The organism is Streptococcus sp. bf_0095 (genome assembly GCF_004166885.1).
GTDB lineage: Bacteria > Bacillota > Bacilli > Lactobacillales > Streptococcaceae > Streptococcus.
This window is the reverse complement of sequence record NZ_RCYU01000002.1, coordinates 519,043-576,713: the sequence shown is the minus strand read 5'-3', so window position 1 is coordinate 576,713 and position 57,671 is coordinate 519,043. Positions and strand designations below refer to the sequence as shown.

Here is a 57,671-nt window from a genome sequence, read left to right as displayed (position 1 = left end):
ATATGACGGACTTTATCATTTTCCCTAAATAATGGGAAAAGAATGGAATGATGATTTTGTCGAATTAAATCGAGGTCGGCTTTGTCAATTAGATGTAAACTATTATGTAAACTAGTAAGGAGACTAGAATGAAAAAAGAAAATATTCCTAATGCCTTAACACTGATTCGAATTGTGTTTATTCCCATTTTTATTTTGATGCTAATATTTGGCAAAAGTTATGGCTGGCATGTAGCAGCAGCTATCGTATTTGCGGTTGCAAGTATAACCGATTATTTAGACGGTTATCTAGCTCGTAAATGGGAAGTTGTTAGTAACTTTGGAAAATTTGCAGATCCCATGGCTGATAAGCTTCTTGTCATGTCTGCCTTTATCATGATGATTGAATTAAGGATGGTTCCGGCTTGGATTACGGCAGTTATTATTTGCCGTGAATTAGCTGTTACTGGCCTCCGTCTGTTATTGGTTGAAACAGGAGGAGTTGTTTTGCCAGCAGCTATGCCTGGAAAAATTAAAACCTTCTCACAAATGTTTTCCATTATTTTCCTTCTCTTTCATTGGGATTTATTGGGCAAATTGACGCTTTATGTTGCGCTAATCTTTACAGTCTACTCTGGATATGAATACTTTAAAGGCAGTGCCTACCTCTTTAAAGATACCTTTAGATAAATGAATAATATTATAGAAGTTCGAAATCTTACATTTAAATACCAAAAAACAGATGAGAACCATCAGTTAAATGATATTTCGTTTCACGTGAAACATGGTGAATGGTTATCCATTATCGGACATAACGGAAGTGGTAAATCAACAGTGGTTCGTTTGATTGATGGCTTGTTGGAACCCGAATCGGGTGAAATCTATATCTCTGGAGATTTGCTAACTCCTGAAAACGTTTGGGATAAACGTAGTGAGATTGGTATGGTTTTTCAGAATCCGGATAACCAGTTTGTTGGAGCTACTGTAGAAGATGATGTGGCGTTTGGATTAGAAAATCAAGGGATTCCAAGAGATGAGATGGTTCAACGAGTAGATGAAGCTTTGAAAATGGTTCGCATGGATGAGTTTAAGGATCGAGAACCAGCTAGGTTATCCGGTGGACAAAAGCAACGGGTTGCGATAGCAGGAATTATTGCTTTACGACCTAAAATCATTATTTTAGATGAAGCGACCAGCATGTTGGATCCTGAGGGGCGCTTGGAACTGATTCGTACGGTTCGAGAAGTTAAAGAACGATACGGTTTAACGGTTATTTCTATTACCCATGATTTAGAGGAAGTTTCCCTAAGTGATCGGGTTATTCTCTTTGAAAAAGGGAAAGCGACCTTGGATCTGACTCCAAGAGAACTCTTTTCTCGAGATGATTTAGATGAAATTGGATTAGAAGAACCTTTCGCGAATCGATTGCGAAGCATTTTACATCAAAAAGGTTTTCCAGTCGGAGAAACCTATCAGACTGAAGGAGAGCTAGAAAAACTATTATGGGAATTGCTTTAAAACAGCTTAGTTATACCTATCAAGAAGGAACTCCATTTGAAGGAGCGGCTCTTTTTGATGTGAATATGGAAATCCCAAGCGGTTCTTATACAGCCCTAATTGGGCATACTGGAAGTGGAAAATCAACCATTCTCCAATTATTAAATGGTCTACTTTTACCCAGTCGAGGGGAAGTGCAAATGAATGATTTACACATTGATTCTGAGTCCTCTCAAAAAGAGTTAAAGAACCTTCGGAAGAAAGTTGGTCTTGTTTTTCAATTTCCAGAAAGTCAACTTTTTGCTGAGACTGTGGTAAAAGATGTCGCTTTTGGTCCTCAAAATTTTGGAGTAGACCAAGAGTCAGCTGAAAGCATTGCCAAGGAGAAATTGACTTTAGTCGGTCTTTCTGAAGAGTTGTTTGAACGGAGTCCCTTTGAATTATCTGGAGGACAAATGAGACGGGTTGCTATTGCAGGCATTTTAGCGATGGAACCTGAAATTTTGGTACTGGATGAGCCGACAGCTGGCTTGGATCCCTCAGGCAGACGGGAATTAATGAAGCTATTTGCGTCACTTCATCAAGCTGGCATGACCATCGTTCTTGTTAGTCATTCTATGGAAGATGTGGCAGAATACGCAAATCTTGTTTATGTTTTGGAAAAAGGACGAATTGTGAGGTCTGGGCACCCAAGGGACGTATTTCAGGATGTAGAAGGGTTAGAAAATATTCAATTAGGTGTACCTAAAGTGACGAAATTTGCTTGGCGTTTACGTCAAAAAGGACTATCTTTGCCAATTTTACCAATCACTTTACAGGAGTTTAAGGAGTTAATTGGACATGAATAGTATGATTTTAGGACGATATGTACCAGGTAATTCCATTCTCCATCGTATGGATCCAAGAGCAAAGTTACTGGGACTTTTCTTATTAATTGTTATTTTGTTTTGGGCTAATAATGTGATGACAAATGCCCTGTTATTTTTATTGGCCCTTGCTTTGATTTTGATTGCTAAAATCCCCTTTCGTTTTTTTATTAATGGCTTGAAATCTATGGTCTTTATCATCGCATTCACCACCCTCTTTCAGTTGTTTGCGACGACTGGTGGTAAGACTTTATTTCAATTTTATTTTTTGACTGTAACGGATAAAGGTCTTGCGCAAGCTGGTGTGATCTTTTGTCGTTTTATTCTCATTGTTGTATTTTCAACGATTTTAACGCTGACAACCACACCCTTAAGCTTAGCAGATGCAGTAGAAAAATTGTTAACTCCTTTTAAAATGATCAAAGTTCCTGCTCATGAAATTGGGCTCATGTTGTCTATGAGCCTCCGTTTTGTTCCCACTCTGATGGATGATACAATTCGCATTATGAATGCACAGAGAGCTAGAGGGGTTGATTTTGGAGAAGGAAATCTCCTTCAGAAAATCCGCTCTTTTATACCGATTTTAATTCCCTTGTTTGCATCAAGTTTTAAACGTGCAGATGCTCTTGCAATTGCCATGGAAGCAAGAGGTTATAAAAGTGGAGAGGGAAGAAGCCGATACAGGCAGTTAAAATGGCAAGCCTTAGATAGTATAGCTATTCTATCTATAGTGGCAGTTGGTGCTATCATTTTTTGGTTAAAATATTAGAATACCACCACTACATATAGGGTGTTTTTTCTAAAAAGATGAAGAAAAACGCTATTTATAGCGTTTTTTGCATGAAAAATACATGTTTTTGTAACCTTTGTAACATAAAATATAACTAACTGTAACATTTAATGTGTAAGATAGTATTATGTTCGAAAGGAGAATGTATTGATGAACACAAAAAAAGTCCAATGGACATTAACTTCTATTATCTCAGCTCTTTCACTTTTTGTTACTGGTGTGGTAGTGAATGCTGAAACATACGAAGTAAAAAATGGTGATACTTTATCAGAAATTGCGATTAAGAATAACACTACTATCGAAAAGCTTGTTGAATTGAATCAAATCAGCAATCAAGATTTGATCCATGCTGGTCAAATTATTGAGTTGGGTGAACGTTCAAACTCATTGATCAACAAAGTAAATACTGCCAAAGCAAGTCAGGAACCAGTAGCTGGAGCTTCTACAAATCAAGTTGCAGCAGAAACAACAACTAATGCTACTTATAATGCGGCACCAGTTGTTACGAATTCTGGAAATGGGATTGTACTTGCAAATGGAAATACTGCTGGAGAAACTGGATCTTATGCAGCAGCTCGAATGGCTGAAATGACAGGGGTTCCTGCATCAACTTGGGAAGCAATTATTGCCCGCGAATCAAATGGTCAAGTGAACGCAGCAAACCCATCTGGGGCTAGTGGTCTTTTCCAAACAATGCCAGGTTGGGGTTCAACTGCTACAGTTGATGATCAAATCCAAGCAGCTTATAATGCCTATTCAAACCAAGGACTTTCAGCTTGGGGATACTAAAAAAGAGGGGGAACCCTCTTTTTATTTTGTTTCTTATCTTGACAAGTGCGGGAAAGAGTTGTAAAGAGGTACGATAGTATTCGTCAACCTTGATGACCGATGTGTAGTCTTACCCAAGCGTGATTTTATACAAAAAAGAGGTTTACAATTTTGTAAACCTCTTTTATCAACTTAAATGAGTGAGTAAATCTAGGGGAGAATCTATGATGGTATCAGGACTTTCCTCTTTTAATTGATTTAGAGGAGCAAAACCCCAACTGACTGCAATTGTATGAATGCCAATGGTTTTTCCTCCAATGATATCAAATTTAGTATCCCCAACGATACAAGCCTCATCTTTTGGAATTTCATGATCCAACAGTACACGCTGAATGATATCAGCTTTGTGCATGGATCCAGGGATAGAACCATAAATCCCTTCAAAGTAATCACTAATTCCTAGTAAATGGGCTATTTCAAGACTCACTTCCTGATTTTTAGAGGTGGTGATGAATAAGTGGAAACCCAATTCCTTTAATTGATGAAGGAGTTCTTTGATACCTGGGTAGAGGTAGGTTTGCTGTTGGCCGGTTTCTTTGTAATAGGTGCGATAGATTTCTACAGCTTTTGTAACAAGTTCTTTTGGAACATGGTTTGTAAATGTAACCTCGAGTGGAGGGCCCATAAAGGTTCGAATAGTCTCTTTATCAGGTGCAGGAACCCCCAGCAGGTTAAAAGTGTGTAGAAAGGTGGTCTCGATACCTTCGGAACTATCGACTAAGGTCCCATCCAAGTCGAAAAATATATACTTCATAGATTACTCTCCGAAAATTTCTTGTTGTAGTCGTTTCCCAGTTGGAGTAGTTGCCAGACCACCTTCAGCAGTTTCTCTAAAGGCAGTTGGTAGACTTGATCCGACCTGATACATAGCATCGATGACTTCATCAACAGGTATTTTGGATTCAATTCCTGCCAGGGCCATATCTGCCGCAATATATGCATAACTCGCTCCCATAGCGTTTCGTTTGACACAAGGAACCTCAACTAGTCCTGCAACAGGATCACAAATCAGGCCTAGCATATTTTTAATGACGAAACAAATAGCCTGGCTAGCTTGGTAGGGACTTCCTCCCGCTGCTAGCGTTAAAGCTGCTGCGCTCATAGCAGATGCTGACCCAACCTCTGCTTGACAACCTCCCTCGGCTCCAGAAATCGATGCATTGTTGGCAATAACCAGACCAAAGGCTCCAGCCGCTAATAAGAATTCCAATTGTTGGTGTTCATCTAAATGGAGTTTCTCAATCGCTGAAGTGAGAACAGCGGGTAAACAACCGGCCGATCCGGCTGTTGGAGTAGCACAGACCAAGCCCATTTTTGCATTGTGTTCGTTGACAGCGATAGCATTTTTGGCTGCAGTTAGGACAGTATAGTCAGAGAGGGCTTTTCCAGATTGAATATAGCGATCTAGTTTTGCAGCATCTCCTCCTGTCAAGCCACTTCGAGAAAGCTGATCATTGAGGCCTAAGTGGACAGATTCTTTCATCACCTCAAGATTACGTGTCATAAGAGTCAGAACTTCTTCTCGCTCACGGCCAGTTAGTTCAAACTCGGTAGCAATCATTAATTCTGCGACATTTCCTTCATAGTGGAGGGTCGCTTGCTCAACTAGTTCTGTAATTGAATAAAACATGGGGTCTCCTTATTGAAAGAAATTCACATTGTGTAAATGGGGAATTTGACGGATTAATTCAATCGCTTCGTCACAATTTCGAGAATCTACTTCAATGATCATAATAGCCTTTTCACCAGCTTTTTCGCGGGTTACGTTCATTTGGGCGATATTGATATCATAGCGGGAAAGGGCTTCTGTAACATGGGCAATCATCCCAGGAACGTCTTGGTGAACGATAATAATAGTTGGGGTGTTCATGTTCAGTGAAATTGCGAAGCCATTTAACTCAGTTACCTGAATATTCCCCCCACCAATAGAAATTCCTGTGACGGAGATAGTTTTATGCTCATTTTTTACCGTGATGGTCGTCGTATTTGGATGAGGAGCATTACTCTCCTTTTGAATAGACCAAACGATTCGAATTCCTCTTTCATGTGCAATTTCAAGACTATTGGGAATTCTTGGATCATCTGTGTCCATGCCTAAAATACCAGCTACAAGGGCCAAATCTGTTCCGTGACCGCGATAGGTTTTGGCAAAGGAATTAAACAACTGAAATTCAACTTCTGTCGGATCCTCTCCAAAAATAGAAGAGACAATTTTTCCAATACGAACGGCTCCAGCAGTATGGCTACTAGAAGGTCCAATCATAACTGGTCCAATAATATCAAATACGGATTGGAATTTAAGCGAATTCATCAGTCTGCTCCTTAGGGTTTCTTTTCTTTCATTATAACAAATCTAGGTCTTGTTTTCTCCTATTTGAGAGGGAAATTTTGTTTTAAACTTAAAAGATACTTAAAACCATTTTATTTGAGGTGTTATTTATTCTCGCTAACACATTGTTGAAACATTTGACGTGATTTCATAAAATTTCCGAAACATTTCTTCTGTAAGATAGAGAGCATACAGAAAAGGAGTGTAAAACCATGAATAAAAAAATGTTTGTAAAACGTGTTATCGAACTTAGCTTATTATCAGGAATGTTTATTCCTGTCCTCGCCAGTGCAGAATCTTACACTGTAAAGTCAGGGGATACCTTATCTGCTATCGCTAAGGAAAAGAACACCACTGTTGATGAAATTGCTAAGAAAAATAAGATTAGCAATGTAAATCTCATTACAGTTGGACAAGTTCTTGAGATTGAAGAAACTAGCTCAACTAAACAGACAACTGAGCAAGCTACCACCAGTAAAGTTGACACTACACAAGCAACAACGACGGGTTCTGCATCAAATGGCTTGAGTGCAGAGGATGCTGCGGCTAAAGAATGGATTGCTCAGAAAGAATCAAGCGGCAGTTATACAGCACAAAATGGCCAATATTATGGTCGATATCAGTTAACAATCACGTATTTAAATGGAGATTTATCACCTGAAAATCAGGAGAAAGTAGCCAATCAATATGTCGTTAACCGCTATGGATCATGGTCTGCAGCTAAAAACTTCTGGTTGACCAATGGTTGGTATTAAAGTACATGAAAGAGTTCAGCAATTGGACTTTTTTTTGATTTACAGAGCTGTAAACGTAGATAAAATAGTAAATAAGAAGAATGGCAAGATGCTTGTTTTCTACTATAAAGCGTGTTACAATTGATAATGCTCAAAACGACCTTCAATCGTTGAAGCAAACCACGACCTTCAATCGTGAGAAACGAAAAGATGGGAGAAATCTATGAGTGATAACTCGAACACACGTGTTGTTGTTGGAATGAGTGGTGGTGTCGATTCATCTGTAACGGCTTTGTTGTTAAAGCAACAGGGTTACGATGTCATTGGCATCTTCATGAAAAACTGGGACGACACAGACGAAAATGGGGTCTGTACAGCTACGGAAGATTACAAAGATGTAGCAGCAGTTGCAGACCAAATTGGCATTCCTTACTATTCTGTCAACTTTGAGAAAGAATACTGGGATCGCGTCTTTGAATACTTCCTTGCAGAATACCGTGCAGGCCGTACACCAAATCCGGATGTCATGTGTAACAAGGAAATCAAATTTAAGGCCTTCTTAGATTATGCCATGACTCTCGGTGCCGATTATGTAGCGACAGGGCATTATGCGCGCGTGGCACGAGATGAGGACGGCATTGTTCATATGCTACGTGGCGTTGACAATGGGAAGGATCAAACTTATTTCTTAAGCCAGTTGTCTCAGGAGCAACTTCAAAAAACCATGTTCCCATTGGGACATTTGGAAAAGCCTGAGGTTCGCCGTTTGGCAGAAGAGGCTGGATTGGCAACAGCTAAAAAGAAAGATTCCACTGGGATCTGCTTTATCGGTGAAAAGAATTTTAAAGAGTTTCTCAGTAACTACCTCCCTGCCCAGCCAGGCCGAATGATGACTGTAGATGGACGTGATATGGGCGAACATGCTGGTTTGATGTATTACACAATCGGTCAACGGGGTGGTCTTGGAATTGGTGGTCAACAAGGTGGGGACAATGCCCCATGGTTTGTAGTTGGTAAAGATCTGAGTCAAAATATTCTTTATGTCGGTCAAGGCTTCTATCATGAAGCACTCATGTCAACAAGTTTACAAGCTAGTCAAGTTCACTTTACACGAGATATGCCAGAAGAGTTTACACTAGAGTGTACAGCCAAGTTCCGCTATCGCCAGCCAGATTCCAAAGTGACGGTTCATGTCAAGGGTGACAAGGCTGAGGTTATTTTTGCAGAACCTCAACGGGCCATTACACCAGGTCAGGCTGTTGTCTTTTACGATGGTGAAGAGTGTCTCGGAGGTGGTTTGATTGACAATGCTTACCGGGATGGAGAAGTTTGTCAGTATATTTAAATTGACAAATTTTCTCAATTTGCTACAATAAGAAAAGCAATAGAAATGATGGTCAAAGCTCATGGATGTTGCAGGCTTTTTTGTCCTGCACTTCTCAGAGTTTTGACTATTTTTGTGTCGTTTCGAAAGGAAGTAACATGCAAGAACAGGATTTTCGGACCAAGTTGAATCAGACGGTTTTTGGTGTGAGAGCAACTGCTTTAATTGTAGAAAATGGTCGATTGTTAGTTATAGAAGACAAGGATGGTTTCTATACAATCGGTGGCGCTCTTCAAGTGAATGAAGCTACAGAAGATGCTGTGGTTCGGGAAGTCAAAGAAGAACTTGGCGTTGCTTCTAGAGCTGGTCAGCTAGCTTTCATTGTTGAAAATCGCTTTAATCAAGCTGGAATCCACTACCATAATATTGAATTTCATTATTTGGTGGACTTGCTGGAAGATGCCCCTTTAACCATGCAGGAAGATACAAAGTCCTTACCTTGCCGGTGGCTTGCTATAGAGGCCTTATCTACTGTTGACCTGAAGCCGGCATTTTTAAAAACGGCCTTACCAGATTGGAACGGACAATTACAACACATACAGCTGGAGAAATAGGAGAAAAGATGACTTATAATTTTATAGAAGAATACGATATTATTGTAATCGGAGCAGGACATGCGGGTGTAGAAGCCTCACTTGCTGCGAGCCGGATGGGTTGTAAAGTTCTACTTGCAACCATCAATATAGAAATGTTGGCGTTTTTGCCTTGTAATCCTTCGATTGGTGGTTCTGCAAAAGGGATTGTGGTCCGTGAGGTAGATGCCCTCGGTGGAGAGATGGCCAAGAATATTGACAAGTCCTACATTCAAATGAAGATGTTGAATACAGGAAAGGGTCCAGCAGTCCGTGCGCTTCGTGCCCAAGCGGATAAGGAACTTTATTCTAAGGAAATGCGTAAGACGGTTGAGAACCAAGAAAATCTGACTCTTCGCCAATCAGTTATTGATGAGATCATCGTCGAAGACGGGAAGGTCAGAGGAGTTGTAACAGCGACTCATCAAGCCTATGGAGCCAAGGCTGTTATTGTCACGACAGGGACAGCTCTCAGAGGAGAAATTATTATCGGGGATCTCAAGTATTCGTCAGGACCAAATCACAGCCTTGCTTCGATTAAACTGGCTGATAATTTAAGAGACCTAGGACTTGAAATTGGTCGTTTCAAAACAGGAACGCCTCCTCGTGTCAAGGCATCGTCAATCAATTATGAAGAAACGGAAATTCAACCTGGTGATGAAAATCCAAATCACTTTTCTTACAATTCGCGTGACGAGGATTATTTAAAGGATCAAATCCCTTGTTGGCTCACCTATACCAATAGTCAAAGCCATGAGATTATCAACAGCAATTTACACCGGGCCCCTATGTTTACAGGTGTTGTAAAGGGTGTTGGTCCTCGTTATTGTCCATCTATTGAAGATAAGATTGTTCGCTTTGCTGACAAGGAACGTCACCAACTTTTCCTAGAACCAGAAGGACGCAATACAGAAGAAGTATATGTCCAAGGCTTGTCAACCAGTTTACCAGAAGACGTGCAAAGAGAACTAGTTCATTCAATTAAGGGGCTAGAAAATGCTGAGATGATGCGTACCGGTTATGCAATTGAGTACGATATGGTTCTTCCACATCAGTTACGAGCAACTTTAGAAACAAAGAAAATATCAGGTCTCTTTACAGCGGGCCAAACTAATGGAACATCTGGCTACGAGGAAGCTGCTGGCCAAGGAATTGTAGCAGGGATTAATGCTGCGCTGAAAATCCAAGGAAAACCAGAGCTCATCTTGAAACGAAGTGATGGCTATATTGGGGTCATGATCGATGACTTGGTGACCAAAGGAACAGTTGAGCCCTATCGACTGTTAACCAGTCGTGCTGAGTATCGTTTGATTCTTCGTCATGATAATGCAGATATGCGCTTAACAGAAATCGGTCGCGAGGTTGGTCTAGTTGATGACGAACGTTGGGTACGTTTTGAAACCAAGAAGTATCAGTTTGAAAATGAAATGAAGCGCCTTGACAGTATCAAGCTAAAACCTGTAAAGGAAACGAACGAGAAGGTGGCAGCGCTAGGCTTTAAACCATTGACAGATGCTGTCACAGCCAAAGAATTCTTGAGAAGACCAGAAGTATCTTATCAAGATGTTGTCAACTTTATCGGACCAGCTGCTGAGGAGCTAGATGATAAGATTATCGAGTTGATCGAAACTGAAATTAAGTACGAGGGTTATATCTCAAAAGCTTTAGATCAGGTTGAAAAAATGAAGCGAATGGAAGAAAAACGAATTCCTGCCAATATTGACTGGGATGATATTGACTCCATCGCAACAGAAGCTCGTCAAAAGTTCAAACTGATTAATCCAGAGACCATTGGTCAAGCTAGTCGGATTTCAGGTGTCAACCCAGCCGACATTTCTATCTTGATGGTTTATCTTGAAGGCAAGAGTCGGAGCATTTCTAAGAATCAAGAAAAAGAATCCTAACTTATTAGGATGTAAATATGTGGAAGAGGTAGCCAAATAGCTACTTCTTTTCTCGTTTTACTGTATATTTACAATAGTGTAAATATGCTTTACACCGTTTGACAAATGAGCGACCGGACCTTGATCGCTGTCAGCTTTTTCTTTGGTGGAAAGGCTTGACGGGCCTCGCTTTTTCTTATGTTTTATGGTATAATGACCCAACAGAGGTTTATGATGAAAAAATTTCGTATGACGCCTATCCATTATTGTATGGTAGGTTTGTTAGCATTTATTGTATTAGCCATTAGTTCCAGATTATTGGGTGGTACAATTGCAAATTTATTTGTGATTCTGTTGATTCTTTCCGGTGTCATCTATCTCTTTCTTCATCAATTAAAGCAAGTAGAATTGGATGAGCTAGAACAAATTCAATATGTCAATCATCAGGCTGAAAATGGGTTGGCCTCGCTACTGGATAAAATGCCAGTTGGTGTAATCAAGGTAAACGGTGAAACCAATGAAGTTGAGTGGTTCAATCCTTATGCGGAGTTGATTTTCTCTACTGAGGATGGGCAATTCGATGTGGAATACCTGCAACAAGTGTTGGCGATTCCTTTTGAAGGGAAAGGCCATTATGCAACCATTGGAGATAAGAAATATTCTGTTTATCTAGATTCCCAGGCCAGTGTCGTTTATTTTTTTGATGCGTCTAGTGAGTATGAGGCCAACGTCGGTCTTGTAACGACTAGGCCGGTCATCGGGATTATGTCCGTAGACAACTATGATGATTTAGAAGATGTTGTGTCTGATTCAGATATCAGTAGTATCAATGGTTTTATTGCAAACTTTGTTGAAGAATTTTCGGAAAAATACCATATGTTTTACCGAAGAGTCGGGATGGATCGCTTTTATCTTTTTACCGACTATACCGTTCTTGAACAATTAATCGAATCCAAATTTTCTATTATTGACCAATTCCGTGAGGAAGCGAAAAATCGTGAATTACCCATTACGGTAAGTATGGGATTCTCATACGGAGATGGCAATCATGATGAAATTGGTAGAGTTGCTTTATCGAATCTAAACTTAGCTGAGGTTCGAGGGGGTGACCAAGCGGTTGTAAAAGAAAAAGAAGAAGGTAAGGATCCTATTTTCTTTGGAGGGGGGACAGCTTCTTCTATCAAGCGCACCCGTACACGTACTCGTGCGATGATGACAGCTATTTCTGAAAAATTTAAATCGGTTGATCAGGTATTTGTTGTTGGCCACAAAAAATTAGACATGGATGCTTTGGGGGCATCGATTGGGATGCAATTATTTGCAAACAATATCAACGAACGCTCTTATGCTGTTTATGATGATAGGTCTATGGCTCAGGATATCAAACGAGCGGTTGAAAAAATTCAATCAGATGGAGCGACTAAACTAGTAACGGTTTCAGATGCTCTACGGATGGTAACCGATCAATCCCTTTTGATTATGGTAGACCATTCGAAGACAGCTCTCACGCTTTCAAATGATTTGTATGAGAAGTTTCACCAAGTCATTGTCATTGACCACCATAGACGGGATGAAGATTTCCCTGAAAATGCCATGATCACTTATATTGAAAGTGGCGCAAGTAGTGCCAGTGAGTTGGTTACGGAATTGCTTCAGTTCCAGAATTCTAAGAAGAACCGCTTGAATAAGATTCAAGCCAGTGTTTTGATGGCTGGAATTATGTTGGATACCAAGAGTTTCTCTGTTCGCGTAACGAGCCGTACATTTGATGTAGCTAGTTATTTACGAAGCCGAGGTAGTGATAGTGTCCTCATTCAGGAAATTTCAGCTATTAACTTCGATGAGTACCGCGAAGTTAATGAATTGATCCTAAATGGTCAATTAGTTTTCCCACATATTATTGTGGCAACAGGCGCAGCAGATGTTCCTTATGGAACGGTTACCATTAGTAAAGCAGCCGATAGTATGTTGGCCATGTCTAAAATTGAGGCGACCTTTGTCATTGCTCTGAATGAACAAGGAAGCATTTCCATTTCAGCTCGAAGCAGAAGCAAAGTCAACGTGCAAAAAATTATGGAGCAAATGGGAGGCGGAGGCCACTTTAATTCGGCGGCTTCTCAATTGGAAGATGTAACCATCGATCAAGTTCGTACCCAATTGATTGACTGTATTCAAGAAGAGGTCCAAAAGGATAAGGAGGAAGAAGAATGAAAGTTATCTTTTTAGCAGATGTAAAAGGAAAAGGAAAAAAAGGGGAAATTAAAGAAGTCCCAACAGGTTATGCTCAAAACTTTTTGATCAAAAAGAATTTAGCCAAAGAAGCTAACGCCCAAGCGATTGGGGAGCTTCGTGGTAAGCAAAAATCTGAAGAAAAAGCCCATGCGGAATTAGTCGCAGAAGCGAAAAACATTCAAGCGAAATTAGCAGAAGAAACGACCGTTGTCCAATTTACAGAAAAAATTGGTCCTGATGGACGTACATTCGGTTCGATTACCAATAAAAAAATTGCAGAAGAACTACAAAAACAATTTGGAATCAAAATCGACAAGCGTCACATTCAAGTGGCTTCTCCAATTCGCTCTGTCGGCTTGATTGATGTGCCTGTTAAAATTTATCAGGATATTACAGGTATTATCCAAATTCGGGTAAACGAAGGTTAAGTAAATCGTTAGAAAGGATTGACTATGGCTGAGATAGAAGAATTAAGAACCCAGCCTCAAGATATCCAAGCAGAGCAATCTGTCTTAGGAGCCATCTTTATTGATGAGGGAAAACTGGTTTTTGTTCGTGAGTTTATTGAGCCAGCAGATTTCTTTAAATATGCCCATCGGTTAATTTTTAAGGCGATGATTGACCTTGCAGATAGGGGAGATGCTATTGATGCGACGACCGTTCGCAATATTTTAGATAGCCAAGGGGACTTGCAAAATATCGGTGGCCTCTCTTATCTAGCTGAAGTTATCAACTCTGTTCCGACCTCAGCCAATGCGGAATATTACGCAAAGATTGTTTCCGAAAAAGCGGTTCTAAGACGCTTGATTGCCCGTTTAACGGAGAGCATTAATCAAGCCTATGATGGAGCGAGTCCGTCGGATGAGATTATTGCAGGTGCAGAAAAAGCTCTGATTGATGTCAGTGAAAATGCCAATCGAAGTGGTTTCAAGAATATCAAGGATATCCTAAATATCAACTTTGGAAGTCTTGAAACTCGATCATTGCAGACAACGGATATTACGGGGATTGCAACAGGTTATCGAGATCTTGATCATATGACAACAGGTCTTCATGAAGAAGAGTTGATTATTCTTGCAGCTCGTCCAGCGGTCGGTAAGACTGCCTTTGCTCTAAACATTGCCCAGAATATCGGAACCAAGTTGGATAAAACAGTTGCTATTTTCTCGTTGGAAATGGGGGCTGAAAGTTTGGTGGACCGGATGTTGGCAGCAGAGGGCTTGATTGAGTCTCATTCTATTCGTACCGGTCAGTTGACAGATGATGAGTGGCGGAAATATGCCATTGCCCAAGGAAATCTAGCCAATGCCAGCATTTATATAGATGATACTCCTGGTATTCGGATTACAGAAATTCGGTCTCGTTCTAGAAAGTTAGCACAAGAAACAGGTAATCTTGGCTTGATCCTTATCGACTACTTACAGTTGATTACAGGGACAGGACGTGAAAACCGGCAACAGGAAGTCTCAGAAATCTCTCGTCAATTAAAAATTTTGGCGAAAGAATTAAAGGTTCCCGTAATTGCCCTTAGTCAGCTATCTCGGGGAGTTGAACAACGACAAGATAAGCGTCCGGTTCTATCAGATATCCGTGAATCAGGATCCATCGAGCAGGATGCAGATATTGTTGCCTTTCTATACCGTGATGACTATTATGAACGTGCAGGTGAGGAAGAAGAAGGCTTGCCGAATAACAAGGTTGAAGTCATCATTGAAAAAAACCGTTCAGGAGCGCGTGGAACAGTGGAGTTAATCTTCCAGAAAGAATATAATAAGTTCTCCAGCATATCAAAGAGAATAGAGGAATAATGGATGAGTGATGCATTTACAGATGTAGCAAAAATGAAAAAAATCAAAGAAGAAATCAAGGCTCATGAAGGCCAAATTGTGGAAATGACCTTGGAAAATGGTCGTAAACGTCAAAAAAATAAGTTTGGTCGATTAATTGAAGTCTATCCTTCTTTGTTTATTATTGAATACACTAATGAAAACAGTTTACCTGGTGAACCAGCAGCAACCTATGTTGAATCGTATACTTACTCAGATATTTTAACTGAGAAAAATTTGATTCATTACTTAGACTAATGTAGCTAGGGTAAGCTACAACTTCCAACCGTCTCTTCTTGGAGATGGTTTTTTGATGGTCTGAACATATCATAGACACTAGTTGTGTAAATTGATTGACAAAGATGTCAATTTCATAATCAAATCTGTCAATATTAGACAGGGGATCTTTTGAAGAGTCGTCTCATCTATATTCTTCATCCTGCTACATTAAAGGGACTTAGGAGGGTATTGAAACAATCATGATTGACAAGTTGTAAAAAAGGTGTAAAGATTCCTGTAAACAAGATAAAAATATTGGATAGGGATGAAAATACATGGCTATCCGCGTTAAAAATGTGTGATTTAGAAAGTCCTTAGCTAGAAAACCTCATTTTGCTTTTCATTTATAGAAAGAAATCAAAAAAATGAGAAAGCAACTTTACAAGGACTGGTATTGGTGGTATAATAGAATTTGTGCGAAATGACAGCAGGACAAAATGAAGCTCGTCAACAGGAAGCCAGCTAGAAAAGTAACCTTTGCTGTTTGGGCGAAGGCTTTCTGAACGAATCAGGTTTGTCTAAAACGTTATTTCCTACAAAAAATTATTTTTATAGGAGGACATTTCAAATGTCACGTTATACAGGACCATCTTGGAAACAATCTCGCCGTCTTGGCTTGTCACTTACAGGTACAGGTAAAGAATTGGCACGTCGTAACTACGTACCAGGTCAACACGGACCAAACAACCGTTCAAAATTGTCAGAATACGGTTTGCAATTAGCTGAAAAACAAAAACTTCGTTTCTCTTACGGACTTGGTGAAAAACAATTCCGTAACTTGTTCGTACAAGCTACTAAGATCAAAGAAGGAACTGTCGGTTTCAACTTTATGCTTCTTTTGGAACGTCGTTTGGATAACGTTGTTTACCGTCTTGGACTTGCGACTACTCGTCGTCAAGCTCGTCAATTCGTTAACCACGGTCACATCCTTGTTGACGGAAAACGCGTTGATATCCCTTCATACCGCGTAACTCCAGGTCAAGTGATCTCAGTTCGTGAAAAATCAGCTAAAGTTCCAGCTATCCTTGAAGCTGTTGAAGCAACTCTTGGACGTCCAGCATTCGTATCATTCGATGCTGAAAAATTGGAAGGTTCATTGACTCGCTTGCCAGAACGCGATGAAATCAACCCAGAAATCAACGAAGCACTTGTCGTTGAATTCTACAACAAAATGCTTTAATTTTAAGAAAAAACTTGCAGAAAGCCTACAACAGTGGGTTTTTTGTTTTGTCTTAAACCGTTGATTTTTGAGTTTGTTCAGTTAGTTGCTCCCTAAGTTGACTTCGTAGAAAGAAATGACCGTCGTAAAAATAGGCGGTTTTTCTTTTTCAAAATAGATAACAACTCTCCTGATTTTGAGATTTTTATGACCAAATACCTAAAATAATAAACCAAATAGCGATTTTTTCTTCTTAGATAGTCCTTTTTGTTAAGATGAAACAAATGATTGGAAAGGGTTCATATGGGATTTAAGAAAAAACATTATCGCCAACAAGTTGACATGAGAGACTGCGGTGTTGCGGCTTTGGCCATGGTTTTTGGCTACTATGGATCATACTATTCTTTAGCTAGTCTGCGGGAGAAGGCAAAAACGACTGCAGATGGGACGACCGCCTTAGGTCTGGTCAAGGTGGCTGAGGAGTTGGGATTTGAGACACGCGCCTTCCGAGCAGACCGCACACTTTTTGACTTGGAAGGAGTGACCTATCCATTGATTGTCCACGTGATCAAGGATGGGCGTCTCCCTCACTATTACGTAGTCTATAAGAAAGATAAAAAGCATCTTTACATAGCAGATCCAGATCCAAAGGTAAAGATGACCAAATTGACGATCGAAGAGTTTGAAAAGGAATGGACAGGGATTGTCATTGCCTTGGCCCCGACTCCAGCCTATCAACCGAGTAAAGAAAAGAAAAATGGGCTCCTAGACTTTGTCCCTCTTTTGTTTAAACAGCGACAATTAGTCCTTCATATTGTTCTTGCAACGTTATTGGTAACCCTTATCAATATTGTTGGTTCTTACTACCTACAATCGATTATTGATACCTATGTGCCTGATCAGATGAAGCAGACCCTGAGTGTGATTTCACTAGGTTTGATCGTGGTTTACATCTTACAGCAGGTTCTGACCTATGCGCAAGATTACTTGCTTCTTGTTTTAGGTCAACGTTTGTCTATTGATGTCATTCTGTCCTATATTAAGCATGTTTTTCAGTTGCCTATGAGTTTCTTTGCAACTCGACGGACAGGAGAAGTGGTGTCGCGGTTTACAGATGCCAACCGGATTATCGATGCTCTGGCTAGTACGCTGCTTTCAATCTTTTTGGATCTGTCCATAGTCCTGATTTTATCAGTAGTCCTGTTTAGCCAAAATGCTCATCTCTTTTTCTTGACCATTCTCTTACTGCCGATTTATGCGGTCATTATTTTTGCCTTTATGAAGCCTTTTGAGCGCTTAAATAATGAAACCATGGAAGCCAATAGTGTCTTGTCTTCTTCTATTATCGAAGATATCAATGGGATTGAAACCATCAAGTCTCTTACCAGTGAGCGTAGTCGTTATCAAAAGATTGACACAGAATTTGTGGACTATCTGAAGAAATCCTTTGCCATGAGCAAGGCGGAGAGTCTGCAAAAGGGGCTCAAGCACTTGGCCCAGTTGATTTTGAATGTCTTGGTCTTGTGGATGGGAGCTCATTTGGTCATGAAGCAAGAATTGAGTTTGGGTCAGCTGATTACCTACAATACTCTCCTTGTTTATTTCACAGGGCCTCTAGAGAATTTGATCAACCTCCAAACTAAACTGCAAGCAGCCCGAGTGGCAAATACCCGTCTGAATGAAGTCTATTTGATAGACTCTGAGTTCGCAGAGAAGAAGCCTCTTCAAGAGCGTGAGACTCTCGATGGTGATCTGGTTTTTGAGGGAGTGGACTACAAGTACGGTTTTGGAGCCAATGTTTTAACAGATATTAACTTAAGGATTAAAAAAGGGAGCAAGGTGAGTTTTGTCGGTATTTCCGGTTCTGGAAAAACCACGCTAGCAAAGATGATGGTGAATTTCTACCAACCCAATAAAGGGACGATTCGGCTGGGAGGAACGGATATCCAGCAAGTGGATAAGACCTTGCTCCGCCAGCAAATCAATTATTTACCCCAGCAGCCCTATGTCTTTAATGGTACGATTTTAGAAAACTTGTTACTGGGAGCGCGGGAAGGAACTAGTCAGGAAGATATCTTGCGCGCTGTTGAAATCGCAGGAATTCGAGAAGACATTGAGCGCATGCCCCTCAATTACCAAACGGAATTGACTACGGATGGCATGGGAATTTCTGGTGGACAACGGCAGCGGATTGCCTTGGCGCGTGCCTTATTAACGGATGCTCCGATTCTGATTCTGGATGAAGCGACCAGTAGCCTGGATATCTTGACGGAGAAGAAAATAGTGGACCGCTTGATGGCCTTAGATAAAACGATTGTTTTTATTGCCCACCGGTTAACGATTGCAGAGCGTTCTGAAAAAGTCTTCCTCCTGGACCAAGGTTGTCTGAAAGAAGAAGGAAGTCATGAAGAACTGCTGAAAAAGAATGGTTATTACAGCCATTTGGTAACTTGTTAAGAGAGGACTAGGAGAAAAAAAGTATGATGAACGAAAAATATTTTGAAAGTGCAGAATTCTATCAGAAACGTTTCCATAATTTTGCTAGTTTGTGGGTAGTCCCTTGTTTTCTTTTACTACTGTTTATTGTGGGATTCTCTGTCTTTGCCAAGAAGGAAGTGACCTTGTCTAGTCGTGGGACGATTGAAGCTACGCGCGTGGTGGACCAAATCCAGTCAACGAGTAATTCTCCCATTCAAGTCAACCATTTGAAGGAAAATAAAGAGATTAAGAAGGGCGAAATCTTGGTAGAATACCAGGAGGATCAGGAAAAACAACAAGGAATGAGCTTGACGCAACAGCTCGACCTCTTAAAGAAACAGGAGGAACAATTAAAACTGTTGAAAACGAGCATTGAGACCGGGGAGAGTCAGTTTACAGGAAATGAGCATTTTGGGTATGATCAGCTGTTTAAGGATTACCAGCAACAGATAGCGATTCTCCAAGCGCAAGCCCATCAACAAAATGCGACTATTGCTTCTCAAAATGCCAGTGCAAGTTCCAGTCAAGCAGAAATTGGCCAAGCTATCCAAGACCAGGAGAAGCGATTAACTGATTACCGTAGTCTAAAATCAGCTCTCCTAGAGGGAAGAAGTCTGGATGCGACTCATCCACTTTACTCCCTCTACCAGAGTTACGCTCAGCAACCACATGGAGAAGAAAACGCTCAGGCACAAGCTTCTTTTATCAGTCAGCTAGATAGTCAAATCCAGCAGTTAGAGGCGAGTATTTCTAATTATCGAATCCAATATGCGGGATCCGGAAGCCAACAAGCTTTTTCGACCAGCTTAGATAGTCAAATAGCCTCTCTGAAAGCTCAACAGCTGAGTAAAGTTGGACAGGATTTGTTGCTTCTTTCTCAGCAAATCGCAGATTTAGATAGTAAGTTAAAAACACAAGAAACTCTTCTTCAGAAGACTCAGATTCTAGCCAAGGATGAGGGGGTAATTCATTTGAATGATGAAACAAAAGGAGCGAGTATTGTAACGGAAGGCACTCCTTTGGCACAAGTATATCCACTCATTCAGAAAGAAAAAGAAGTCAAGATTGTTACCTATATTCCTTCAAAAGATATAGCTACGATTCATGTGGGAGATCGGATTCGCTTTAGCACACAGGGAAGTAAACAAAAACCAATTACGCTAGAGGCCCGTATTAGCTCCATTGCTTCGAGTGCCACTCGGACAGAACAGGGGAACTTTTTCAAAATCGAGGGAGTTCTTCGTCTCAAGGATCAGGAAGCCAAACTCCTACGGTACGGATTGGAAGGGAAGTGTGTCCTGATCACAGGAGAAAAATCTTACTTTAGTTTCTTTGTGGATCAATTTTTAGGAGCGGGGAACTAAAGAAACATAACATAAAAGAGGCTGGGACAAAAGTCCTAGCCTCTAAATTGTCTTTGGATTATCGAGCAAGACGCAGTGGTTGAGTGGGCTCTACCACGCTGATTTCATCAGCTTTTACAGCCCTACTCAACTGTGCGGAGGTGGGACGACGAAATCGAATTCTAACGAATTACCGATTTCTGTCCCACTCTCTTTTATTCCAGCATTTTTAATAGGAAGTCCGCCATTTGTTGGGGGCTTTCTTTTTGCCCACGCGCCACCCACATTTGACAAACTCCAAAAAAGGCATTGGTGAGGTAGACTGAACTGTAGTCTCTTTCGATTTCGGTCAAAGATCGATGGCCATAACGCTCTTGCAAGCTATCCACTAGTAGAACTTGTAGCTTGTGCCGCAAGAAGGATTGAATTTCTTTTGTCCCATTCTCGGTTAGAAGGACAGCAAAGAGGGGCTCCTTGGTGAGAAATTCGAAAACTTCGGTAACAGCTTGGTGTTTATCATCTTGTTGTTTGTCGAAGATGTATTCAACTTTGTGGAAAAATTCCTGTTGGTAGCGCTCAATCATATCGTACTTATCGCGGTAGTGGGTATAGAAGCTACTCCGGCTGATACCGGCTTCTTTTGCCAACTGAACGGTTGAAATCTCATCAAAGGACTCTCTATGAAGGAGGTTAACCATAGCTTCCTGGATGATCTGTTTTGTTTTTATTCGCTTATTGCTTTCGGTAACCATTTTAGTCTCCCTCTTTTATAAACAAAATTATACACAGTGTCCAAAAATAAGTTTTTTAACTTGCGGTTTTTAAGAAGAACTGTATAATCAATTATATCAAAAAATTAGACAATGTGTATAAAAAGGAGACAAAAAATGTTTAAGGAATGGAAAGCAATTTTTAGGAAACCGACCTTCATCGTTGTGATGATCGGGGTTGCCTTGATACCAGCTCTCTACAATGTGATCTTTCTATCCTCTATGTGGGATCCTTATGGCAAGGTTTCCGACCTGCCAGTAGCAGTTGTCAATCAAGACCAGCCAGCTCGTTATCAGGAAGAAGAATTGACAATCGGAAAAGACATGGTGTCCAATTTTGAGAAAAGTGATGCCCTGGATTTCCATATTGTTGATGAAAGAGCCGCTAAAGAGGGGTTGGAAAAGGGTGATTACTATATGGTGGTGACCTTGCCTAAGGATCTATCTGCTAAAGCTGCTTCTATCTTAACCAATCACCCAGAACAGATGACTATTGCCTACCAAACATCTAGTGGGCATAGCTTTATTGCTGGTAAGATGAGTGATTCAGCCATGATAAAAATCCAGCAAACAGTTGCTAGTAATGTCACCCAAACCTATACCAGCGCTCTTTTCGAAAAGATGGGAAGCTTGAAGACAGGTATGGGAACAGCAGCGGAAGGAAGCCAGAAATTAGCGACCGGTGCTGGTCAGCTAAAAGAGGGTGGACAGACTCTGACAGACCATTTGACCACCTTGTCCAATTCGAGTCTGTCTTTTTCAAATGGGGCACAGACTCTTAGCACTGGACTCTTGGCCTACACCAATGGAGTTGGCCAATTAGGAACTGGTCTTCATCAAATGCAGGAGAAAGTTCCCACCCTCGTATCGGGAGTTGGGCAACTTCATGATGGTTTTACTACCTTTAGTAGTGGACTGACGACCTATACATCTGGTGTTGGACAGCTGGGAGATGGTTTGAACCAAATGGCTAGTCAAACGCCTCAGTTAGCATCTGGAATTGGCCAATTGCATACAGGGATGACGACTCTCTCAACGGGACTGGATACCTATACAAAAGGAGTCAGTCAGTTGAATCTTGGTGCTAGTAATTTGACGACTGGTCTAACCAACTATAGCTCAGGTCTTGCTACTCTTAGTGGTGGAGCTAGTCAATTAAGCGGTCAATCGGAAGCCTTAAGAAATGGAGTGTCTCAGTTAGAGACAGGCATTCAAACCTTATCCACACAACTCACTCCATCACCAAATCAACAAGAGCAACTTGCCCAATTAACAGCAGGACTCACCCAATTAAATGAAGCTATTCAGAACACGAGCGGAAATACCAGTCAACTCAGCACAGCTTTGGCAACCATCGCTACCTCTGCTCAAGGGATTTCAGCAGCTGCACAGGCTGACCGCAATTCAGTACTAGCCAATCTTCAAGCTACTGCTGCCTATCAATCGCTAACAGCTGAGCAACAGGCAGAAATGACGGCTGCTGTCTCTGCTACTTCAAGTACCACGGAGACTGCTGCTCAAGCGATTTTAACCACTGTTCAAGGCTTGCAAGAAGGCTTAACAACCGAGAGTCCCTTGGCCACAGTAAAAGAAAGTGCCAACCAGATCTTGCCAACAGTTTCGTCTACCTTGAATACTCTTTCAACTAGCTTGAGCTCCGTGCAGACAGCAGTGACAGAGCAACTTCTCCCAGCTAGCCAAACCCTTAGCCAGGGCGTTCAACTCTATACGACAGGGGTGGATCAGTTAGCCGGTGGAGCTAGTCAGCTTACGGGCAATAGCAGTAGCTTGATTGCAGGAGCTACTCAATTGAGTGCGGGGACAAATCAGCTGGATCAGAAATCTGGTGACTTGGTAATGGGAAGTAATCAACTAGCAACAGGATTGGGAGACTTAAATGGGAAAATGCCAACTCTGACTGCTGGAATGAATCAGTTAGCTTCAGGAGCCAACCAATTGACTAGTAAGTCTAGTGAATTAACAACAGGCGCTGGACTGCTAGCTAGTGGGATCAGTCAATTAAATACTCAAACACCAGTCTTGGCTAGCGGTGTTGATCAACTCGTATCAGGAGTCGATCAGTTATCGGATAAATCAGGTCAGTTACTATCAGGTTCTCATCAATTGGCGGATGGTGCAACTAAAATAGCCGATGGCTCAGGTCGATTAGCGACAGGAGGCCAGGTTCTTGTCGGAGGCTTGGGTGATCTTCAAACAGGTAGTCAGAATCTTAGTCAGGGCTTGAGTTCAGCCAAAGATCAACTAAATAGCGCTAGCACTGAAAAAGAAAATGCAAGCGTATTGTCAGATCCAATCACCCTTTCAAAGACAGACCATGACAATGTTCCAGTGAACGGAGTAGGAATGGCTCCTTATATGATATCTGTTGCCCTTTTCGTCGCGGCTCTCTCTACCAATATGATTTTTGCCAAATTGCCATCTGGGCGTCATCCAGAAAGTCGTTGGGCTTGGCTTAAATCGAGATTGGAAGTGAACGGGATGATTGCTGTCTTGGCTGGTGTCCTGGTCTACGGAGCTGTCCACCTGCTCGGAATGGCGGCAAACCATGAAAGCTTGACTCTCTTCCTCTGTGTGTTAGGAAGTGTGACCTTCATGTCCATGGTGACTGCCTTAACAACATGGAACAACAAGGTCGGAGCTTTTATCTCTTTGATTCTCTTGCTCCTTCAACTGGCTTCTAGTGCAGGGACTTATCCGCTTGCCCTCACCAATCGTTTCTTCCAAACCATTCATCCGCTGTTGCCAATGAGCTATACCGTATCGGGACTACGGGAAGCCATTTCCTTGTCGGGTCAGATAGGTGGGCAAGTCACCTTCCTTACCCTGGTTTTGGGCTTGTGTATTGGTTTAGGAATGTTGGCCTATCAACCTCAAAAGATGGAAGAAGACTAGACTTCCTCTATCCATAGTTTCATGTGAAACAAATCCCCTTCTCTGAAGAGAAAGGGGATTTTTCTTAGTTAAAATAAAGCACTTCTGGATCTGGAGTAATATAGACAAGGTTGTCATCCTTAAAGACAAGTTGAACTTGTCCTTCTTTGTAGGTAAAGACTGTAAAAGTTTGCTCTAATTGAGCCGTTTGAGCTAGATCGACTACACCAGCCCAAAAAGCATGGAGTTGTTCTTCTGTTAAGTGTCCCTCTTGATAGAGATTAACAAGGTTTTCTTTTTCCTTTTCTGAAAAGGTCTCGAGCATATAATTTGAATCAACATGGGTTTTTTCAGGTTTTCCAAGAATTTTTTTGACTATTTTTGTTGTATAGCCTTCGAAATCAGGTGTATGCACTTTTAATCCACCGTCATATTTTTTATAGTAAACGACAGAATTGCCTGTTGCATAGATCTTGTCTGTTGGAGCTTCGCTAGCATTGGCAGGGAGCTCCTCCATTTTTTTGCTAGAGCTGGTTTCCGTCTGAGACTCTTTCTTCTCTTTTTTGGAAGAGCTAGCTTTAGATGATTTTTTTGACGATGAGGCTTCTTTTTCACTTTTCTCTTGTTTTTTAGAAGAGGCACGAGAGCTCGTTTCATCCGGTTTGAAATATGATTCAAAATCAGACATACAGGCTGTCAAGAAGAAAAGACTCAAAGAGAGCGTTACAAGGAGAGTGATTTTTTTAGACATCATGTAAATCCCTTTCTAATTATAGAGCGCTATTTCTTCTATTGTACACTATAAAAGCTTGGAAAGCACGAAAAAACAGGAGAGAACATGTATGAAGTAGGTATTCATACATGTTCTCTCCTGTAAGGGTCAACTCCTTGTGATTTCATTTGAAGTGAGGAGGCTGGGACAAAAGTCCTAGCCTCTCAATTATCTTTGGATTGTCGAGCAAGACGCAGTGGTTTAGTGGGCTCTACTACACTGATTTCATCAGCTTTTACAGCCCTACTCAACTGTGCGGAGGTGGGACGACGAAATCGAATTCTAACGAATTACCGATTTCTGTCCCACTTTCTTGTGTGCTTCAGTTAGTGACCTTGGAAGAGGGATTTAGCGTCCACCAGGCCCGCCAGGTCCACCGCCTTGAGGTCCGCCACCGCCGGGAGCACCACCGCCTCCAGGCATGGAATTGACAATTTCCGTTTGTTTTTCACCGTTGATATAGATATCCCCGCCTGTGTAGGTGACCGTTCCATCAAAGTCAAAGCCGGATTGCCCCGTCAAATTGATGGTTCCTCCAGTCACAGTGACATTACCGTTTGAGTCGATTGGATCGGTATCCCCTTGGCCAACTTCAACGTTGAGAGTTCCACCGTTCATGGTGAAGAAAATTTCATCTTGGTTGGCATTGGCATTGGCTGCACTGACACCGTCATCAGTTGCGTAGATGGTGATATCCCCTCCGTTGATGGTGATCGATTTTCCTTCGAGACCTTCGACTGACTCGGTTACTTTGTAGGTTCCGCTATCGATGACCAGTTCACCAGAAGCATGGATACCATCGTCCCCAGCTGAGATGGTCATGGTATTGTCAGACAGATACATGGTTCCGACAGATGTATCTTCATCGTTATCCACCTTGACCGCATCTTCATCTGCATCGATGGTCATCGTCGTACCGGTGATATTGAGCTCATCATTGACGTTGAAGGCATCTCCTACAGCCGTGATCTTATAGGTTCCGCCTGTGATGTGGAGAGTGTCATTGGCCTTGATCCCGTTGTTCTTCTTGGCATCAATATTGAGCGTACCCGAACCATTGATGGTGAGGTCGCCTTTAGAGAAGATCACCGCATCGGCGTCTTCATCATTGTTTGAACTGGAATCAGACAAGTTATTGGTCGTGCCATCTGCTAGAGTCAGGTAGACATGTCCTGCTTTTGTAGCAGAGATTGGCGCGTTGGTGTTGGTCATGGTAACGCCTTTTAAGACGATATGAACATCATCTGAGTCACCTGCTTCGACTTTGATTTGAACCCCATCGGATTCACCAGAGATGACATAGGTTCCGGCCTTCGAGATGGTCACGGTGGATCCAGAAACGGCTACGCCGTCCCCTGAAACAGTTGCAGAAGATCCAGACAGTTTTACAGTAGAGGCTGTACTTTCATCATAAGAAGTGTCCTTGTCCTTATCTGTAAAATAGTTGGAGCTATCTGTTTTACTATTTGAAGTAGAAGTTGCGGTTGTTTGGGCGGTATTGTTTGTTGTAGCTGATTGAGATGACGCTTGGGTACAAGCTGTCAGTAAGGTGAGGGTAGCGGCCCCCGTTAATAAGAATCTCCATTTGTTTGATTTCATGAGCTTTTCCTCTCGTTCCATTGATATGCTCCTAGTCTAAAGTTGCTAGCTGAAAGTTTCCTAAAGTTTTTCTGAAAGGAACCTTAACTTTGGTTTTCTTTAAGTTTGGCTTAATGAAAGCTTAAGAAAAGGCCACTAAACTAAGGAACAAGTAAAGCGACTTGTGGCTTTGCAACAAAAACGATAAAGAAAATGACCAACTTTTTATAGAACAAAAGGAGAAAAACATGAAAAAAACGCTAGAGACAAGCTTCAAGCGGATTGAAACCAAATATGTGGTGAATAAAGAAGACTTGGATGATTTATTGAAAGATTTGAAGAAATATGTTGTTGAAGACGATTATCCCATCTCCACGATTTCGAATATCTATTTTGATACCGAAGACTTTGATGTGATCCAAGATGCTCTTGCTAAACAGAACCGTCGTGAAAAGATCCGGATGCGGACCTATGTGGAGCATCCAACAGTGGAGAGTCCGGCTTTTCTAGAAGTAAAATCAAAGGATGCAGAAGGAATTGGTCATAAGTTCCGCCTGGTCTCGAACCCTTCCTCCATCACCCGCCTCATGACGGATGGACTAGTGGATCAGACCATTCAGGATCTGGATTTGGTGCAAGAAATCCAAGCTCTGCGCCAGCGCTATGATAACCGCCTACAGCCTCAGATGTACATCTATTACGATCGTTTGTCCTTAAAAGAAAAGAAGAGCATCCAAGGCTATCTTTACAATAAGATTCGGGTCACCCTGGATCAAAACTTGGTCTATCGTGATCAGCAAGTCAGTCTCCTTCGTGGGAAAGCTGGTGAGCCTTTATTAGAAGAAAATACCATCATTATGGAAATCAAGGCTCCAGGTGAAGAACCTCAGTGGCTGAAGGACATTCTGGATAAGTACGGACTGGTCAAACAGAAATTTTCGAAATACAGTTGTGCCTACCATAAGTCACAAGGCTTAGATTATGCACCAACGCCAATTCAAGAAAGGACAGGTGCTGCCTATGTCTAATCTATTTAATTCTATTTTTAACAATGCTACGGCAACCGTAGATCCGGTGCGCCTCATGCTGGCCTTACTGGTTAGCCTGGTGCTCGGGATGGCCCTGTCTTGGACCTACAAATACCGTACTCTCTATACGCGTGAATTTATCGTCAGTCTCACCTTGCTTCCCTGCATGATGACCCTGGTGATTTTCCTGGTGAACGGGAGTCTGGGGACCTCGATTGCAGTAGCAGGGACCTTTAGCTTGATTCGATTTCGTTCCGCTACCAGCGGCTCGAGAGAATTGATCGCGATTTTCCTAGCCATGATTATTGGTTTGGCAGCTGGCTCGGGCTACCTCTTATTGGCAGTTTTGTTTACGGCCTTTCTGTTAGCTATCTGGCTCTTGCTCGAAACCAAGCAAAGTAAGACCGACCACCAACGGCGCCGTCACCTGACGATTGAGCTAGAAAATAAGTCTAGGATTGCGGATAGGATTAGCCATTTATTGGAACGCAATTGTACAGAAGTCGACTTGATTTCGGTTAATACAAGCCAAAATGGGGAACAGCTTACCTTGGATTATGAAGTGGATCTGAGACCAGAAGTTGACGATTTTGCAATGACGACCCTCCTAACAGAAGAAATTTATCATTGCGATGTATCCTTGACCAAAAAGGCTAAGAAAAGAAAGAATTTATAGACGCTATCCTCCTTTAGGATAGCTTCAGATTGAAGATAAAGTCTTTGAAAAACTTTCCTTAGGTGAGTACGGACGTCAGCGAACTTCTTCAAAGTTCCATGACTAATTATTGAGCCTAAGGTCTCAATAATTCCGAGTGCCTGAAACATTTGTGTTTCAGGCACTTTTCTCACAGCGGAAAGTTTTTTGATCTTCTTAAATAACTAAAAAATAAAAGTCATTTTTTGGTAATCATCTAACTGTTTTATGTAAAACAATAGTTTGTTTCCATTCTAACACTATCCTCCTTTAGGATAGCTTTTTAGGCTTTTAAGAACTTTTTAAGGAAAAGTGGTATACTGTTTCTAAAAAATTGAAGGGATCCTTTATGAAAAAGACTGCTATTTTTGAAGATGTCGTCTCTATTATGACTCACGATTCATCTACCATCAAAGATAGAAAAGGATGCGATCCAGAGCCTTTTCGAGAAAAAATTACAGATGATATGACGGATGATGCCTTTCTTTATCAAGTCAGGTCCTACCTAGCTAGTTTTGGAGTGATCGGCCATGTTTCCTTTGGAAAGAAAAAGGCCCCCAACAAAGGTTTTTTATTGCGCTCGACAGACGACGGTCTCTTTGTAGAAGGGGCAAATGAAGATACGGGACTTCAAGTAGGAGATCAGATCTTAGCTTTGGATGGAAGTGACTTGGAGCAAGTAGCCTCTCTTCATAAGGACTATTTTATCAGCAAGACCCCTGAAAGACACTACCGAGAATGGGCAGATTTGATCTCTCAGTCCACAAGGGTCACCCTGCTTCGGGAAGGGGTAGAACATACCATTGAAGTAGTACCCAGTCGAGAATCAATCCAAGATCAGATTTTTTGGAAACAATTAGACGATGAGATTCTTTATCTTCGTCTGGATAATTTTATGGATGAAGTAGCCATTAGTCGGGTATATCAAGAGTGTTTACCGATGATGACGGAGGTCAAGTTTCTTCTCATCGATGTCCGGCAGAACGGCGGAGGGACAGATTCTCTATATCTTCCTCTGTTACATCTAGGCTTAGAGAAGGATCAGGGCTATGATTCGCTTGACTGGGACGATGATGGCATGGAAATTCTCTATACGGAACGCAATGTCGACTTACGCTTGAAGGATTTTGAGGACTGGATGCAACAGGAAGAAATTAGTCCTGAAACAGCTAAACTGCTTGAAGCTATGAAAGAGGAGTTGCTCTGCCATCGGGGGAAAGGCTATGTACCGTATCAGCAAGAAAGCGAGGAATTCTTCCCAGAGGTTAGAGGTGGCCACTATCCTGAACGGATCTTTATCTTATCAGATATTTATTGTGGATCATCTGGTGATAATTTTGTCCAGATGATGAAGCAGTTTAAGAAGGTAACGGTGGTAGGTAGACCAACTCTAGGAATTTTAGACTATTCCAATTGTTGTACTGTTGATTATGGCGATTATCAATTGATGTTTCCTACCTCTCGCTGTCTAAGCTTGGATCAAGGAAAAGGAATGACGGATCAAGGTGTGGAGCCGGATATAGAGGTTCCCTGGAGTCCCGACTATTTTGAAAGAGATGTAGATCTAGACAAGTGTTTGGAGTTGATTCGTCAGAGTTTCGAAACGGCAAGATAATGCTTAGATAGCGGTTGGCTTAAATCAGGATAGTAATCGTCTCTTATGGTAACGTTTTCTAGTATTTTTTCCTTGTGTTTGGATTGCTATGACTGAACAAAAAATGGTAAAATAGTCAGTGAAAATCAAAATGAAGAGTGAAAAAGATGAAACATAAAACACTTTATAAATTTATAGGGCAAACAATTTTGTATTTCGCTATTTTCTTAGCCCTACTCTATTTCTTTAGTTACCTTGGTCAAGGTCAGGGTGGCTTTATCTACAATGAATTCTAAAGGAGATCCCTACCGTGTCAAACCAACCAATTACTGATATGATTGAGGCGATTGAACATTACGCCCAACTACAACCAGACTATCCTGTCTACAATGTCCTTGGAGAAGAGCATACCTATGGCCAATTGAAGGCTGATTCAGATAGCTTAGCGGCCCACATTGACCAAATGGGACTTCCTGAAAAGTCACCTGTTGTGGTCTTTGGTGGACAAGAATATGAAATGTTGGCAACCTTTGTGGCCCTGACCAAGTCTGGCCACGCCTATATCCCAATTGACAGCCACTCTGCCTTGGAGCGCGTGTCTGCTATTGTTGAAGTGGCTGATCCAAGCTTAATTATCGCCATCAATGAGTTTCCAATTGAAAATCCAGCTGCTCCAGTCATGTCCTTGGAGCAAGTGCGTGAAGCTTATGCGGCTCAGAATATGTATGACTTGCAACATCCGGTCAAGGGGGATGATAACTACTACATCATCTTTACCTCGGGGACAACTGGAAAACCAAAAGGGGTGCAAATTTCACACGACAACTTGCTCAGCTTCACCAACTGGATGATTACAGACAAGGAATTTGCGACGCCAGAGCGTCCGCAAATGTTGGCCCAACCACCTTATTCCTTTGATTTGTCTGTCATGTACTGGGCACCGACCTTAGCTCTTGGAGGGACCCTTTTTGCCCTTCCATCAGCCATTACTCAAGACTTTAAACAACTCTTTGCGACCATCTTTTCTCTTCCGATTGCTATCTGGACTTCAACGCCATCTTTTGCAGATATGGCCATGTTGTCTGAAGATTTCAATGCTGAAAAGATGCCAGGCATTACCCATTTCTACTTTGATGGGGAAGAGTTAACGGTTAAAACGGCTCAAAAACTGCGCGAGCGTTTCCCAAATGCTCGGATTATCAATGCTTATGGACCAACGGAAGCGACGGTAGCTTTGTCGGCAGTTGCTATCACAGATGAAATGCTAGCGACTCTTAAACGCTTGCCAATTGGTTATACTAAAGAAGATTCTCCAACCTTCATTATTGATGAGGAAGGAAACAAATTGCCAAATGGAGAGCAAGGAGAGATCATCGTGTCTGGACCGGCTGTTTCAAAAGGTTATATGAATAATCCAGAGAAAACAGCAGAAGCCTTCTTCGAATTTGAAGGACTTCCAGCCTACCATACGGGAGATGTTGGTACCATGACAGATGAAGGTCTTCTTCTCTATGGTGGTCGAATGGACTTCCAGATCAAGTTTAACGGCTATCGTATTGAGCTAGAAGATGTTTCTCAAAACTTGAACAAATCTCAGTACATCGACTCGGCTGTTGCAGTGCCACGCTACAACAAAGATCATAAGGTTCAAAATCTCTTGGCCTATGTCATCTTAAAAGATGGCGTCAAAGAGCAATTTGAACGCGAGATTGATATTACGAAAGCCATCAAGGAAGATTTGGAACACATCATGATGTCTTATATGATGCCTTCAAAATTCCTTTACCGTGATAGTTTACCGCTAACTCCAAACGGGAAGATCGACATCAAAGGGTTGATTAGTGAGGTTAACAACCGATGATCGAGTTTTTGAAACAGCTCCCTCATTTAGAACCCTATGGGACCCCGGTCTACTTTATTTATCTGATTGGGGCCTTATTGCCCATCTTTGTTGGCCTCTTCTTTAAAAAGCGATTCCCAGTCTATGAAGCCTTGGTCAGTCTCACCTTTATTGTTCTAATGCTGACAGGGACGGATTTGAAACAAATCTATGCGGTTCTTTTCTACCTCTTTTGGCAAATCCTTTGGGTCTACTCCTATAAATTCTATCGAAGCCAGCGTGATAACAAGTGGGTTTTTTACCTCCACTCTTTCTTGGTCGTTTTGCCCTTGGTTTTTGTGAAGGTGCAACCAGCCATTGATGGCACCCAGTCTTGGATGGGCTTCCTTGGGATCTCTTATCTGACCTTCCGAGCAGTGGGTATGATTATCGAGATGCGAGACGGAACCCTCAAAGACTTTAGTCTCTGGGAATTCTTGCGTTTCTTGCTTTTTATGCCGACTTTTTCAAGTGGGCCGATCGACCGCTTCAAACGCTTCAATGAAGATTATCTGACGATTCCGGATCGAGATGAGCTTCTAGATATGTTGGAGCAGAGCGTCAAGTATATCATGCTTGGCTTCCTCTATAAGTTTATTCTAGCTCATATCTTTGGCCATCTCTTACTAGGACACGTCAAGACCTATGCCCTTCTTCAAGGGGGAATCTTTAACCTAGGCACCTTAGGGGTCATGTATGTCTTTGGTTTGGATCTCTTCTTTGACTTTGCAGGCTATTCTATGTTTGCCCTTGCGGCATCTAATTTGATGGGAATTAAGAGCCCGATCAATTTTAATCTCCCTTTCAAATCACGTGATTTAAAGGAATTTTGGAATCGCTGGCACATGAGTTTGTCCTTCTGGTTTCGTGACTTTGTCTTTATGCGTCTAGTCATGGTTTTGATGCGCAACAAGGTCTTTCAGAGCCGGATTACAACGTCAAACGTTGCCTATATTATTAACATGTTGGTCATGGGCTTCTGGCATGGAGTGACCTGGTATTATGTAGCCTATGGTCTCTTCCACGGTCTAGGTCTCGTGATCAATGATGCCTGGCTACGGAAGAAGAAGACACTGAATAAAGAGCGCAAAGCAAAAGGACTGGAGCCCCTGCCAGATAATCGCTGGACGCAGGCTCTTGGAATCTTTATTACCTTCAACACCGTTATGCTGTCCTTCCTGATCTTCTCAGGTTTCTTGGATCAGCAATGGTTTCCAAAAATGAAATAAGAAAAGGAAAAATGAAAAATGGATGTAAAATCACAAGTAATTGAAATTATTGACGAATTGTTTATGGAAGATGTATCAGACATGATGGATGAGGATCTCTTTGATGCGGGTGTTCTTGATAGCATGGGAACCGTTGAGTTGATTGTTGAATTGGAAAACCGCTTCGATATTCGGGTTCCAGTATCTGAATTTGGTCGTGATGACTGGAATACTGCCAACAAAATCGTAGAAGGTGTCATGGAGCTTCAGAATGCTTAAACGATTGTGGCTGATTCTGGGTCCAGTCTTTTGCGCCATGGCTCTTGTCGCTACTCTTCTCTTTTTCTATCCGATTAACCACAAACATAATCTGACAGAGGAGAAAAAGGCCGCAGTGAGCTTGACGGCAGAAGGCTTTAAAAGTCGTGCCCGTAAGGAAGAAGCGCTCGGGGATCCCAACTATCGTTTTGTACCCTTCTTTGGTTCCAGCGAATGGTTGCGATTTGACATCGTCCATCCAGCAGTACTAGCAGAGAAGTATGATCGCTCTTATCGTCCGTATTTTTTAGGACAACGAGGGGCAGCGTCCTTGAACCAATATTTTGGGATGCAGCAAATTCTTCCTCAACTAGAAGGGAAAACGGCTGTCTATGTGGTATCGCCCCAGTGGTTTACGAAGGATGGTTATGATTCATCGGCCTTTCAGCAATACTTTAACAGTGACCAATTAACGAGCTTTTTGGCCAATCAGGAAGCTGGACCAGCAAGCCAGTATGCGGCATCTCGTCTCTTGCAGCAGTACCCTAATGTTGCTATGCAGGGAGGAGTTCAGAAGCTAGCCAAAGGTCAAAATCTATCTAGTTTTGAAAAAGGTCTCAATCAGACCCTCATGCGCTTTGTTCGTCGGGAGGATGCCTTCTTTAGCACCTTCACGGCAATGAATAATAGCAACTATGAGAAGAAAGTTCTCTCTCGCTTAAACGACTTGCCAGATACATTTTCTTACGAAGCCTTGGAAGAGGTGGCGACGGCGGAAGCCAAAAAGAAAACCAATAATAATAAACTAGGCATTAGTAATAGTTTTTATACTCATCGTCTTGCGAGTAAGCTCAAGAAACTCAAAGGATTCCAAAAGAATGAATCCTATGAACAATCCCCAGAATACAATGATTTACAACTGGTCTTGGATCAGTTTGCTCAATCTAAAACCAATGTCATCTTTGTCATCCCTCCAGTGAACTCGAAATGGATGGCTTATACAGGCTTGAGTAAAGAAATGTATCAACGGACAGTTGAAAAAATCCGTTACCAACTAGAAAGTCAAGGCTTTACCCATATTGCTGATTTTTCTAAAGATGGTGATAAACCCTACTTTATGCAGGACACCATTCATATGGGCTGGAATGGATGGTTGGCATTTGATAAGGCAGTTGATCCTTTTGTCTCCAACCCTCAACCGGCCCCTGAATACAAGATTAACAATCGTTTCTTAAGTCAGGACTGGGCTAACTATAAAGGTCAGCCGGATCAATTTAAGTAAGATGCGAAGAGGTTGAGAATACCCAGTCTCAACCTTTTTTCCTATAGTTTTAAAGAAACTTATCCCCATATTCACAGACTTATCCTCAGACTTGTGGATAAGTCTATCTACTAGAAAGAGAGAAACTGGTAAACCATGAAAACAATGAAGAAAATAGCTGTTTATGCGATTCTTCAAGGAATCGTGATCTTTCTCATTACGGGCCTCATCACCCAATTCATCAGAGGAGACTTCTTTTTCCGTAACTTGGCTCCAATATTTGGAGTCTTGGCAGCTATCATGCGTTTTGGAACAGCTAGTCTGATGAAAATCTTGGCCCCAACCCTATACGATGAAGAGGCCAAACAAGAGAAAACTCCTACCGGGAAAGAAGCTGGATAAAAGAACTGTTTTTTCTGGAAAAATCTCTGGAAAAGCACTTATCTGACAGGCTTTATGGTAAAATAGAAGGAAGAATATTAGTTTGGAGAGTAAAAATACAATGAAACGTTCCATGTATGCTGGACGTGTTCGTGAGGAACACATTGGACAAGAACTGACCCTCAAAGGATGGGTAAGTCGACGCCGTGATTTGGGTGGCTTGATCTTTATTGATTTGCGGGACCGTGAAGGGATTATGCAATTGGTCATCAATCCGGAAACAGTCAGTTCGGAAGTAATGGCAACGGCCGAGAGCCTTCGTAGCGAATATGTGATCGAAGTGACAGGTCAAGTTGCTGCCAGACAGCAAGCTAATGATAAAATTGCAACAGGTCAGGTTGAATTGCACGTTTCTTCCTTGACTGTCCTTAATACGGCAAAAACCACACCATTTGAGATCAAGGATGGCATTGAAGCTAACGACGATACCCGTCTACGCTTTCGATATTTGGACTTGCGTCGTCCAGAGATGTTGGAAAATCTGAAATTGCGTGCCAAGGTAACCCACTCTATCCGGAACTACTTGGATGAGCTGGAATTTATTGATGTGGAAACACCTTTCCTTTCCAAGTCAACTCCAGAAGGGGCGCGTGACTATCTCGTTCCATCTCGTGTTAACAAGGGTCACTTTTATGCCTTGCCTCAAAGCCCTCAAATCACGAAACAATTGTTGATGAATGCTGGCTTTGACCGCTATTATCAAATCGTTAAGTGTTTCCGTGATGAAGATTTACGCGGAGACCGTCAACCTGAGTTTACACAGGTCGATTTAGAAACCTCCTTCCTGACAGAGCAAGAAATTCAAGATATAACGGAAGGTTTAATCGCGCGTGTCATGAAAGAAACCAAGGGGATTGAAGTGACCCTTCCTTTCCCACGGATGAAGTACGATGATGCGATGGCTCTTTACGGATCTGACAAGCCAGATACTCGTTTTGAGATGCTCTTGACAGACTTGACAGAAGTTGTAAAGGGTGTAGACTTCAAGGTCTTCTCAGAAGCTCCAACAGTGAAAGCCATTGTGGTCAAAGGAGCAGCAGACAACTACTCACGTAAAGATATCGATAAGATAACCGAAGTAGCCAAACAATATGGGGCTAAAGGTCTTGCATGGGTCAAGGTAGCTGATGGTGCTTTAAACGGTCCAGTTTCTAAGTTCTTGACAGATGTGACAACAGAGTTGACAAGTGCTTTACAGTTGGAAGAAAAAGATTTGGTCCTCTTTGTAGCGGATACACTAGAAGTAGCTAATGCAACCCTAGGTGCTCTTCGTTGTAGAATTGCCAAGGAATTAGACCTTATTGACAACAGTCAATTCAACTTCCTTTGGGTGGTAGATTGGCCAATGTTTGAGTGGTCTGAAGAAGAAGGCCGTTACATGAGTGCCCACCATCCCTTTACACTTCCGCAAGCAGATACAGCTCATGAATTAGAGGGCAATCTTGCCAAGGTACGTGCCATTGCCTATGACATTGTGCTCAATGGTTACGAACTTGGAGGAGGAAGTCTCCGGATCAACCAAAAAGAATTGCAAGAACGAATGTTTACGGCTCTCGGCTTCTCTAAAGAAGATGCGACTGAGCAATTTGGTTTCTTGCTAGAAGCTATGGATTATGGTTTCCCTCCACATGGTGGATTGGCTCTTGGTTTGGACCGTTTTGTCATGTTGTTAGCTGGTGAGGAGAATATCCGTGAAGTGATTGCCTTCCCTAAGAACAACAAGGCAACAGATCCAATGACCCAAGCTCCTTCTACAGTAGCCACCAAACAACTGGAAGAGTTGAGTCTACAAGTAGAAGTCAAAACTGAGGAGTAAGAATAAAAGCGGAAAATCAGCAGAAGTAGCTTCTGTGATTTTCCCTTTATTTATAAATTGAGAGATAGTCATGAAAAAAACTCGCTTAGGTAAGATCTTACGTTATTATGTGAGAAGAATTGCTTATAATTTTAAATTATTACGGGTCTTGAAAAGTATTTCCCGCGAAAAGTATGATGAAAAGATTTCAGCCTCATTGGTCTATGGATTTTTATCTGCGATTGCTGTGAACTTCTTTTTCCAGCCGGGACGTGTGTATTCGAGTGGCGCGACAGGTTTAGCACAGATTGTTTCGGCCCTTAGTGATCGATTTTTGGGCTTTACCATTCCTGTTTCCTTGTCATTTTATGCCATTAATCTACCCTTAATGATCATCGCCTGGTATCAAATTGGCCATAAGTTTACCATTTTCACCTTTATCACGGTGTCCATGAGTTCCTTCTTTATCCAATTTGTCCCAGTAGTTACGCTCACCAATGACCCTATCATGAACGCCCTGTTTGGGGGTGTAGTTATGGGGACAGGGATTGGTTTTGCTCTTCGGAATAATATCTCCAGTGGGGGAACCGATATTGTCAGTTTGACCATTCGAAAGCGAACGGGCAAGAACGTCGGCAAAATTTCTCTTATCGTCAATGGGACCATCATGTTGATAGCAGGGATGACCTTTGGTTGGAAGTATGCCCTCTATTCGATGATTACCATTTTTGTTTCCAGTCGAGTGACAGATGCTGTCTTTACCAAGCAGAAGCGGATGCAAGCCATGATTGTCACTAGCCAACCGGATAAGATTATTGAGAAAATCCATAAACGATTGCACCGTGGGGCAACCATTATCCATAATGCTGAAGGGACCTATAATCATCAGGAAAAAGCCGTCTTACTCACGGTTATTACCCGAGCAGAGTTTAATGAGTTTAAATTTTTAATGAAAAAAGCAGACCCTCAAGCTTTTATAACAATTTCAGACAATGTTCATATTATTGGACGTTTTGTCGAAGTAGAAGATTAAAAATTCCTGCAAGAAGTTCTTGCAGGAATTTTTTTATGCTTGTTCTACCAAGATCCAACCATAGCCTGGAACGGTAAATTCTTCTTGAGAAAGCTCTTGCTCTCTCCCAAACACATGAGGGTAGGCAATTACTAATCTTGCTGATTGTTTGAGTCGATAAGTCCATTCTTGATCCCCAAGGTTGACCAAGATAAGCAACTTACGACCGTCTTTCTCAATACTGTAAGAGAAGGTCTTCTCTGAGATCCAAGTGACTTGGCAGTAATCCCGTATATCTTGAGCCTTGTCAAAGCGAAGGAGCTCTTCCTCTTTTCGATAGGCAATCAATTCACGCAGGAACTGAATATCTGTTTCATAAGCTGTAGAAGAAAGCCAGTCTAGTTGATTTAGAGCATCTGGAAGATTGTAAGTATTCTCTTCTAAGCCCTTGCTGCGATAGAACTCTTGACCAGCATGTAGGAAGGGAACTCCTTGAGCCAAGAGGACGAGATGCAAGCCAAGTCGAGCTTTAGCCTGACGCACCTCCTCTGAAATGTTTGGATTTTCAACCTTGAGGTAGTCAAAGAAGGTTGCGTTATCATGGCATTCCACATAGTTAATTGCCTGTTGAGGACGCACAAAGTGGGGGGCTCCTTTGAGTCCGACGTTACCAGTCAAAATATTAGCCAGGTCATTGGCCTGATAGTGACTGTCTACACGTCCTTCGTTCAGGATGCTTCGTTTAATGGTATCACGGAAGTTGTCACTAAAGAAGCCATACGGACGAAGTTGACTGGCATTGTATTGATGGGCCAGGAGTTCAGGATCCAGTCCAGTATCCATCTTCCAGCCTTCTCCATAAAGGTAAATGTTGGGGTAAATGGCTGCTAATTCTTCTTGAATTTCCATCATGGTTTGGCGGTCAAGAATACCCATCAGGTCAAAGCGGAAACCATCAAAGCCGTAGAGTTGAACCCACTGCTTGACTGACTGCTTGATGTAGTTGCGCACCATGGCTCTCTCGCTGGCTACATCGTTGCCACAGAAGGTTCCGTTGGTTCGTTGGCGATCCTGGTCATAGCGATAGAAATAGCCTGGGACAATCCGCTCAAAAGCAAATTCATCAGAGAGGTAAACATGGTTATAGACCACGTCCATGATGAGGCTGAGATCGGCCTTATGATAGGCATCAATCACCCGTTGCAACTCTAGGATCCGTTGGTAAGGATCATTTGGCTGGCTACTAAAACTTCCTTCAGGAACATTGTATTGCACAGGGTCATAGCCCCAATTATAACCAGCAGTAGGATTTGTTTCGTCTACGCTTCCAAAATCATAGAGGGGCATGAGTTGGACATGAGTAATGCCAAGTGATTTCAAATAGTCAAAGCCAAAGGTCTGGTCTCCATGCTTAGGAGATTCTAAGAGGGCTGGGAAGGTTCCAGGATGTTGGAAACCAGCTTCTTTTTGCATGGAGAAGTCCCGGACGCTCAATTCATAAATAATGGCCTGAGTCGGATCTAGTTGGGTTGTGGCTCTCTGAATGGGGCGTTCAATCTTGTGTCGGTCGATGACATAGCTAGCTCCTGAATTGGCTTCAGAAGAAAGAGCATAAGGATCATGAACGATATGGGTTACACCGTTGACTTGATGTTGGTAGTAGTAAGAGGCTTTTTCCCAATCTCCCTCAAGTTCTAGACGCCAAACTCCTTTTTCTGTCCGCTCCATCGGGTAGGTAGTTTGGTTGATCAAGAGCTCAACCTCTTGAGAAATGGGAGCCCAGAAGGCAAAGGTCGTTTTTTCTTTTGAGTAATGAGCTCCTAAATCCTCTCCATCATAAGCATATAGCTGATCAAAGATCGGTTGACGGACAATATCCCGGTATTGAAGGAGACAGGTTTCCCCTTTAGCGTTGGAGAGAGTATAGCTTTGACTCATGTCGATGGGAAGGGGGCTTCGAAGAGTTTTTTCTTCCTCTGTCGGCAAGAGTTCAATCGCTTTCGAACCAGACGTCAATGTAAAAGGAAGAAAGGCCGTTACGTTCTCTCCTCCTTCCATGCGAATCAAGTCTTGGTCATCTAAATAAGCTGCAAAGTGTGTGGTCATAGGTTCTCCTAAAGTTCAATAATCGAATGTTCAATGAGTTGTCTGTAGCAAACAGTTTTGTTTTCCTTATTGTCTTTAATAATTTGGAGTAAGGTTCTAACAGATTCACGTCCTAGTTCTACCGTATTGATATCAATATAGGCGTCAATAGGAATCCGTGGTTTAATGGAGTCAAAGGAGATGATTGGAAGATCGACCTGTTTGTCACTCAAGTACCTCCGAACCCCTTCAGCAACCAGAATATCTGTTGTCATAAGTGCCTCTAGTTCTTCAAAAGGCAGGGTATCCATGATTTGATAGGAATTCTCCTCTAGCAAGAAACCGAAGGAGAATTTAACCAATTCCTCACGAAGTGGGATCTGGTGACTGGCAAGAGCTTCTTGGTAGCCCTTGTAACGGTCTTGGGATACGGCTAATTCCTTATTTCCTCCAAGAAAGGCGATGTTTTGATAGCCTTTCTTGATAAAATATTCTGTTGCATCAAAGGCTGCTTTCACATTGTCGTTATCCACTAAGGATACAAAAGGTGAAGTTGCTTTTCCCAAAATCAAGAAAGGAAATTTATCTTGAATACAGAAGTCAACCAGAGGATCATTCAATTTGGAATAGAGGAAGATGAGCCCATCTACCCGCTTACCATAAATCATTTGTTTGAGTTGCTCGAGACGGTGGGTCTCATTGACCCCAGTACAAATCTGAATGGCATAGCCATGGTCAGAAGCTACCTGACTAATCCCACGGAGGACCGTAGGGAAGAAGGGGTTTTGGAAGAATACATCACTTTCATCAGGCAAGACAAGGGCAATGACCTGACTGGACTGGCTCACTAAGCTACGAGCATTGAGGTTTGGATGGTAATCCAGTTCTTTCATGGCAGAACGAACCCGTTTTTTAGTGGCTTCACTGATGGTAGATTTATTTTGAATCACTCGTGTAACGGTAGATGGTGCAACGCCGGCAAGTTTGGCGACATCTTTGATAGTGACACGCATATAGGACCTCCCTAAGGTTTGTAATCTGGATCCCGGAAATGAGTCTTATAGAAGGCAAGCGCGAGGAACAAGACAAATAGGATATTTTGGATCAAGATGGTTGTCGTAAAGACTTGGTGGAATACTAAACTGATCAGGACGCTCGCAAGAATAGGCAATCCTAGACAGTTGAGGGTGAAATTGAAGCATTCTTTAAAGGTCTTGAGAGAGAAGAGACGTGACTTCCGTGTCAAGAAGAGGAAGAAGGAAGCTCCAAATACTAAAATGGCAAAATTCACAGCAGATAAGAAACCTGAGAAGAGGACGAGAAAGAGGCTAACAGCCAATCGATTGGCCTGGAACCAATCTTTGGAAATGGCCTTAGTGAGTTCTTTTTTGTCCTGGATGCTCTCTTGATTGATGGCTTGGTAAGGAATCGTAGCTAGTTCTTTCTTTTCTTTACTTACAATCAATTGGTTTTTATCGAAATAAAGAGTTAATTTTTCTCCTAATTGAGTTCCTTCGTGATGGCCTAAGATAACATGACCAGCCTCATTTTTATGAACTCCAAAATGACTGTTATAGACTAGTTCTCGCTGATTTATCTGTATGTTTTCTTTTAAATCCTTCATAACATCGTCTGTTAAGGGATCAAAGACATCACTAACGAAGGTGGTTAAAGGGTAGGTCTGTAGTTCTGCATTCTGAATGGCAACAGGAATGAGGGTCAAGGATAGAAGAAAGAGTGAGGTAAAGATCATTTGGAACCAATTAAGTTGTTTGCGGTTGGCAAATGCTTTTCTTACCTGAAAAAGGCTGGAAAAATAATTAAATGGATAGGGCATGAAGTGACCTTTCTAATCTCCGGGATGGATTTCCCTTGTATGGAGAGCATAACATGATTTTATCCTTAACCAAAGATGGGAGAGAGACTAGTAGCAAATCAATCAACTTGCTACCCTTGTCCCACTCCCATCCTTTCCTTAAAGATAAAATTTATGTGACTGGGAGAAAAGCACGAGAGGAGATCTCGTCCTTTTCATCATAGCTGGAAGGTTATAGAAAAGTTTATCTTATCCTTTATCTCCACCAGCTGTCAAGCCTGAAACAAAGTTCTTTTGAAGGAAGAAGAAGAGCACACAGATTGGGACTGCAATCAGAATCGCACCTGCCGCAAAGAAGGCAATCTTTTGATTTTTTTGGTCACTGATAAAGGTTTGAAGACCAACAGCTACCGTGTAATTGATTTCGTCACGAAGCAAGAATTTAGACAAGATGTAGTCTCCAAAAGGTCCCATGAAGGCCCAAAGTGCCTGTACCGCAATCATTGGACGCACCAATGGAAGGACGATTTGCCAGAAGCGACGGAAGTGTCCAGCACCATCCAATTTTGCAGATTCATCAAGTGAAATTGGGACTGTATCGAAGTAACCCTTCATCAACCAAGCGTTCATCGGGATTCCCCCACCGACATAGAGGAAGATGAGGAACCAGCTGTGGTTCAAGGCATTCAACATCAAGGCCATAACGAAGAAGGCAGTCAAAGCAGCCATGGTAGGCACCATTTGGATAATCAAGAAGAAGACCAAACTTTGCTTACGAGCCAAGAAGTTGTAGCGGCTGTATGCATATCCTGCCAAGGTAATGATAGATGTTTGAGCGACCATGGTAATAATGGCGATGATCAAGGTATTGAGATACCAAGTACCATATAAGGTGTCCGTAAAGAGTTTTTGGAAGTTATCAAAGCTGAGACTGCCACTGAAATCAAGTGTAAAGGCACTGACGTTACCCGTTTTGAAGGCTGAAAGAACCGTGATCAACAATGGATAGATGATGATGATGGAAAGGACAACCAAGTAGAGGTAAGTCAAGAAATGATTAAGGCGGCGTTTAAATTGAACTGAATTTTTCATTTTACACATCCTCCATATCAAATGCGTGCAGTTTCTTGAAGGCAATCATCGAGATCGAGATGACAATCAGAGAGATAATCAACGTAACCGCAGCAGCCATTGAGTATTGAGGTGATGAGTTCGTTGTCAATTTATAGATCCAAGAAATCAAGATATCTGTCGAACCAGCATTACCACCAACAGATCCAGGTCCACCATCGTTAAAGAGGTAGATAATGGAGAAGTTGTTAAAGTTGAAGGTGTATTGGCTGATGAGAGTTGGTGCCGCAACCGCCAAAATCATTGGGAAGGTAATGTTGCGGAATTTTTGCCAAGCGTTGGCCCCATCAATATAGGCTGCTTCGTAAAGGTCGTTTGGAATAGATTGCAAGATTCCGAGTGTCAAGACGTAAATGTAAGGGAAGCCGAGCCAACCTTGCATCATAATCAAAGCAATCTTCGTCCAGGTAGGATCAGTTTTCCAAGGAATGAGAACCCCATCCAAGAATGGGAAAATCTTCGCAAAGAGCGGAAGGACTTGCGCATTGATGGCCCCGATACTATCGTTGAACATGTTTGAGAAGGTCAAGATCGTAATGAAGGCAGGAACCGCCCAAGGAAGAAGGAAGATAACACCGAAGATGCGTTTTCCTTTAATGAATGGTTGGTTGGCAATAATAGCCGTTAGGATACCAAGAACGATTTGAAGAGTAGAAGCTGCCAAGGCCCAGATCAAGGTCCAGCCCAATACAGATGTAAAGGCAGAACGGAAGGTACTCAAAGTCCACATGTTGGTGAAGTTTTGAAGTCCGATCCAATCAAGGAGCGTAAAGCGAGCTGTATGCTTAAAGTCGTAGTTGGTAAAGGCAATCATCAAGGTAACCAAAACAGGGAAGATGATTGCAAAGGTCATGGCAATATAAGAAGGGATGATCAAGAGATATGGGAAGCCATTTTCATAGATAGCATTCACCATCTCTTTTAGGGTCTTCGGCACTCGAATACCGTTATTAATCCGCTTAGCTACAGTACCCGCATCTTTGATATTCAAGGCGTAGAACATCAAATAAACGACGGTGATAATTAAGTGGAAGGCCCCACGAATCAAGATAAAAAGAGAATTATCTTTTCCACGGACAGTACCGAGGGTAACGAGTTTAGACAATTCCTCCAAACCAATACCGAAAAAGTAAGCGAGAAAGACAAGTGTTACACCAAGGAAGATGTATCCTTTTGCTTTCTGTTTGTTATAGATTTGTCCCAAGCCAGGAATGAGGGATAACCACATTGCCTTTTTTGGATTTTGTTGTGTTTCCATATCGACTCCTTATAAGTGAGCGACCAGAGGCCACATCACAGCTAAAGGCTGGGAAACACTCCCAGCCCCTTGGGAACTGTATTACTTGCCACCGAATTTTTGTTCGATAGTTTCTTTGATTAATTTAACAGCACCGTCAGCAGCATCTTTAGCAGATTTCTTACCACTTACAGCGTCGAAGAGCATAGTTGCAGCTGGATCCCAAACAGTACTCATTTCAGAGATGTTTGGCATTGGTTGTGCATTTTCAAACTGTTTAACAACGGCAGTTGTCAATTCATCGTTTTTACCAACAGCGTACTCACGAGCTTCTGTGTTAGCTGGCACTTCGTTCGTCTTATCGTAGAAAGCTTTTTGTTGATCAGTTGAAGTCAAGAAGTCTACGAATTTTTGAGCTGCTTCAGGGTGGTTAGCACCTGCAGGGATAACCCAAGCTTTACCACCACCGAAGGCAGAGTAAGCTTTTCCGTTTGGAAGAGTAGGGATTGTTGCTACACCGTAGTTTACTTTGGCTTCTTTCAATGAAGATGCTTTCCATGGACCATCGATGATGGCTGCTGTCTTACCTGATTGGAATTGAGTTTGGATGAAGTTTGCAGCACTTTTAGTGTCTTGCAATCCTTTAGGCCATTTAGCGTACCAAGTTTTTGCGTATTCGATACCGTCGATCGCACCTTGGTTGTTCAAACCAATGTCTTTTGGATCTGTACCATCTTTACCGAAGACATAGCCACCGTTACCTGAAAGGAGTCCATATGCATAGTAGAAGTTTGTCCAGTCAGCAAGGAAGGCAGTGTTTTTACCATCTTCATCAGCGAAGTCATACTTGCTGTCTTTTGCCAATTCTTCAAGTTCGCCAAATGTTTTTGGAGCTTCTTGCAAGAGGTCTTTGTTGTAGTAAAGAACCAATGTTTCGATAACAGCTGGTGCACCGTATACTTTACCACCGTTTGTTACAAGTGATTCAGTTGTTTTGTCAGTCTTGCTGTCTTTGTTCAATGTCACTTCAGCCAATTGACCGTCGTTACCAAGGCCACCTACACGGTCGTATGGTGCCATCATAACGTCTGGAGCTTTACCAGATTGGTTGTCAAGAGACAATTTGTCCAATCCACCAAGAGCGTCACCTGTCTTGATCGTTACTTTTGTTCCACTTTCTTTTTCAAAAGCTTTCGCAGCTTCTTCCATGTAAGCTTTGTAGCCATTGTCAACGTATACTGTCAACTCGTTTTCAGAAGCAGCAGAGTCGTCTTTTTTGCCTCCACAAGCTACCAAAAGAAGTGATGCGAATCCAACTGTACCAAGTACAGCAGCGCTTCGAAGAATTGTGCGTTTCATGATTTATTCCTCCTAAAGAATAAAAATAAGATTATTAGTTGAAAACGTTTTAGACAAACGTTTTCCTTAACACGAATAGTATATCACAGAGAGAAAACGTTTGCAAGCTCTTTGTGCAAAAATTTTTTAAAAATTTTTATCTTCTATTAAATACACACAAATAGTTGACAAGAAAATGAGAAAGGGATAAACTAGGCGTGGGGTGAACCCGCAGAAAAAATCATAAAAGTTTAGGAAACCTCTTGCATAAACCACAAGAATACTTTATAATGGACACGTAACGCAAACGTTTTCCTTGAACGTTGCATAACGATGATCTAAGGTCATTTATAAATAGGCTAAATTTATTTCTATGTCTGAAAGTTGGTCGCTTCTTATGCCTTCTAAGAGTCGGAATGAGAACTGGAACAGAACAGAGTAGAAAGTTGGTCTATTTTTCTTTGAAACAAAAAATATTAAACTAAAGGTGGTACCCTCAATGAAAAAACGCCAAAGTGGTGTCTTGATGCACATTTCATCCTTGCCTGGGAAGTATGGAATCGGTTCGTTTGGTCAAGCAGCTTACGATTTTGTCGATTTCCTCGTTCGGACTAAGCAACGGTATTGGCAAATTTTGCCTCTCGGAACAACTAGTTATGGAGATTCTCCTTATCAATCCTTCTCGGCTTTTGCAGGCAACACCCACTTTATTGACTTCGATCTCTTGATCGAGCAAGGGCTCTTGGATGCATCTGATGTTGAAGGTGTTGATTTTGGTCAAGACCCAACAGAAGTAGACTATGCAAAGATCTTCGAACAACGTCGTCCTCTTCTAGAAAAAGCGGTTAAAGCTTTTATCGAAAACGGTGATTGGGATGACTTCAGCCGTTTTGCTGAAGAAAATGCAGCTTGGTTGGAATTGTTCGCAGAATACATGGCTATTAAAGAGCACTTTGAATTAAAAGCATGGACAGAATGGCCAGACGCTGCGATTCGTGTACGTCAACCGGAAGCCCTTGCATCCTACCGCGCTCAATTGGAAGATAAATTGACTTACCATCGAGTAACACAGTATTTCTTCTTCAAACAATGGTTGAAATTGAAAGCATACGCTAACGACAACCATATTGAGATCGTAGGTGATATGCCAATCTACGTAGCGGAAGATTCAAGCGATATGTGGGCAAATCCTCATCTCTTTAAAACAGATGAAAATGGAAAAGCAACCTGCATCGCAGGATGCCCACCAGATGAGTTCTCAGCAACTGGTCAGCTTTGGGGCAACCCAATCTATGACTGGGAAGCAATGGACAAAGATGGTTACAAATGGTGGATTGAACGCTTGCGTGAGAGCTTCAAGATCTACGACATCGTGCGGATCGACCACTTCCGTGGTTTTGAATCTTACTGGGAAATCCCAGCTGGTTCTGATACAGCAGCACCAGGTAAATGGGTCAAAGGTCCTGGCTACAAACTCTTTGCTGCAGTGAAAGAAGAACTCGGTGATTTGAACATCATCGCAGAAGACCTTGGCTTCATGACGGACGAAGTCATTGAGCTTCGTGAGCGCACAGGCTTCCCAGGCATGAAGATTCTTCAATTTGCCTTCAATCCTGATGATGAAAGTATCGACAGCCCTCACTTAGCGCCAAATAACTCTGTTATGTACACTGGTACACATGATAACAACACGGTTCTTGGATGGTACCGCAATGAAATTGACGATCCAACTCGTGAGTACCTTGCTCGTTACACCAACCGGAAAGAATACGAATCTGTTCCACATGCGATGCTTCGTACCGTCTTTGCTTCAGTCAGCTTTATGGCCATCGCTACCATGCAAGATTTGTTAGAGTTGGATGGCTCAGCTCGTATGAACTTCCCATCTACCCTTGGTGGCAACTGGGCATGGCGGATGACAGCGGATCAATTGACTCCTGCTGTTGAGCAAGAATTACTTGATTTCACAACCATCTATCGTCGTGAAAATACTGACTTGGTGAAAGAAGAAGCGAAAAAAGCAGAAAAATAATCTTTCCCCCTATCTAATTAAAACACAAGGAGACACTTAACCATGGAATCATTACAAAAATATGTGATTGACCATCATCAAAAAACAATTGCAGAATGTTCAAACGAAGAATTGTACATTGCTTTGCTTAATTACACCAAGCAAGCAAGTGCCCAAAAGAAATTAAATACTGGTAAGAAAAAAGTTTACTATATCTCAGCTGAGTTCTTGATTGGTAAACTCTTGTCGAACAACTTGATCAACTTGGGTCTGTACGATGACGTCAAAAAAGAATTGGCTGACGCTGGCAAAGACTTGATCGAAGTCGAAGAAGTGGAATTGGAACCATCACTTGGTAACGGTGGTTTGGGACGCTTGGCAGCCTGCTTTATCGACTCTATCTCAAGCCTTGGTTTGACAGGGGATGGGGTTGGTTTGAACTACCACTTTGGTTTGTTCCAACAAGTCCTTAAAAACAACCAACAAGAAACCATTCCAAATGCGTGGTTGACTGACCAAAGCTGGCTCGTTCGTTCAAGCCGTAGCTACCAAGTGCCATTTGCACACTTTACCTTGACTTCTACGCTTTATGATATCGATGTACCTGGTTACAAGATCGAAACCAAGAACCGCTTGCGCTTGTTTGACTTGGATTCAGTTGATTCATCCATCATTGAAGATGGTATCAACTTTGACAAGACAGATATCGCTCGCAACTTGACTCTTTTCCTTTACCCAGATGATAGTAACCGTCAAGGGGAATTGCTCCGTATTTTCCAACAATACTTCATGGTTTCAAACGGTGCACAATTGATCCTCGACGAAGCGATCGAAAAAGGAAGCAACTTGCATGACCTTGCTGACTACGCAGTTGTACAAATCAATGATACTCACCCATCTATGGTCATTCCTGAGTTGATCCGTCTCTTGACTGAACGCGGTATCGAAATGGATGAAGCCATCTCTATCGTTCGTAGCATGACCGCTTACACTAACCACACAATCCTTGCAGAAGCCCTTGAAAAATGGCCACTTGAATTCTTGCAAGAAGTGGTTCCTCACTTAGTACCAATCATTGAAGAATTGGACCGTCGTGTTCGTGCTGAACACAAAGATCCAGCTGTTCAAATCATTGATGAACACGATCGTGTCCACATGGCCCACATGGATATCCACTATGGATACAGTGTAAACGGGGTTGCTGCTCTCCATACTGAGATCTTGAAAAACTCTGAATTGAAGGCCTTCTATGACCTTTACCCAGAAAAATTCAACAACAAAACAAACGGGATCACCTTCCGTCGTTGGCTCATGCATGCCAACCCAAGCTTGTCTCACTACTTGGATGAGATCCTTGGACGCGATTGGCACCATGATGCTTCTAAATTGGAAGACCTTCTCTCATACGAAGATAAAGCAGCTGTCAAAGAAAAATTGGAAAACATCAAAGCCCACAACAAACGTAAATTGGCTCGTCACTTGAAAGATCATCAAGGTGTAGAAATCAATCCAAACTCTATCTTTGATATCCAAATCAAACGTCTTCACGAGTACAAACGTCAACAAATGAACGCTTTGTATGTGATCCACAAATATCTTGACATCAAGGCTGGTAACATCCCTGCTCGTCCAATCACAGTCTTCTTTGGTGGTAAAGCAGCTCCTGCCTACACAATCGCTCAAGACATCATCCACTTGATCCTTTGCTTGTCAGAAGTCATCGCAAACGATCCAGCAGTGGCTCCACACTTACAAGTAGTAATGGTTGAAAACTACAACGTGACTGCAGCAAGCTTCTTGATCCCAGCATGTGATATCTCAGAACAAATCTCATTGGCTTCTAAAGAAGCTTCAGGTACTGGTAACATGAAATTCATGTTGAACGGAGCTTTGACGCTTGGTACTATGGACGGAGCTAACGTGGAAATCGCTGAGTTGGTTGGAGACGAAAACATCTACATCTTCGGTGAAGATTCAGAAACTGTTATCGACCTTTACGCAAAATCAGCATACAAATCAAGCGAATTCTACGCTCGTGAAGCAATCAAACCATTGGTTGACTTCATCGTCAGCGACGCTGTTCTTGCAGTTGGTAACCAAGAACGTTTGTCTCGTCTTCACAATGAGTTGATCAACAAAGACTGGTTCATGACCCTTCTTGACTTGGAAGACTACATCAAAGTCAAAGAGCAAATGTTGGCTGACTACGAAGACCGTGACGCATGGTTGGATAAAGTCATCGTTAACATTGCCAAAGCAGGATTCTTCTCATCTGACCGTACAATCGCTCAGTACAACGAAGATATCTGGCACTTGAATTAATTTGTTTTCGACATTCTAGAAGCAATATACTTAGAAAGAAGAGCTCCTTTTGAATCATATCCTGATTTAGAGGGAGCTTTTTTAGCACAGGATCGCTGGGAAAATCTAAACTTGCGCTTCCCTAAGGTTCACGTTATAATAAATACTATGGATATTAGAAACGAGGAAATACAATGAAGAAAAATCCAATTTATATGTATGTCTTGCTAGCTCTATCAGCGATGGGAACTCTATTAACTGCTCAGTCCTTCTTTGGATTGGCTAAAGTGGAGCTCACAGATGAAATGGCAGCTTCTTTGAACTTAACCACTGCTCTTGAACGGGAAGAATACAAAGCCTTCCTTGAGAAATTAATCGTAGCCTTACGCGGACCGATTGCTTGGTTGTTGCTATCTCTTTTGATTGGGGGCTTGATTGCAGTTGCCTATTTCTTCCTGTCTAAAAAGGATATTGTTAAGGCGACCTATGCCTATATGGGACAGATTGGTGCCTTTGTCTTAATGAGCTTGCATAATTTCTTGTCTTATCGTTCTTCTATGTCTGTGATCACGTCAGACAAATTGCGGACCTTGTTACAGGCTTCTAGCTTATATGCACTTGTCTTGAGTGTGGTTGTAGCCCTTGTTTACTTGGGAATCCTCCTCTACAAATTGAAAAATAGACCAGTTAGCGACCTTCAAGCTTAGATCATAGCATTAAAAAACTCCTCAAGTCTGGAACAAAGAAGAGGAGCTGGTCTGATTGGAGAAGAAAATGAAAGTATGTTTTGTCTATATCAGTTTAAGTGGCAATACTGAAAGTTTTGTTCGTCGTCTCAGTGATTATCTATGGGAGCAGTACCCTGACTTGGTCATTGAAAAAATCCATGTCAAAGACCTAGTCAAAGAAGGGAAGCCCTTCTTTGAAGTTGATACACCTTTTATCGCCTTTTTGCCGACCTACCTAGAAGGAGGAAATGGTGTTGATAATGGAGATGTGGAAATTTTAACGACCGATGTAGCAGACTTTATCGCCTATGGAGACAATGCCACTAAATGCTTGGGAGTTGTAGGATCAGGAAATCGCAACTTCAACAATCAATATTGCCTAACGGCCAAGCAGTACAGCCAACGCTTTGGTTTCCCTATGCTAGCAGACTTTGAGATGAGAGGAATGCTAGGGGATATCAAAAAAGTAGCGGCCATTGTAGAAGATTTGTATCGTCTTTAAAACAAAAGAGGCTGGGACAAAAGTCCTAGCCTCTCAATTGTCTTTGGATTATCGAGCAAGACGCAGTGGTTGAGTGGGCTCTACCACGCTGATTTCATCAGCTTTTACAGCCCTACTCAACTGTGCGGAGGTGGGACGACGAAATCGAATTCTAACGAATTACCGATTTCTGTCCCACTCTCTTATTTGTTGCGGTTGAAGAGAGAGGGGTCATATTTTGTATGACTCCTCTTTTAGGGCTTATTTTAATTGATCTGTGATTTCTTTCGAAAGCAAGAGGCCGAGGCGATAGTCCTTATTGATGGCGTGGATGACATCGTTGATGTTTTCCGTCGTTTGGATTTGTTCCTTGATGCTTGCCTTGAAGGCTTCATCTTTTAAGAGTTGCTCTTGTAAAATCTTTTGTAGTTTTTCTCTCTCGTATTTATTGATTAAAAAGAGAATGAGCAGACTAACTAAAATAAGAATATAAACAGTTTGATTCATAGGGTTCTCCAGAGGGTAAGATAATGGATAAAGGGAAGCGATAATCCCTAAAAATATAGGTGTATTGAGCATGAGAAAAGGAGTGAGATGGAACTAAATAAGGTTTATTTAGCGATTCCTCTCACCCCTACAAGAGATGGTTTCCTATCAAAAAGTAAGGAAGATATTACATTTTCTCAGGTGCTTCGACACCCAATAGACGAAGCGCTTCTTTCAAAACAACTGCTGTTGAGTAGCTAAGAGCAAGGCGGCTATCGCGTTCTGGGCTTTCATCCAAGATACGAGTGTGAGCATAGTACTTGTTGAAGGCTTGAGCCAAGTTGATCGCATATTTAGCAATCAAGGATGGGTCATAGTTTTCAGCAGCACGTTTCACGACACGAGCAAAGTCTTGGAGAAGTTTGATGATTTCCCAGCTTTCAGGGTCGTTCAAGCTGTATGTTGCATCTGCAGATGGAGTGAAGTTGGCTTTGCGAAGGATGGATTGGATACGTGCGTATGCGTATTGAACGTATGGTCCAGTTTCCCCTTCGAAGGATACCATGGCTTCAAGGTCAAAGTCATACCCGTTGCGACGATCTGTCTTCAAGTCGTAGAACTTAACGGCACCAACACCGACTGCACGTGCTACTTCTTCCTTGTTTTCCAATTCAGGGTTCTTTTCTTCGATCTGCGCTTTAGCACGAGAGATGGCTTCTTGAAGGGTTGGTTCGAGCAGGATGATATTTCCTTTACGAGTTGACAATTTTTGGCGGTTCTTTGTGACCAAACCAAAGTCAACGTGGATCATATCGTCGCTCCAGTCAAATCCCATTTTCTTCAAAACAGCTTTCAACTGACGGAAGTGGTTGGATTGTTCTTGACCTACAGCATAGATGTTTTTCACAAAGTTGTAAGTCCGTGCACGGTAGATTGCGGTTGCGATATCACGAGTGATATAAAGAGTGGCACCGTCTGATTTCTTAATCATAGCTGGTGGAAGGTTGACATCATCCAACTCAACGATGCTAGCTCCCTTAGACTCTTTCAATAAGCCTTTTTCTTCAAGGATTTGGACAGCTTCATCCATCTTGTCATTGTAGAAAGCTTCTCCGTTTAAGCTGTCAAATTCAACACCGAGGAGTTTGTAGATACGGTTGAATTCTACCAAGCTCTCGTCACGGAACCATTGCCACAATTCAGTTGCTTCTGGATCTCCATCTTCCAATTTCTTGAACCAGAGACGTCCTTCCTCGTCCAAAGCAGGATCATTTTCGATTTCGGCATTGATGCGGACATAGAGTTTCAACAATTCATCGATTGGATTGGCTTCGACAGCTTCCTTGCTACCCCATTTTTTATAAGCGACCATCAAGAGACCAAATTGTTTACCCCAGTCTCCCAAGTGGTTGATTTTAATGGTGTTGTAGCCCATTTTGCGGAAGATATTTGAAAGAGCATCTCCGATAACGGTTGAGCGCAAATGACCAACTGAGAAAGGTTTTGCAATATTTGGACTAGAAAGGTCGATGGTAATATTTCCTCCATGTCCTTCGTCTTGCTGACCGTAGTCTGCACCTGCTTGGATAACCGCTTTGATGACTTGATCAGAGATTTGTGATTTATCTAAGAAGAAGTTTACGTAAGGACCAGTAGCAACGACTTTTTCAAAGTGAGAGGCATCAATTTTTTCCGCAATATCAGCAGCAATCGCTTGAGGAGCTTTGCGTTCGATTTTAGCCAAAGAAAAGGCAGGAAAGGCGATATCTCCGAGGTCTGAAGATTTTGGTTGCTCTAGTAAATTTAAGATAGTTTCTTGGTCTAAGCCTTCAATGACTTTTGCCAATTCACTTGCAATAAGTTCTTTATGATTCATAGTAGCTCCTTTGGTCTTTTGTTACTATTCTATCACAAAATTCGGCCTTTCTTCAAACTTTTTGGTATAATCAAAGTATAATTATTCAAAAGTGGAGCAAAAATGAAAAAAGATGAACGTCAGCTTTTGATTCGAGAAATTATTCAACATGAGAAGTTATCGACGCAAAAAGACATTCAAGACCGCCTAGATCAAAGAGGGGCGGGAGTGACCCAGACCACCTTATCTAGAGACCTACGAGAAATCGGTCTGATCAAGGTAAAAGAAAAGGGTGGCCTCTATTATAAATTAGCAGACGAACCAGATCGAACAGATATTTTTAGACTGATTGCTCAATATGCACAAGTGGTCTCGAGAGCGGAGTTCACATTGGTTGTTCGGACGGAACTGGGAGAAGCGGCTATTTTAGCCAACGCAGTCGATGAGATTTTGGATGATCAAATCCTTGGTACCGTAGCAGGTGCCAATACCCTCTTAATTGTTTGCAAGGACCAAGAAGTAGCACAAACAGTCCAGCAGACCATTCTCCAACATTCTAGTCACTAGTCAAGGGCGAGGGACCAGTCCAGAAAGGGATCGGCCCTCCTTTTATGTCAGTTTAGAGTTGGAGTAAGCACTCAGAATGAATGCAATGATATAGAAAAGGAACGATATGGCAGCAGAAAAACTATCACCTGGCATGCAGCAATACCTAGATATCAAAAAAGACTATCCGGATGCTTTTTTGCTCTTTCGGATGGGGGATTTTTACGAGCTCTTTTATGAAGATGCCGTCAATGCAGCACAGATTTTAGAGATTTCTTTGACCTCTCGGAATAAAAATGCAGAGAATCCGATTCCCATGGCTGGAGTTCCCTATCATTCGGCCCAGCAGTACATCGATGTCTTGATCGAAAAGGGCTATAAGGTGGCTATTGCAGAGCAGATGGAAGATCCCAAGCAAGCCGTCGGTGTGGTCAAACGGGAAGTGGTCCAAGTCATTACTCCGGGGACCGTTGTCGATTCGACCAAGCCAGACAGCGCCAACAACTTCCTAGTAGCCTTGTCTCATGATGAGACGGACTATGGCCTTGCCTATATGGACCTAGTGACCGGGGAGTTTCAGGTCACCAGTCTGAATGATTTTGCCATGGTCTGTGGGGAGATCCGCAACCTACGGGCGCGGGAGATTGTCCTGACCTACTCCTTGTCAGAAGGTGAAGAAAGAGTCCTTCTTGGCCAAATGAACCTCTTGCTCTCCCCTATCTCAGAAGTGGCGGAGGATGTCCAACTTTTAGGGGCTGACTTGACTCATTTGGAGAGAATAGCAGCTGGAGGCCTGCTCCAATACGTCCAGGAAACCCAGAAGCGGGAACTCCACCATATCAAGCCTGCCCATCACTATGAAGTCCGTGATTTCTTGCAGATGGATTATGCGACCAAGGCGAGTTTGGACTTGACAGAAAATGCTCGGACTGGCAAGAAACATGGCAGTCTCTACTGGCTCCTAGATGAAAGCAAGACAGCTATGGGAGGCCGTCTCTTGCGGGCTTGGATCCAGAAGCCTTTAATGGATCGCCATCGGATCGAAGAACGCCAAGAGATTATCCAGGTCTTCTTGGACCATTTCTTTGAGCGAAGCGATCTGGCAGATCGTCTCAAGGGTGTCTATGACATCGAGCGCTTGGCCAGTCGGGTTTCCTTTGGTAAGACCACTCCCAAGGACCTCTTGCAGTTGGGCGAAACCCTGCGCCATGTTCCCTTGATCAAATCGCTTTTGGTCGAGATGGGTGAGCCAGTGCTAGACCTCCTCGTTTCCCAGTTAGATGAGCTGCCAGAGCTTTGCCGTCTCATCGAGGCAGCGATTGACCCGGATGCCCCGATCGTTCTGACAGAAGGCAATATCATCCGTACCGGCTTTGACCCAACTCTGGACCAGTACCGTGTTGTCCTCCGGGAAGGGACCGGCTGGATTGTAGAGATTGAAGCTAAAGAACGGGAGGCCAGTGGCATCACCGGACTTAAAATTGACTACAATAAAAAAGATGGCTACTATTTCCATGTGACCAATTCCCAATTATCCCGTGTGCCAGCTCATTTCTTCCGCAAGGCAACCTTGAAAAATTCTGAGCGCTTTGGGACAGAAGAACTGGCTCGGATCGAAGGGGAGATGCTAGAAGCTCGGGAACAGTCGACTAGCCTAGAGTATGCGATTTTCCTACGGATCAGAGAGGAAGTCGGCAAGTACATTCAACGCCTGCAGTCCCTAGCCCAAGCTCTAGCAACGGTGGACGTCTTGCAAGGCTTAGCTTGTGTGGCTGAAAGGCAACAACTGACCCGGCCAGTCTTCCAAGAGGCGCGCGATATCCGGATTGAAAAGGGGCGTCATCCAGTTGTTGAGAAGGTGATGGGAGCTCAAAGCTACATCCCCAACAGCATTTCTATGGATGAGACCTGTGATATCCAGTTGATTACGGGACCTAATATGAGCGGGAAGTCCACCTATATGCGCCAGTTGGCCATCATTGTCATTATGGCTCAGATTGGTTCCTTTGTACCGGCTCAGGCGGCGACCCTTCCTCTCTTTGATGCCATTTATACCCGGATTGGGGTTGCAGATGACTTGGTATCCGGTCAATCGACCTTTATGGTTGAGATGATGGAGGCCAACAATGCCATTCGCCAAGCGACTCCGGCTTCTCTTATCTTGTTTGATGAGTTGGGACGGGGGACGGCGACCTATGATGGGATGGCCTTGGCTCAAGCCATCATCGAATACATCCATGACCGGACAGGTGCCAAGACGCTCTTTGCCACCCACTACCATGAGTTGACCGACCTGGAGCAGACCCTATCTCGCTTGCGCAATGTCCACGTCGCCACCTTGGAGAGGGATGGCCAAGTGACCTTCTTGCACCGGATCGAAGAGGGACCAGCGGATAAATCCTATGGGATCCATGTGGCTAAGATTGCAGGCCTGCCAAGCGATCTCTTGAAGCGGGCAGATACTATCTTGAGTCAACTAGAAGGCCAAAGCCACGAAGTGCCGATGGCGACTCCAACACAAGAATCCTCTCCACAGGTCGGAGAACAGATATCCTTGTTTGAAGCAACTTCCTCCCACTCTGTCTTAGAAGAGTTGAAGAATCTCGATATCTACAACATGACCCCGATGGAAGTCATGATGGCAGTTGCCGAGATGAAAAAGAGATTTTAAAAAACAGTTCATTCGAACTGTTTCAGATTGAAGACAAAGTAATTTTAAAAACTTTCCTTAGGTGAGTACGGACGTCAGCGAACTTCGTAGAAGTTCCATGACTAATCATTGAGCCTAAGGTCTCAATGATCCCGAGTGCCTGAAACACAGTTGTTTCAGGCACTTTTCTCACAGCGGAAAGTTTTTCATCTTCTTGAATGACTAAAAAATAAAAGTCATTTTTTTGAATTCCTCAGGCTTTCCCTTGCAACTGTTGGTTGATCTCTTCTACTTTTTTCTTGTAAATGCGATAAGAAACCGCCCAGATAACCAAGTACACAAGGCTAAACTCTATAATGACGGAGATGTAGAAGCTGATTTGGATTGGGAACCAGCCTCCCAAGGTTGCCAAAGGTAGAAAACCAAAGAGCATCAAAAGGTAGTGGCTGAGGGTCGCACGGAGGAGGCTCCAGTCTTTGTTGAACAGTTTTTTTCCTAAGCTGAAGAGCAAGCCGATGCCAGCCCATATAAGGATACAATAGAGCATGACAAGGGATCCATGCACGTCGTGGGCTTGCATCCATTGTCCAACGCCTGAACTTGGACTGAGAGGCATGTAAGTGGAAGGTGAGTTTAGGAAAGAAAAGACGATAGAGAGGGTAAGGCCGATGAAGATGCCTTTAGAGGCATTCGATAGATGAGTCTTTAACATGATAATTTCTCCTTAATAGCTTTTAAATAGCGACGAGACGAATAGGTGATGGTCCCGTTTTTCAGATTGATTTGGACCGATCCGCTGCTGGTAAAATGCAGATGATCGATTTCTTTGGTATTGATAATTTCAGATTGGGAAATTTTTAAAAAGTAGATGGGCAAGTCTTCAGAGAGTTGGTAGAGGGGACCGGTGAGGATGAAGTGGTCATCCTTTGTTTCCCCAACGACTTGACGGTTTTCAATATAGAACCGATGAAACAAGTGGGTCTCTACAAGATAGGTTTCCCCCTCCTTCTTCGCTCGCAAGCGTTCCTTCTGGTCCAATTCCTCTATGAATTGTTGGACTTTCTGGATGTGTTCGCTAGGTTGTGGCGCTGTGATGGCTACGCCTTCTTCTTGAAAATGGGGGTCAATGGTAACTGTTACTTTCATACAAATCCCTTCTAAGTGATTGACGTCAGGTAAGCGATCCGCTAGCAGGACCTCTTGCTTACAATTCTATTAAACACTTTTTCAGGCATCAAGACAAGGTTTTTCGCATATTCGGTCATTTTCTCTGTTTATCTGGTAGAAGACGGTATCTTTAATGGAGCTGGAGCACAAGGTTTTATAAAGGGAGGGCTTCCTTGTAGATATGGTATAATAGTTCTACCTATGCGCGTATAAAACATAAGAGGGGAAGCTATGTCACAGATTATCGAATTACCAGAAATTCTAGCCAATCAAATCGCTGCCGGTGAGGTCATCGAGCGCCCTGCTAGTGTGGTCAAGGAACTGGTTGAAAACTCCATCGATGCGGGAGCTAGTCAGATTGTCGTAGAGATCGAAGAAGCTGGCTTAAAGAGCATTCAAATCACGGATAATGGACAAGGGATTGCCCATGAGGAAGTGGAATTAGCCCTTCGTCGCCATGCCACTAGTAAGATCAAGAG

Annotated in this window: 52 protein-coding genes (2 of these 52 only partly in view); 36 read left to right on the top strand and 16 right to left on the bottom strand. The window is 42.4% G+C overall.

From position 1 onward, the window contains the following. From EAI95_RS07295 to EAI95_RS07270, 6 genes are all read left to right on the top strand, one after another. On the top strand, window positions 1–32 hold the final stretch of the coding sequence (locus EAI95_RS07295; protein ID WP_129822602.1) for a pitrilysin family protein. 1,255 nt of this gene lie to the left of the window's left edge; 32 of the gene's 1,287 nt are visible here — the last part of the coding sequence; the start codon falls outside the window, past its left edge; it ends in the stop codon at window positions 30–32. Window positions 33–128: 96 nt separating this feature from the next. Further along, window positions 129–668 carry a CDP-diacylglycerol--glycerol-3-phosphate 3-phosphatidyltransferase gene (gene pgsA, locus EAI95_RS07290; RefSeq protein ID WP_120701446.1) on the top strand — a complete coding sequence of 180 codons (540 nt, stop codon included), beginning with the start codon at window positions 129–131 and terminating at the stop codon, window positions 666–668. After that, complete coding sequence (locus tag EAI95_RS07285; RefSeq protein WP_023024787.1) at window positions 669–1,496, top strand: energy-coupling factor ABC transporter ATP-binding protein; 828 nt, start codon at window positions 669–671, stop codon at window positions 1,494–1,496. Further along, window positions 1,481–2,323 carry an energy-coupling factor transporter ATPase gene (locus tag EAI95_RS07280; protein WP_023024785.1) on the top strand — a complete coding sequence of 281 codons (843 nt, stop codon included), beginning with the start codon at window positions 1,481–1,483 and terminating at the stop codon, window positions 2,321–2,323. Before EAI95_RS07285 ends, EAI95_RS07280 begins: the two co-directional genes overlap by 16 nt. Beyond that, a complete protein-coding gene (locus tag EAI95_RS07275; protein ID WP_120701447.1) occupies window positions 2,316–3,110 on the top strand; it encodes an energy-coupling factor transporter transmembrane protein EcfT in 795 nt (264 codons plus the stop codon). Before EAI95_RS07280 ends, EAI95_RS07275 begins: the two co-directional genes overlap by 8 nt. 171 nt (window positions 3,111–3,281) lie before the next feature. Beyond that, window positions 3,282–3,920: a LysM peptidoglycan-binding domain-containing protein gene (locus tag EAI95_RS07270; RefSeq protein ID WP_123159942.1), complete on the top strand. Its 639-nt coding sequence runs from the start codon at window positions 3,282–3,284 to the stop codon at window positions 3,918–3,920. Between the two features lie 166 nt (window positions 3,921–4,086). On the opposite strand, the gene EAI95_RS07265 is transcribed toward EAI95_RS07270, so the two are convergent. The 3 genes from EAI95_RS07265 to sdaAB are packed head-to-tail and all read right to left on the bottom strand — an operon-like array spanning window position 4,087 to window position 6,270. After that, entirely contained in the window at window positions 4,087–4,713 is a 627-nt protein-coding gene (locus tag EAI95_RS07265; protein ID WP_023027419.1) for an HAD hydrolase-like protein, read from the bottom strand. A gap of 3 nt (window positions 4,714–4,716) precedes the next feature. After that, a complete protein-coding gene (gene sdaAA, locus EAI95_RS07260) occupies window positions 4,717–5,589 on the bottom strand; it encodes an L-serine ammonia-lyase, iron-sulfur-dependent, subunit alpha (RefSeq protein ID WP_023024777.1) in 873 nt (290 codons plus the stop codon). 9 nt (window positions 5,590–5,598) lie between these two features. Further along, window positions 5,599–6,270, bottom strand: coding sequence for an L-serine ammonia-lyase, iron-sulfur-dependent subunit beta (gene sdaAB, locus EAI95_RS07255; RefSeq protein ID WP_023024775.1), 672 nt, complete (start codon window positions 6,268–6,270; stop codon window positions 5,599–5,601). 230 nt (window positions 6,271–6,500) lie between these two features. Between sdaAB and EAI95_RS07250 the strand changes: the two genes are divergently transcribed. The 11 genes from EAI95_RS07250 (at window position 6,501) to EAI95_RS07200 (ending at window position 20,199) form a co-directional block, all read left to right on the top strand. Beyond that, window positions 6,501–7,043: a LysM peptidoglycan-binding domain-containing protein gene (locus EAI95_RS07250; RefSeq protein ID WP_023027418.1), complete on the top strand. Its 543-nt coding sequence runs from the start codon at window positions 6,501–6,503 to the stop codon at window positions 7,041–7,043. A gap of 202 nt (window positions 7,044–7,245) precedes the next feature. Continuing rightward, entirely contained in the window at window positions 7,246–8,367 is a 1,122-nt protein-coding gene (gene mnmA / locus EAI95_RS07245; protein ID WP_023027417.1) for a tRNA 2-thiouridine(34) synthase MnmA, read from the top strand. A 137-nt stretch (window positions 8,368–8,504) separates the two neighbouring features. Further along, window positions 8,505–8,960, top strand: a complete 456-nt coding sequence (locus EAI95_RS07240) for an NUDIX hydrolase (RefSeq protein WP_123159939.1) — start codon at window positions 8,505–8,507, stop codon at window positions 8,958–8,960. 8 nt (window positions 8,961–8,968) lie between these two features. Beyond that, window positions 8,969–10,882 (top strand): tRNA uridine-5-carboxymethylaminomethyl(34) synthesis enzyme MnmG, encoded by a 1,914-nt coding sequence (gene mnmG / locus EAI95_RS07235; protein ID WP_129822601.1) that lies wholly within the window; start codon window positions 8,969–8,971, stop codon window positions 10,880–10,882. 192 nt (window positions 10,883–11,074) lie between these two features. Then, the gene (locus EAI95_RS07230; protein WP_173018615.1) at window positions 11,075–13,072 is read left to right on the top strand and encodes a DHH family phosphoesterase; all 1,998 of its coding nucleotides are present in this window, start codon (window positions 11,075–11,077) and stop codon (window positions 13,070–13,072) included. Further along, window positions 13,069–13,521: a 50S ribosomal protein L9 gene (rplI, locus tag EAI95_RS07225; RefSeq protein WP_048715073.1), complete on the top strand. Its 453-nt coding sequence runs from the start codon at window positions 13,069–13,071 to the stop codon at window positions 13,519–13,521. The genes EAI95_RS07230 and rplI overlap by 4 nt, the downstream gene beginning before the upstream one ends. Before the next feature lie 24 nt (window positions 13,522–13,545). Further along, window positions 13,546–14,901, top strand: coding sequence for a replicative DNA helicase (dnaB, locus tag EAI95_RS07220; protein ID WP_048690975.1), 1,356 nt, complete (start codon window positions 13,546–13,548; stop codon window positions 14,899–14,901). Between the two features lie 3 nt (window positions 14,902–14,904). Next, entirely contained in the window at window positions 14,905–15,177 is a 273-nt protein-coding gene (locus tag EAI95_RS07215) for a Veg family protein (RefSeq protein ID WP_048715069.1), read from the top strand. 589 nt (window positions 15,178–15,766) lie between these two features. Continuing rightward, the gene (rpsD, locus tag EAI95_RS07210; RefSeq protein WP_003009175.1) at window positions 15,767–16,378 is read left to right on the top strand and encodes a 30S ribosomal protein S4; all 612 of its coding nucleotides are present in this window, start codon (window positions 15,767–15,769) and stop codon (window positions 16,376–16,378) included. A gap of 282 nt (window positions 16,379–16,660) precedes the next feature. After that, on the top strand, window positions 16,661–18,814 hold the full coding sequence (gene comA, locus EAI95_RS07205) for a peptide cleavage/export ABC transporter ComA (protein ID WP_129822599.1): 2,154 nt from the start codon (window positions 16,661–16,663) through the stop codon (window positions 18,812–18,814). Between the two features lie 23 nt (window positions 18,815–18,837). Then, window positions 18,838–20,199, top strand: coding sequence for a bacteriocin secretion accessory protein (locus EAI95_RS07200; RefSeq protein ID WP_129822598.1), 1,362 nt, complete (start codon window positions 18,838–18,840; stop codon window positions 20,197–20,199). A 194-nt stretch (window positions 20,200–20,393) separates the two neighbouring features. Here the strand turns inward: EAI95_RS07200 and EAI95_RS07190 are convergent, their stop codons facing one another. Further along, window positions 20,394–20,930: a TetR-like C-terminal domain-containing protein gene (locus EAI95_RS07190; RefSeq protein WP_129822597.1), complete on the bottom strand. Its 537-nt coding sequence runs from the start codon at window positions 20,928–20,930 to the stop codon at window positions 20,394–20,396. Between the two features lie 135 nt (window positions 20,931–21,065). Between EAI95_RS07190 and EAI95_RS07185 the strand changes: the two genes are divergently transcribed. Then, entirely contained in the window at window positions 21,066–23,861 is a 2,796-nt protein-coding gene (locus EAI95_RS07185; protein WP_129822596.1) for a YhgE/Pip domain-containing protein, read from the top strand. A 64-nt stretch (window positions 23,862–23,925) separates the two neighbouring features. Here the strand turns inward: EAI95_RS07185 and EAI95_RS07180 are convergent, their stop codons facing one another. Together EAI95_RS07180 and EAI95_RS07165 are read right to left on the bottom strand one after the other, a co-directional pair. Next, complete coding sequence (locus EAI95_RS07180; protein ID WP_238662898.1) at window positions 23,926–24,591, bottom strand: DUF4947 domain-containing protein; 666 nt, start codon at window positions 24,589–24,591, stop codon at window positions 23,926–23,928. A 369-nt stretch (window positions 24,592–24,960) separates the two neighbouring features. Further along, window positions 24,961–26,211, bottom strand: coding sequence for a carbohydrate-binding domain-containing protein (locus EAI95_RS07165; RefSeq protein ID WP_173018622.1), 1,251 nt, complete (start codon window positions 26,209–26,211; stop codon window positions 24,961–24,963). A gap of 227 nt (window positions 26,212–26,438) precedes the next feature. Between EAI95_RS07165 and EAI95_RS07160 the strand changes: the two genes are divergently transcribed. The 11 genes from EAI95_RS07160 to EAI95_RS07110 all read left to right on the top strand — a co-directional run bounded on the left by EAI95_RS07160 (window position 26,439) and on the right by EAI95_RS07110 (window position 37,381). Then, entirely contained in the window at window positions 26,439–27,218 is a 780-nt protein-coding gene (locus tag EAI95_RS07160) for a polyphosphate polymerase domain-containing protein (protein WP_129822593.1), read from the top strand. After that, the gene (locus EAI95_RS07155) at window positions 27,211–27,894 is read left to right on the top strand and encodes a DUF4956 domain-containing protein (protein WP_129822592.1); all 684 of its coding nucleotides are present in this window, start codon (window positions 27,211–27,213) and stop codon (window positions 27,892–27,894) included. Before EAI95_RS07160 ends, EAI95_RS07155 begins: the two co-directional genes overlap by 8 nt. Window positions 27,895–28,261: 367 nt before the next feature. Next, complete coding sequence (locus EAI95_RS07150; RefSeq protein WP_129822591.1) at window positions 28,262–29,527, top strand: S41 family peptidase; 1,266 nt, start codon at window positions 28,262–28,264, stop codon at window positions 29,525–29,527. 146 nt (window positions 29,528–29,673) lie between these two features. Beyond that, a complete protein-coding gene (locus tag EAI95_RS07145; RefSeq protein WP_006595368.1) occupies window positions 29,674–29,802 on the top strand; it encodes a teichoic acid D-Ala incorporation-associated protein DltX in 129 nt (42 codons plus the stop codon). Window positions 29,803–29,816: 14 nt separating this feature from the next. Continuing rightward, a complete protein-coding gene (gene dltA, locus EAI95_RS07140) occupies window positions 29,817–31,367 on the top strand; it encodes a D-alanine--poly(phosphoribitol) ligase subunit DltA (protein ID WP_129822590.1) in 1,551 nt (516 codons plus the stop codon). After that, on the top strand, window positions 31,364–32,614 hold the full coding sequence (gene dltB / locus EAI95_RS07135; RefSeq protein WP_129822589.1) for a D-alanyl-lipoteichoic acid biosynthesis protein DltB: 1,251 nt from the start codon (window positions 31,364–31,366) through the stop codon (window positions 32,612–32,614). Before dltA ends, dltB begins: the two co-directional genes overlap by 4 nt. A gap of 18 nt (window positions 32,615–32,632) precedes the next feature. Beyond that, entirely contained in the window at window positions 32,633–32,872 is a 240-nt protein-coding gene (dltC, locus tag EAI95_RS07130) for a D-alanine--poly(phosphoribitol) ligase subunit DltC (protein WP_006595371.1), read from the top strand. Next, window positions 32,865–34,133 (top strand): D-alanyl-lipoteichoic acid biosynthesis protein DltD, encoded by a 1,269-nt coding sequence (gene dltD, locus EAI95_RS07125; RefSeq protein ID WP_048715048.1) that lies wholly within the window; start codon window positions 32,865–32,867, stop codon window positions 34,131–34,133. The genes dltC and dltD overlap by 8 nt, the downstream gene beginning before the upstream one ends. 144 nt (window positions 34,134–34,277) lie before the next feature. Beyond that, on the top strand, window positions 34,278–34,514 hold the full coding sequence (locus EAI95_RS07120) for a hypothetical protein (RefSeq protein ID WP_173018621.1): 237 nt from the start codon (window positions 34,278–34,280) through the stop codon (window positions 34,512–34,514). Window positions 34,515–34,614: 100 nt separating this feature from the next. Continuing rightward, window positions 34,615–36,369: an aspartate--tRNA ligase gene (gene aspS, locus EAI95_RS07115; RefSeq protein WP_129822587.1), complete on the top strand. Its 1,755-nt coding sequence runs from the start codon at window positions 34,615–34,617 to the stop codon at window positions 36,367–36,369. A gap of 70 nt (window positions 36,370–36,439) precedes the next feature. Continuing rightward, complete coding sequence (locus EAI95_RS07110; RefSeq protein ID WP_048690300.1) at window positions 36,440–37,381, top strand: YitT family protein; 942 nt, start codon at window positions 36,440–36,442, stop codon at window positions 37,379–37,381. A gap of 33 nt (window positions 37,382–37,414) precedes the next feature. Here EAI95_RS07110 and pulA read toward each other — a convergent pair whose 3' ends face one another. The 6 genes from pulA to EAI95_RS07080 form a co-directional block, all read right to left on the bottom strand. Next, window positions 37,415–39,466: a type I pullulanase gene (gene pulA, locus EAI95_RS07105; protein WP_129822586.1), complete on the bottom strand. Its 2,052-nt coding sequence runs from the start codon at window positions 39,464–39,466 to the stop codon at window positions 37,415–37,417. Between the two features lie 8 nt (window positions 39,467–39,474). After that, complete coding sequence (locus EAI95_RS07100) at window positions 39,475–40,458, bottom strand: LacI family DNA-binding transcriptional regulator (protein WP_129822585.1); 984 nt, start codon at window positions 40,456–40,458, stop codon at window positions 39,475–39,477. Window positions 40,459–40,469: 11 nt separating this feature from the next. Further along, on the bottom strand, window positions 40,470–41,282 hold the full coding sequence (locus EAI95_RS07095; RefSeq protein ID WP_129269754.1) for a DUF1189 domain-containing protein: 813 nt from the start codon (window positions 41,280–41,282) through the stop codon (window positions 40,470–40,472). Between the two features lie 228 nt (window positions 41,283–41,510). Further along, window positions 41,511–42,353 carry a sugar ABC transporter permease gene (locus EAI95_RS07090; protein ID WP_006596980.1) on the bottom strand — a complete coding sequence of 281 codons (843 nt, stop codon included), beginning with the start codon at window positions 42,351–42,353 and terminating at the stop codon, window positions 41,511–41,513. Window position 42,354: 1 nt separating this feature from the next. Beyond that, window positions 42,355–43,650 carry a sugar ABC transporter permease gene (locus EAI95_RS07085; protein WP_129822584.1) on the bottom strand — a complete coding sequence of 432 codons (1,296 nt, stop codon included), beginning with the start codon at window positions 43,648–43,650 and terminating at the stop codon, window positions 42,355–42,357. Window positions 43,651–43,731: 81 nt separating this feature from the next. Further along, entirely contained in the window at window positions 43,732–44,988 is a 1,257-nt protein-coding gene (locus EAI95_RS07080; protein ID WP_129822583.1) for an extracellular solute-binding protein, read from the bottom strand. A 478-nt stretch (window positions 44,989–45,466) separates the two neighbouring features. Here EAI95_RS07080 and malQ point away from each other — a divergent pair, with 478 nt between their 5' ends. The 4 genes from malQ (at window position 45,467) to nrdI (ending at window position 50,509) form a co-directional block, all read left to right on the top strand. Then, window positions 45,467–46,999 carry a 4-alpha-glucanotransferase gene (gene malQ / locus EAI95_RS07075; protein ID WP_129269758.1) on the top strand — a complete coding sequence of 511 codons (1,533 nt, stop codon included), beginning with the start codon at window positions 45,467–45,469 and terminating at the stop codon, window positions 46,997–46,999. A gap of 42 nt (window positions 47,000–47,041) precedes the next feature. Beyond that, window positions 47,042–49,300 (top strand): glycogen/starch/alpha-glucan family phosphorylase, encoded by a 2,259-nt coding sequence (gene glgP / locus EAI95_RS07070; RefSeq protein WP_023027393.1) that lies wholly within the window; start codon window positions 47,042–47,044, stop codon window positions 49,298–49,300. A 173-nt stretch (window positions 49,301–49,473) separates the two neighbouring features. Continuing rightward, a complete protein-coding gene (locus EAI95_RS07065) occupies window positions 49,474–49,986 on the top strand; it encodes an ABC transporter permease (RefSeq protein WP_123160722.1) in 513 nt (170 codons plus the stop codon). Window positions 49,987–50,041: 55 nt separating this feature from the next. Beyond that, entirely contained in the window at window positions 50,042–50,509 is a 468-nt protein-coding gene (gene nrdI, locus EAI95_RS07060) for a class Ib ribonucleoside-diphosphate reductase assembly flavoprotein NrdI (protein ID WP_123160721.1), read from the top strand. Window positions 50,510–50,749: 240 nt separating this feature from the next. On the opposite strand, the gene EAI95_RS07050 is transcribed toward nrdI, so the two are convergent. Together EAI95_RS07050 and argS are read right to left on the bottom strand one after the other, a co-directional pair. Beyond that, window positions 50,750–50,995, bottom strand: coding sequence for a hypothetical protein (locus EAI95_RS07050; protein WP_006596982.1), 246 nt, complete (start codon window positions 50,993–50,995; stop codon window positions 50,750–50,752). 166 nt (window positions 50,996–51,161) lie between these two features. Next, complete coding sequence (gene argS, locus EAI95_RS07045; protein WP_129822582.1) at window positions 51,162–52,850, bottom strand: arginine--tRNA ligase; 1,689 nt, start codon at window positions 52,848–52,850, stop codon at window positions 51,162–51,164. Between the two features lie 102 nt (window positions 52,851–52,952). On the opposite strand from argS, the gene argR reads away from it, so the two are divergent. Both argR and mutS read left to right on the top strand, forming a co-directional pair. Further along, window positions 52,953–53,396 carry an arginine repressor gene (gene argR / locus EAI95_RS07040; protein WP_048691892.1) on the top strand — a complete coding sequence of 148 codons (444 nt, stop codon included), beginning with the start codon at window positions 52,953–52,955 and terminating at the stop codon, window positions 53,394–53,396. A 106-nt stretch (window positions 53,397–53,502) separates the two neighbouring features. Next, window positions 53,503–56,046: a DNA mismatch repair protein MutS gene (gene mutS / locus EAI95_RS07035; RefSeq protein WP_129822581.1), complete on the top strand. Its 2,544-nt coding sequence runs from the start codon at window positions 53,503–53,505 to the stop codon at window positions 56,044–56,046. Window positions 56,047–56,278: 232 nt separating this feature from the next. Here mutS and EAI95_RS07030 read toward each other — a convergent pair whose 3' ends face one another. Both EAI95_RS07030 and EAI95_RS07025 read right to left on the bottom strand, forming a co-directional pair. Beyond that, window positions 56,279–56,737: a DUF3021 domain-containing protein gene (locus EAI95_RS07030; protein WP_107849212.1), complete on the bottom strand. Its 459-nt coding sequence runs from the start codon at window positions 56,735–56,737 to the stop codon at window positions 56,279–56,281. Continuing rightward, complete coding sequence (locus EAI95_RS07025) at window positions 56,731–57,171, bottom strand: LytTR family DNA-binding domain-containing protein (protein ID WP_129822580.1); 441 nt, start codon at window positions 57,169–57,171, stop codon at window positions 56,731–56,733. The genes EAI95_RS07030 and EAI95_RS07025 overlap by 7 nt, the downstream gene beginning before the upstream one ends. Window positions 57,172–57,423: 252 nt before the next feature. On the opposite strand from EAI95_RS07025, the gene mutL reads away from it, so the two are divergent. Beyond that, window positions 57,424–57,671, top strand: partial view of a DNA mismatch repair endonuclease MutL gene (gene mutL / locus EAI95_RS07020; RefSeq protein WP_129822579.1) — the start only. It continues 1,702 nt past the right edge of the window; 248 of the gene's 1,950 nt are visible here — the first part of the coding sequence; its start codon is at window positions 57,424–57,426; its stop codon lies off the right edge, out of view.

What these genes read in the sequence shown, in the direction of transcription:
- pgsA (WP_120701446.1), top strand. Translation starts at nt 129, where the DNA reads ATGAAAAAAGAAAATATTCCTAATGCCTTAACACTGATTCGAATTGTG.
- EAI95_RS07285 (WP_023024787.1), top strand. Translation starts at nt 669, where the DNA reads ATGAATAATATTATAGAAGTTCGAAATCTTACATTTAAATACCAAAAA.
- EAI95_RS07280 (WP_023024785.1), top strand. Translation starts at nt 1,481, where the DNA reads ATGGGAATTGCTTTAAAACAGCTTAGTTATACCTATCAAGAAGGAACT.
- EAI95_RS07275 (WP_120701447.1), top strand. Translation starts at nt 2,316, where the DNA reads ATGAATAGTATGATTTTAGGACGATATGTACCAGGTAATTCCATTCTC.
- EAI95_RS07270 (WP_123159942.1), top strand. Translation starts at nt 3,282, where the DNA reads ATGAACACAAAAAAAGTCCAATGGACATTAACTTCTATTATCTCAGCT.
- EAI95_RS07265 (WP_023027419.1), bottom strand. Translation starts at nt 4,713, where the DNA reads ATGAAGTATATATTTTTCGACTTGGATGGGACCTTAGTCGATAGTTCC.
- sdaAA (WP_023024777.1), bottom strand. Translation starts at nt 5,589, where the DNA reads ATGTTTTATTCAATTACAGAACTAGTTGAGCAAGCGACCCTCCACTAT.
- sdaAB (WP_023024775.1), bottom strand. Translation starts at nt 6,270, where the DNA reads ATGAATTCGCTTAAATTCCAATCCGTATTTGATATTATTGGACCAGTT.
- EAI95_RS07250 (WP_023027418.1), top strand. Translation starts at nt 6,501, where the DNA reads ATGAATAAAAAAATGTTTGTAAAACGTGTTATCGAACTTAGCTTATTA.
- mnmA (WP_023027417.1), top strand. Translation starts at nt 7,246, where the DNA reads ATGAGTGATAACTCGAACACACGTGTTGTTGTTGGAATGAGTGGTGGT.
- EAI95_RS07240 (WP_123159939.1), top strand. Translation starts at nt 8,505, where the DNA reads ATGCAAGAACAGGATTTTCGGACCAAGTTGAATCAGACGGTTTTTGGT.
- mnmG (WP_129822601.1), top strand. Translation starts at nt 8,969, where the DNA reads ATGACTTATAATTTTATAGAAGAATACGATATTATTGTAATCGGAGCA.
- EAI95_RS07230 (WP_173018615.1), top strand. Translation starts at nt 11,075, where the DNA reads ATGACCCAACAGAGGTTTATGATGAAAAAATTTCGTATGACGCCTATC.
- rplI (WP_048715073.1), top strand. Translation starts at nt 13,069, where the DNA reads ATGAAAGTTATCTTTTTAGCAGATGTAAAAGGAAAAGGAAAAAAAGGG.
- dnaB (WP_048690975.1), top strand. Translation starts at nt 13,546, where the DNA reads ATGGCTGAGATAGAAGAATTAAGAACCCAGCCTCAAGATATCCAAGCA.
- EAI95_RS07215 (WP_048715069.1), top strand. Translation starts at nt 14,905, where the DNA reads ATGAGTGATGCATTTACAGATGTAGCAAAAATGAAAAAAATCAAAGAA.
- rpsD (WP_003009175.1), top strand. Translation starts at nt 15,767, where the DNA reads ATGTCACGTTATACAGGACCATCTTGGAAACAATCTCGCCGTCTTGGC.
- comA (WP_129822599.1), top strand. Translation starts at nt 16,661, where the DNA reads ATGGGATTTAAGAAAAAACATTATCGCCAACAAGTTGACATGAGAGAC.
- EAI95_RS07200 (WP_129822598.1), top strand. Translation starts at nt 18,838, where the DNA reads ATGATGAACGAAAAATATTTTGAAAGTGCAGAATTCTATCAGAAACGT.
- EAI95_RS07190 (WP_129822597.1), bottom strand. Translation starts at nt 20,930, where the DNA reads ATGGTTACCGAAAGCAATAAGCGAATAAAAACAAAACAGATCATCCAG.
- EAI95_RS07185 (WP_129822596.1), top strand. Translation starts at nt 21,066, where the DNA reads ATGTTTAAGGAATGGAAAGCAATTTTTAGGAAACCGACCTTCATCGTT.
- EAI95_RS07180 (WP_238662898.1), bottom strand. Translation starts at nt 24,591, where the DNA reads ATGTCTAAAAAAATCACTCTCCTTGTAACGCTCTCTTTGAGTCTTTTC.
- EAI95_RS07165 (WP_173018622.1), bottom strand. Translation starts at nt 26,211, where the DNA reads ATGAAATCAAACAAATGGAGATTCTTATTAACGGGGGCCGCTACCCTC.
- EAI95_RS07160 (WP_129822593.1), top strand. Translation starts at nt 26,439, where the DNA reads ATGAAAAAAACGCTAGAGACAAGCTTCAAGCGGATTGAAACCAAATAT.
- EAI95_RS07155 (WP_129822592.1), top strand. Translation starts at nt 27,211, where the DNA reads ATGTCTAATCTATTTAATTCTATTTTTAACAATGCTACGGCAACCGTA.
- EAI95_RS07150 (WP_129822591.1), top strand. Translation starts at nt 28,262, where the DNA reads ATGAAAAAGACTGCTATTTTTGAAGATGTCGTCTCTATTATGACTCAC.
- EAI95_RS07145 (WP_006595368.1), top strand. Translation starts at nt 29,674, where the DNA reads ATGAAACATAAAACACTTTATAAATTTATAGGGCAAACAATTTTGTAT.
- dltB (WP_129822589.1), top strand. Translation starts at nt 31,364, where the DNA reads ATGATCGAGTTTTTGAAACAGCTCCCTCATTTAGAACCCTATGGGACC.
- dltC (WP_006595371.1), top strand. Translation starts at nt 32,633, where the DNA reads ATGGATGTAAAATCACAAGTAATTGAAATTATTGACGAATTGTTTATG.
- dltD (WP_048715048.1), top strand. Translation starts at nt 32,865, where the DNA reads ATGCTTAAACGATTGTGGCTGATTCTGGGTCCAGTCTTTTGCGCCATG.
- EAI95_RS07120 (WP_173018621.1), top strand. Translation starts at nt 34,278, where the DNA reads ATGAAGAAAATAGCTGTTTATGCGATTCTTCAAGGAATCGTGATCTTT.
- aspS (WP_129822587.1), top strand. Translation starts at nt 34,615, where the DNA reads ATGAAACGTTCCATGTATGCTGGACGTGTTCGTGAGGAACACATTGGA.
- EAI95_RS07110 (WP_048690300.1), top strand. Translation starts at nt 36,440, where the DNA reads ATGAAAAAAACTCGCTTAGGTAAGATCTTACGTTATTATGTGAGAAGA.
- pulA (WP_129822586.1), bottom strand. Translation starts at nt 39,466, where the DNA reads ATGACCACACACTTTGCAGCTTATTTAGATGACCAAGACTTGATTCGC.
- EAI95_RS07100 (WP_129822585.1), bottom strand. Translation starts at nt 40,458, where the DNA reads ATGCGTGTCACTATCAAAGATGTCGCCAAACTTGCCGGCGTTGCACCA.
- EAI95_RS07095 (WP_129269754.1), bottom strand. Translation starts at nt 41,282, where the DNA reads ATGCCCTATCCATTTAATTATTTTTCCAGCCTTTTTCAGGTAAGAAAA.
- EAI95_RS07090 (WP_006596980.1), bottom strand. Translation starts at nt 42,353, where the DNA reads ATGAAAAATTCAGTTCAATTTAAACGCCGCCTTAATCATTTCTTGACT.
- EAI95_RS07085 (WP_129822584.1), bottom strand. Translation starts at nt 43,650, where the DNA reads ATGGAAACACAACAAAATCCAAAAAAGGCAATGTGGTTATCCCTCATT.
- EAI95_RS07080 (WP_129822583.1), bottom strand. Translation starts at nt 44,988, where the DNA reads ATGAAACGCACAATTCTTCGAAGCGCTGCTGTACTTGGTACAGTTGGA.
- malQ (WP_129269758.1), top strand. Translation starts at nt 45,467, where the DNA reads ATGAAAAAACGCCAAAGTGGTGTCTTGATGCACATTTCATCCTTGCCT.
- glgP (WP_023027393.1), top strand. Translation starts at nt 47,042, where the DNA reads ATGGAATCATTACAAAAATATGTGATTGACCATCATCAAAAAACAATT.
- EAI95_RS07065 (WP_123160722.1), top strand. Translation starts at nt 49,474, where the DNA reads ATGAAGAAAAATCCAATTTATATGTATGTCTTGCTAGCTCTATCAGCG.
- EAI95_RS07050 (WP_006596982.1), bottom strand. Translation starts at nt 50,995, where the DNA reads ATGAATCAAACTGTTTATATTCTTATTTTAGTTAGTCTGCTCATTCTC.
- argS (WP_129822582.1), bottom strand. Translation starts at nt 52,850, where the DNA reads ATGAATCATAAAGAACTTATTGCAAGTGAATTGGCAAAAGTCATTGAA.
- argR (WP_048691892.1), top strand. Translation starts at nt 52,953, where the DNA reads ATGAAAAAAGATGAACGTCAGCTTTTGATTCGAGAAATTATTCAACAT.
- mutS (WP_129822581.1), top strand. Translation starts at nt 53,503, where the DNA reads ATGGCAGCAGAAAAACTATCACCTGGCATGCAGCAATACCTAGATATC.
- EAI95_RS07030 (WP_107849212.1), bottom strand. Translation starts at nt 56,737, where the DNA reads ATGTTAAAGACTCATCTATCGAATGCCTCTAAAGGCATCTTCATCGGC.
- EAI95_RS07025 (WP_129822580.1), bottom strand. Translation starts at nt 57,171, where the DNA reads ATGAAAGTAACAGTTACCATTGACCCCCATTTTCAAGAAGAAGGCGTA.